Raw genomic sequence first — 57,671 nt, forward strand, 5'->3', positions numbered from 1 at the left:
GGCATACTTACCTTCACTACTATAAACTCTTATTTTAAACCGTTTGGACCATTATGAAAAGAGCTATAATACTGCTGCTCTTGATGATTTGAATACAGAAATTTCTGAAGATTGTAGAATCATGGTTTTTCAAATAAAATATCTAAATAATATTGTCGAACAAGATCATAGATTTATCAAAAAACGAATAAAGCCAATGCTTGGTTTTAAGAGCTTCCACTCCGAAAAGATTACCATTACCGGCATAGAAAATATTCGTATGATTCAAAAAAGACAAATTATCGGGGCTAATGATAATGTTTCTACTTTTGAGAATTTTGCTATGCTAATTGCTCTATAACTCCCATAATCACAGTTTAACGATCTTCTTGTACCACAATTTATAGATGCGACAGAACCAATGGAGCCCTTTCCCTTAATTGTTTTAGGAAATCCAGAGTATTTTTTGAAGTACGCCTTGAGTATAATGCGATAACTTTATAACGCGTACAATCATCTATAGCAGTATATTGATAAAGCCCCGAAGATATTTTGCAAACATCCATTTGTACACGCTCTCCTGGCACTTTGCAGTTATAACGCTTAATCTGCTTGCGATAGTGGCGCTTAATACGTAAAAGACTTACATCGTGTTTCTTCAAAACTTTGTGTATAGTAGCCAATGCAAAAGAGATATCATGTAAACGCTTTAATTCAGCTTGAATACGTCTTGCTCCTAATTTTCTAGCTTTTCTCAGATGAAGAATGAGCTGTTCATTTGACTTGTTGATTTTTTGTAAGGGTAAAGTTTTAGTCCTGCTACTAAGGTTTGACAATCCCTGTTCACCTAGCTTTTCATAACGTTTGTACCATTTTCGTAAGGTAAAGCGTAAAATGTTATAGTGTTGACATACTTTGCCTGCATGACCTAATTTTTGTATAATTCTATCCAATTCAGACGCAACTTAACTTTGGTATCCATTTACTGATTGCCTCTTGTTGATGAATTTATTCATATTATTTTAATAAGGTATTTAAACTATCACAAGTCAAAGTTTTTATTTTATCTTACATTTTTGCTGTAATAACCTCTATGAATCACACATATAAAGAGCTATTGAGCATAGAAAAGATCGCTATAGTCATGCGTTGTAGTACTATCTAAGGTGTCATAGTTGCTGTCAGATAGGTAGGGATTAACAAATTCTTCATCAACCAAGAGCTGGTCTTTGCTTACTGTCAGCTCTAGGTAATTATTGCTGCTATCTAATTCTGTCAGCAAATGATTCAGAGGTAATTGTGTATCACAGACCTTCAGGATGATTTCTCCCTGCACGGCCTGATCAATATTAGATATTAATATATCAGTATTGAATGAGTCACAATGTAGGATAATATCTTTATCACTACGCTGTAACGAAAAAGTAGATTCACTTTCAAGATCAAGATCAATAGTACCTTGATCATTTATCACTATTTGTTGGTAATGTTTCAGCAGTGAGCTGTTAAGCAGATAATGATGTTGCCCCGATAACTTATTGGATATTATAAGGTTACTTGCTTCTTGTAATTGTGGTAAGCTAAGCGGAGTAATTTCACTTACTTCCAGTATTAGATGATCTTGCTCTAGGTGTACAAAACTGTAGTTTCCAACAACAACTGATTGATCACTATTTACCGACCAGAGTTTTCCGGTATTTTTATCATGAATGTACCAACTTTCTAGTCCAACAACTTTACCTAGGTAGTGCAGAAAATGCTCAGCTTCAAGGCCATTTGCGCAGATAATCTTTTTTTCTTCTGTTATATACCAAGAGGCAGGCTCTTGATTTGATTTAGCAAGCAACCTAACTGATGGCGGTAACTCATAATCATCAGTTAATGTTTGAAGCTCTGAAAGAATTTGTGTTGGCTCATGCTCTTTGACATGAAAAGCAATTAGTGTTGGTTTGTCAGTAAGATCAGAATTCATTGGCAGTTGTAATATTGCTCCACTCAAGGTTTCTATGCGCAGGTTAGTACCATCACGTACAACATTTGCATACTTTTGCTCTGGATGAAACAGTTCAGCAGAGTCTCCTAGTACTGTAAGCATTAGTTTTTCATCGAATACAAGATTTTTGTTATTTGCAAGAGGTTGAAGGTATACCCTTTGATCGTTATCATCAAAAATCCACGCTTGTTTCTCATCATTGTCTAGTCCAAGATAGACTAGGTTATGTTCTGCATTGAGATTAGATCCGCCTTGTATAACCAGATCAGCAACACTGTCATACCATGCGTTAACCGGATTTCCATCACTGTCTTGCATTCCAAGTAGCAGTAGGTTGTTAAATTTACTTGTGGTATCATGGGCTAATTGGCCAAGATCTTTGATTAAATTTTGTCTATGATAACTGAGCCAATCTGCATTAACGCTAGCTAGCTTTGCAGTTCCTTGATCATCTAGCGACCACAGAGCACCTTCATATGTCAATGCAAAGTGACTTTGATTATGAGAAAAGATAGACTTAACATTATTAACATCTACTTTTGTTGCCTGTGTACCTGATAGGCCGTTGTCCTTCTGAAAATAAATACTATGTTCTTTGTTGCTGTAAAAAAATAGCCTTCATGCTCACTGACAAAAACCAGTGCTAAATCTTTTGGTTCTGCATTAGCCTTAACAAAATCCTTTATGCCATATTCATCAAAAAATAACCACTTATTATCAGAGATTTTGACCACATCTTCAGGAGTAGCTTTAACCTGATGATCAGAAGAAATAAGATTTTTTTCTGTAAGCCACTGATCGTAATCAGAGGTAGGCATGATAAATATGCTAGATAGCTCTTCTTCGTTGCTATTTTCTAATCTAGCAATCAAAGCAGTATCACCATCAATAGCAACAAGTTTGAACGCTTCATCCTCAATATGATAAGTGTATTTAAAATTGTTATCATCCAATTTATGCTTAATAACCATATAGAGCTGATTGTCGTGCTGCAAGACACTACTGCTGATAAACTCCATATCAACATTATTAAGTGGCAAGTACTGCTTTAGTACTTTTCCTGTTGCTATTTCTACTTGCCAAAGTTCAGTGTTACGATAAAACCAGGCTTTATTCCCTTCAACTTTTGCTAACACTACCGAGCTCAAAAATTCACTTTCCTCAGGCTTATTGGTATAAATAAAACGATCTGCACTTACCTCATAGAAAGCACGTCCTACATTAACACCTTCAACAGATTGATAATTGTCTACTGCTACAAATGAATTGTGATTGTCTGAATGCGAGTATAACTTAAGATGCTCATGTAACGCTTTCCAGTCAGTAAATTTTTTGTCATCAACTTCCAGTAGTATTTTTTCCTTATTCTCTCTGTCGATAGCAAACATATCATTATTGCTATCTACTATAGAAATATTACCACAGGATTAATCAGGTAGTATTATTCGTATATCACCAATTTTCAACAGATTTTTGTCGATACCAATTTCAGTAGAAGCAAGCTGCCGCGCATCCAATATCCAATTGGTATTTGAGTTATTCGACTGTAAAGATAAGGATACTCCATCCTGCAAACTTACTCTGTACTCACCTCCATTTCCACACAACTGATAAGAAAGTTTTCCCTTAATGTGCTGAGGGAGCTGAGGAATTAAAATCTCTCGATTCTGCTCATCTAAAATGACCTTAATAGACGTTTCCATGTACTCTGGTCTAAGTTTACAAATAACGCGTTCACTAGGGAAAGTATAAAAATCAAAATCAAACCTTCCATCTTCTTCCAAGCGCCTAATTACATCAAACCCTCTGTCATGGCGTTCAAGGACAAAAGGCAATATATTATACTCATAATTGAAATAAGACTTAGGTGTTGTTGGTAATATCAGTGTTGTGTTATCATAATTAAAGCTGGCCTTTGTAGCAGGGTAACCAATGCCTTCTCTAATATTAATTGCTTGAGCCTTATCACGTATAATATCTGGCATACCCCAGCGAAAATTATTGCCTGAACCCTCAAAATTATGATGTGTACGATAAATATACTGACTATCAAAAGACAGCTGTTTATTTGGCAAGTCTAGTATTGTGATCACTGCGCCAGGTATCGGCTCTATAACATCATATGTAGTACTATCTTTCATTGTTTTTGTTGTGTGCCTGTATCCACTTTGAGAATATGCAGCATCAAGATCTGCAAAATGGTTGCCTACTGCTTGAGCACTCATTGCTACTTCACTAAATGCTTCTGCCAGTGATGTTATCCCTATTCCAAGGCCTCCAAGTATAATTCCTCCAGCACCTGCAAAAGCTCCTATTGTAGCAGACTCTGCAACTGAGGCACCAATGCCAACGATACTTGTTACCAAACTATAGTATTTCCCAAAGCAAATGATAAAGGTATAACAAAGTATTTGAGTTATAATGGCATATAGTGTGGATTTAAGGGAAAAGGCAGTATTGATGATAGAAAAAGGGAAGACAAAGGTTGAGATAGCAGAGCTCATGGAGATAGGAATAGCAACTCTGTACCGCTGGTTAAAAAAGAAAGCTGCTGGTGAAAGCTTAAAGCCATCTAAAAACGGTAGCTTTATTCGAAAAATAGACCCAAAAATACTCGAAGAATATGTTACAAAGAATCCAGATCATACTCTGGCAGAGATGAAACAAAATCTTGGATTTGGAATAAATTCAATTTGGTATAGACTAAAACAGCTAAAAATTACTTTAAAAAAAAGTCACACTATATCAAGAGCGCAATCAAGAAGATAGGCAGCAATTTATTGATAAAATCTCAAAAATAGAACATTCCAGCATCTTATATATAGATGAAGCAGGAGTTGATAATAAGTTATACCGAGAATATGGACGTGCTCCAAGAGGAAAGAAAATTTATGCAGATATTCCAGGGAGAACTCGAGAGAGAATCAGTATAGTAGCCGGGTGGATTGGAATGAGATTTATTGCACCAATGACTTTCAAAGGTGGGTGTGAAAAAGAGGTATTCAATATATTGTTGGAGAAGATGTTATTACCTAAATTGCCACTTGGCACAACCATAGTTATGGATAATGCTACATTTCATAAGACCACTAAAACAAAATCATTAATAGAGTCTTTTGGCTTTCATGTGCTGTATCTTCCAACATATTCACCAGATTTGAATCCCATAGAACACTGTTGGCATACCATCAAAAGCCGCCTCAGACCTCTAATGTATAAATGTACAGACTTACAACTTTTGGTTGGTAATACCATAATGGAAATTTATCCATTCATTTTAGAAAATACTATATATATAAGATGCTGGAATGTTCTATTTTTGAGATTTTATCAATAAATTGCTGCCTATCTTCTTGATTGCGCTCTTGATATAGTGTGACTTTTTTTTTAAAGTAATTTTTAGCTGTTTTAGTCTATACCAAATTGAATTTATTCCAAATCCAAGATTTTGTTTCATCTCTGCCAGAGTATGATCTGGATTCTTTGTAACATATTCTTCGAGTATTTTTGGGTCTATTTTTCGAATAAAGCTACCGTTTTTAGATGGCTTTAAGCTTTCACCAGCAGCTTTCTTTTTTAACCAGCGGTACAGAGTTGCTATTCCTATCTCCATGAGCTCTGCTATCTCAACCTTTGTCTTCCCTTTTTCTATCATCAATACTGCCTTTTCCCTTAAATCCACACTATATGCCATTATAACTCAAATACTTTGTTATACCTTTATCATTTGCTTTGGGAAATACTATATATGCCATTATAACTCAAATACTTTATTATACCTTTATCATTTACTTTAGGAAATACTATAGCAAACTCACTGCCATTAAGTTAAGGGAAAGTGATGGACTGTATTGTAAAATCAGGTAAGATCCACAAATTAAAAGAAGTAATGACATGAGTAAAAAAAAGAATAATCATGTTTATAAAAAATAAATTGATGAGTTTAAACTTTATAAACGCACACAGAGCATCCTCAAAAGACTTCTCACGAAAAAGAAATCTGCCCTTCATTAGTGTATTTCTCCTGATTTTTAGAAAGAGTGTAAAGTCATTACAAGTAATGCTTAATGAGTTTGTTCTGCATACAAGAAAAGATTACACAATTACGGCAAGTGCATTTACTCAAGCAAGAAAGAAGCTAAAGCATACTGCGTTTTCAGAGTTAAATGATGATATAGTTTCCCTATACTAACAAGATCAGGAATTTAAAACCCACCATGGCTTCAGAGTACTTGCATTTGATGCTTCAATACTGATTCTGCCAAAGAGCGACAAAATAATAGGCGAGTTTGGCTCAAGAGCAGTATGAAATCGAATCCAGAGATTTGAAGACTATACAAGTGCAACCTTTGAAGTTTGCTACGATGTGCCAAATAATATTGCAATAAAATCTGTGCTAAGTAGAGGTGACAGCTATGAGGTTGATTTAGCGATCGGTATGCTTGAATCCATAAAATCAGACGATTTGTTAATCTGTGATAGAGGATACGTATCTTATCGATTTCTTGCTGAGCTTACAGGAAGGAAAATCAATTATATAATTCGCTGTTCAAGTTCGTCTTTCAATGAAATAAACGCTATGTTTAAGCCGGAAAGCCCATCTAGTACGGTGGTAGTGTCTACCGCACCTATTAAAGTAGCAAGACAGCTACGAAAGCTAGGATTACCTGATGAGATGAAATTCAGGTTAGTCAAAATAATACTTTCTTCTGGAGAAGTTGAAGTATTAGTAACATCTCTGTTAGATGAGAAACGTTTTACAGTTGAAGAGTTTGAGAGATTATATTACTTGCGCTGGGGAGTAGAAACATTTTTTTCTAGGCTGAAGGGAAGATTAAATTTAGAGAATTTCACAGGAAAAAGTATTGAAACTATCAAGCAGGATTTTTGGTCAACTATCTTCATCAGTAATCTAGAAAGTATCATGATAGAAGATGATGAAGAGACATTGAGCTCACAGAATAGTAAACTAAAAAAAAAAGCATCAATAAATCTGTCTCATTTAATGCGATTAAAAACTTATCCTTTGATATTTTTTCTACAGAGTCAGACATAGACTGCATTATGTATCGACTATCACAGTTATTTTTGATGAACACTTTAGTGGTAAGAAAAGGGAGAAGAGTTGATCGTCATAAGATATCTGATATTCGTTCACTCAACTACCAGAAAAGAGCTAGAAAACATGTGTTTTAAATTCAAGATATCTTTTCAGTATCATTGTATTAGTACATTCTTTGCAAAATAACCTGCAATTATTACTTTTTTAAATAACTTGCACTTTTCAGACTCCCTTTTCTTAAAAATTCACCCTAGTATTTACCATAATTATCAATCACTTCAAATTTTTTGTCCAATCTTAACTTCTCTTTCCCTTAACTTAATGGCAGTGGTAGCAAACTGAGTCAACCATCAACTACTGAATACTTCCGACCAGTACAGACGCCAGCTTAATGTTTTCAGCAAAAAGGAAGATAAGTAATTGCTCTTGTAATACTTAAAATGTAAAATAGATCTACTTAAATAAGTAGATCTATGAACAATATAAGAAATTTTGCAATAATAGCACATATAGATCATGGGAAGTCAACTCTTGCTGATCGTTTGATAGAAGAATGTAACGGTCTTGAGACAAGGGAAATGACCAATCAGGTACTTGACTCAATGGATATAGAGCGTGAACGCGGAATCACAATCAAAGCACAAACGGTAAGACTCAATTACACTGCAAATAATGGTAATAAATATTGCCTCAACCTCATGGACACACCAGGTCATGTTGACTTTTCATATGAAGTCAGCCGAAGCTTAGCTGCATGTGAAGGCTCACTTTTGGTGGTGGACAGCAGCCAAGGAGTTGAAGCTCAGACTCTGGCAAATGTGTACAAGGCAATTGACAATAATCATGAGATAATAGTTGTGCTCAATAAAGTTGACCTTCCTGCTGCAGATCCAGAAAAGGTAAAGCTTCAGATTGAAGAAGTAATTGGTATTGATGCAAGTGAGTCAATTTTGATATCGGCAAAAACTGGTCTTGGGATAAAGGATGTACTTGAAGCTATAGTGACAAAACTTCCCGCTCCTCAAGGTGATACAAATGCTCCACTGCAAGCAATTTTAGTTGATAGTTGGTATGATCCTTACCTAGGAGTAGTAATTTTAGTGCGAGTTAAAAATGGAGTACTAAAAAAAGGCATGAGAATCGTTATGATGTCTAATAATGCTACATATCAGGTCGATAATATCGGTATTTTCACTCCTAAAAAAGTTATGACTGGTGAACTTTCAGAAGGTGAAGTTGGTTTTATAACTTCTTCAATGAAAGAAGTAGCAGACTGCAAAGTAGGAGACACTATTACTGAAGAGAAAAGGCCGTGCAGCAAGGCATTACCTGGCTTTAAAGAAGTACATCCTGTAGTATTTTGCAGTATTTTTCCCAATAACACAGATGATTTTAAATATTTAAGGGAAGCACTAGAAAAATTACATTTAAATGATGCTAGTTTTACATTTGATGCTGAAACGTCAAATGCCCTAGGTTATGGATTTCGTTTCGGTTTCTTAGGAATGCTACATCTTGAAGTCATTCAAGAAAGACTCGAAAGAGAATTTGATTTAGATCTAACAGCAACTGCACCGAGTGTTATATATAAAGTTGCAACACAAAATGGTAAAGTTTTAAATATCCATAACCCAAGCGATATGCCAGACCCTACAAAAATTGAAATAGTGGAAGAACCGTGGATCACTGCAACTATAATGGTACCTGATCAATATTTAGGAGAGATTCTATCTCTGTGTGAAGAGAGGAGAGGAGAACAGCAGGATTTATCTTATGTTGGTAATACGACAACAGCACTACTGAAGTATAAATTACCGCTGTCTGAGGTTGTTTTTGATTTTTACGATAGACTAAAATCAATTTCCAAGGGATATGCAAGTTTAGATTGGGAAATATCAGATTATCAGGAAAGTCAGATAGATAAATTAAGTTTTTTAGTTAATGGAGAACCTGTGGATGCGTTAGCCTGCATTGTTCATAAAAGCAGGGCAGAAAAAAGAGGCCGTGAAATATGTGCACGTTTGAAAGACTTGATACCACGCCAGCAATATAAAATCGCGATTCAAGCGGCAGTAGGCGGAAAAATTATTGCTAGAGAAACGATTAACCCGTATAGAAAAGATGTAACAGCCAAGCTCTATGGTGGAGACGTCACACGAAGGATGAAGCTGCTTGAAAAGCAGAAGAAAGGTAAGAAAAGATTGCATTCTGTAGGAAACATAAACATCCCACAAAATGCTTTTATTGAGGCTTTGAAAATAAATGATTAATATATATCCAAAAACATAAATTTAAAGAACTAAGTGATATTTTCTCAATAAATTTACTGACATTGATATGGGTAAATTTGAAATAGCTATGTGAATTTGTAAAACACTATATAAGATACCATACAACGAAATCATCCCAGTGTTAAACGCTGGGATGACAGAGAGCAGCTCAATTGCTCCACTCAATCAGTAAAAATCAGATATATGTAGACATTGGCTAAAACCATTCAAACAACATTTTAGTGAAACTTAACAAGCTTATCTATAGTTTTAGTGATGATTCTTGGAGTATTTGGAGAGACTTCTGAGCCCAGTCTATTTAACCGCCCTATAGCAAACCCGCTGTTCTCATTTATTATGAAATCACATAAAATATTTTCTATATCTTTAATAACACTTTCATGCTTTCTCAGAGGATGGTTATTCGGATATCTATGAATGGTTTTGATGCTAGAATACTCAACGAAAGCTTGATCTTTAAAAGCAAGTTGTCTCAATTTCTCTTTTAATTTTTCTTCTTCATCTCTTGCTAAAAGGCAAGACTTTATCAGTGATTTTATAATCGAGTTTATAGCCTGATGTATTTCAGAATGCACTATAACTTTGATGATATTTTCTTCCACTATGCAATCATAAGTGCTTTTTTCGCTCTTTAATGACTCTATAAGCATTTTGCTATTTTGCGAATTCAATTCCAGATTCTCTTCACTTATAGGAGTCATTATAAAGGTATTCTTATTTACCCTGATGTAAAATTGTGGCAACCATTTAGAACAGGCAAATGCTACATCCTTAGACTCAAGTGCGTGATTGTATGAAGAAGAAAGGGTGCTTGCTATAACCCTACTTGGTACTTTCATTCCATGATTACTTAGGTGATTTAACACATTCTCAACATCATGATATGTAAAACCTGTATATTTTATCAATTCAACAACTTCTATGCAATTGTGTTGTTTATACTCTATTGTCACTTCTTCTGTAAAAAGAGTTTTAGCTGCTATATGCTTATCAAGCACTGTGAAAATCTTGATGAAACTCTCTAAATCTTGTTTGTTAATTAATTCAATACTAATTAAGTTTTTGCTAACAATTATAATATTTTTTATCATTTTTCCCACTAAAAAAACTCACTAGATGAATTGTATTTTTAATTCATTAAAAATTGTTTAAAGTGGGTATGCCAGCAACAGTAAGACAAAAAAATCACATAAAATCTTCATTATGTATTATATTACATCCCTCGTGTTCATCACTGCCGCTTGTGTAAGCTGTTGCATCAATGCTATCTTCATTGTTATTTAACATATTATCCAACTTTCCTTCTTTTTCAAGATCCATCAATTTGTCACATCCAGCAATATGATGTACACAATCACCATTTTCATCAGTAATAAAAATTTGTGGAACTGTCCTGACGTTATATTTTGATTTTATACCGTCAAACAAATCCGAGTTTCTAAGTACATCAATTTCTTCGTATTTCACACCTTTTTCATCCAATAACTCTTTTGCTTTCTTGCAGAATGGGCAGTACTTCTTCACATATATTACAACTTTTCCTTTAGTGTTTTTCACGATTTATCTCCATAGTCTATAAAATACAACTATTATATATAAAAAATATATATAAAATATCAAATTGTATGAAAATTATTTACAACTGTGAGCAAGGGATAAAAGATAATGTGGCACTAACTTTCGGAAATTTCGATGGCGTTCATTTAGGACATAAGTTTGCAATTTCCAATCTAAAGAATGTAGCACAAGAAAGAGGATTACCCTCTGCAGTTTTAACTTTTGAGCCTCACCCATCAACTGTTTTATTTAGTAGGAACAATTTTAGGTTAATAGATCAAGAACAAAAAAAGGAACTAATCAGCAGCTATGGTATAGATTACTTGTATATTATTAATTTTAGTAGAGGTTTTTCTGAGGTTAGCTGCGATGACTTTATTGGTAAGATTTTGGTAAAGAAGTATGGTGCTAAACATATAACTGTTGGAGAAAGTTGTACTTTTGGTCACAAACGATTGGGTAACATATTAACTCTAGAAAAATATTCTCAGATGTATGAATATTCTTTAACTAAATTAGAGCCATTGATAATCGATAGAAAAATTTGCTCTTCTTCCTCAATCAGGGAGTGTTTACAAAAAGGAGAAATAGAAATTGCTAATAAATTGCTTGGTAGGTCTTATCAAGTTTCTGGTATTGTAACAAAAGGTGCATGTAGAGGTAGAGAAATAGGGTTTCCAACCATAAACATTCCGATAGAAGATTACATGATAAAACCTAAGTTTGGTACATATTACGCCAAAGTTGCATTTTCTGAAAATAGTTCAAGTTGGCTATATGGAGTAGTCAACATTGGTATGAGACCTACATTTAAGGACTTAAAAAAACCTATAGTAGAAATGCATATATTTGACTTCAACGAAAATGTATACAATTTTAAGGTTGATATACAACTTTTAAAATTTATTAGGGCAGAAAAAAAATTCCATAGTATTAAAGAGTTAACAAAACAGATAGATCGTGATATAATGAATGCTTACCGGTTAAAGATAAATTTATGAAAATGATATGTTTAGTTATTATATTGATTATAGTATCATTCGATCAAACAAGTAAATTGTATATAAACTCTTTGATTGATGAGGGGGAGTCAATCGAGATTACTAGTTTTATGAAATTAGTTGAAGTTTGGAATTCAGGAATTAGCTTTGGAATTTGTAGTACTCTGCCGCATGGCAGCTTCTTTTTTTCAGCATGTTCAATATTAATAATTGGTATACTTGCATACTTGATATATAAATCTAATGATAAGTCAATTTACCTTAGTTTTTCTCTGATGATTGGTGGAGCGATCGGAAATGTAATTGATAGAATCTATTGGGGAGCTGTATATGACTTCATATATTTTCATATCAATGATTGGTATTGGCCAGCCTTTAATTTAGCAGATCTATCTATAGTTTGTGGAATGTGTACATTGTTATATAAGTGGTATATATATGATAGGTCTATCTCTAAGCAAAATGAGGAATGAAATAATGCTTCGCAAATTCTTTAGTTTTTTTATACTATCTGTGTTTTTTTTCATTTGTCCGATTTCTTTGGAAGCTGAAATCATAAAGCATGCTAAGCTCAGTAACGGATTGGATGTTTATGTAGTACCTAATCACCGAATTCCAGCTGTTTTTCATGCAATAATATATAAAGTTGGGGGAATGGATGACCCAATTGGCAAAGCAGGCTTGGCTCACTACTTTGAACACTTAATGTTTGAAACTACAGGAAAATTTAAAGACATAGAATCCACTTTTGGCAGCATTGGGGCCCAATTTAATGCTTTTACCACTAAAGAATACACCTGCTACTACTAATTAGTTCTCAAAAAAGATTTACCACTAGCAATGGAAATTGAAGCAGATAGAATGGGCAATTTTGATGTTACTCAAGACAAAATAGATAGAGAAAAAAATATCGTATTAGAAGAAAGAAAGATGAGATTTGATAATAATCCTGAAGCTTTACTATGGGAGGAAATGAACAGTGCATTTTATCGTAATGGCTATGGTAGGTCTGTTATTGGTTGGCAGAGCGATATTAAAACTTACAATCAAGATGACATAACAAGGTTTCATGATAACTATTATCATCCAGGTAATGCTATACTGCTCGTTGTTGGTGATGTAGAATTTGAAGAAGTAGCGGGATTAGCAAAGGAAAAATATGGTGCAATTAAAGCTGAGCCTGTAGTTAAGCATTATCCGAACCAAGATTCAATACATAATGCAGATATATCGGTAATTTTAGAAAGCACTGAAGTAAAAGAGCCAGTTTTATACTTTCGCTATAGTGTTCCTTTATTTGAGCAAATAAGTGAAACTTTTCCTGTTGATTTGGCAGTTGATGTTTTGGGGAATGGCAAGTCTAGTAAGCTATATAAAGATTTAGTTCTAGATAAGAATGTAGCAGTAGAAGTGTTTGCTTATTATAATAGCTTAGCTTTTAGTAATGGTTACATTGAGATTCGGGTAACTCCAAAAAGCGGGGTGAATTTGGATGCTGTTGCAAGAGAGTTAGAAAATTCTATTAATCACTTTAACTCTGAAGGAATAACAAGTGAAGAGTTGCAAAGTACAAAGTCTAAATACAAAGCAGCACAGCTTGATAATCTATCTGATTTAACTAATATAGCAATGTTTTATATACCACGTCTAGCACTAGGTATTCCACTTGATGAAATAGACATTTCATATAGCAAAATTAATGATGTCAATCTAGAGGATGTAAATAATAAAGTTCACGCTATCTTTTCTACTAATAAATTAGTTGGTCGTTTGCTACCAAAAGGAGGTAATAATGAAGATAAGTAAATATGTATTTCTATTTTTTTCTGTCTAGGCTTTAATTTGCAAGCAAGCAGTCACTTAAATATAGAGGAGGTTACTACTAATAAAGGATTTAAGTTTTTATTTGTTGAAAACCATGATCTACCAAAAGTTTCACTTAATATATCATTCAAAGATGCAGGTTGTGTGTATGAAAGTGCAGAAAAGCAGGGGCTTGCTTGTTTTACTTCTCTTGTAATTCAAGAAGGAGCAGGAAAAAATGATGCCAAAGATTTTGCGAAAAAGCTTGAGGATAAAGGAATTAGTTTAAATTTTACTGCTGGTTTAGAAGCATTTAGGGTTTCATTAAACACTTTATCTGAGAATCTAGAGGATGCAATTTCACTACTGAGTGATGCTATAATGCGCCCTAAAGTTGATCCTGAGGGGTTAAATAGAGTATTCGAAAAAGTCAAAGTAAACTTTAATAATTTTGAAAAAGACCCTTATTTTATTGATGCAAAAGAGTTAGATACATTGTTGTTCAAAAAACATCCTTACTCAAGAGATCCATATGGAACTCTAGACACTATAATGAACATTACTAGAGACGATGTTTTAACATACATAAAGCGTAGTTTTACTAAGGATAATATCGTTATTAGTATTGTTGGTTGTGCAACAAAAGAAGAAGTTAGTACTCTGCTCGATAAATATTTATCTAAGTTACCATCAAAAAGATCGAAAGTTAGGAAGGTATCTGTAAAAAATGAATTTGGGCCTGCAGAAAGTAAGAGCGTTTTTATGGATATACCACAGAGTGTAATATTTTTTGCTCAAAAAGGCATAGCATATGAAGACCCTAATTACTATAATGCTAGTGTTTTGATTAATGCGCTTGGTGGTATGAGTCTAAACTCAATACTGATGAAAGAGTTGAGACAAAATCTAGGTATTACTTATGGTATTAGTGCACGTAATGTTACCAATAAACATGGAAATGTTATATTTGGGTTTATGAGCACCGATAGCTCTACTGTTAGCAAATCTATATCAGCAGTAAAAGATACATTTAGCAGAATAAAAAAGGAAGGAATTGACGAACAATTATTCAAGGATGCAAAAACCAGTTTAGTAAATAACCTTATCTTCTCTTTTCTATCCAATAATGCGAATACAGCAACGTTGCTAGATAGTATGCAGATAGAGGATCGTGATGTTAACAGTATAAATAATTATAAGAATACCATTAATAATATTAAATTAGAGGAAGTAAACAAATTGGCACATTCTTTACTAAATCCTGAAAATTTATTCTTTGTTGAAGTTGGAAGAAACGCTCAAGGTCAATAATTAATACTTTCTGCTATTGATTTTACTGCTTCCACATAACACTTGTGCTCTTCAGCTAGAATGCGCTCTGAGAGACTGTGAACATCATCATTTGGTAATACTGGAACAGTAGCTTGAGCGATTATGGCTCCAGCATCAATTTCAGTAGTAACATAATGCACAGTACATCCTGTAATTTTTACACCCGCTTTCAGAGCTTGCTCCTGAGCATTTAGGCCCTTAAATGACGGAAGTAAAGAGGGATGAATATTTATAACTTTGTTATGCCATTTATTCAGGAAATTGGCCTTTATAATTCTCATAAACCCTGCAAGGCAAATTAAATCAACCTTATGTTGAACAAGTATTTCATGAATTTTATCAGTATCAAGTGGCTTATCTTCAACAACAAACGCTGAAACTCCTGCTTGCTTTGCTATTTTAAGGCCTCCAGCTTCACTATTATTTGTGATAACACACACAGTTTCAGCAGGGAAATTCTGATCTTGACATGCTTCTATTAAAGCCTGCATGTTTGATCCTCTACCTGAAATTATTATTCCGAGTTTTATCTTTTTCATTTTAGTGCAGCCGTAAGAATGGATATTAATAAAATAGCTCAAAAGGAAAGTTTATTTTAGAATAAATACTATTGTGTAGCAATATTTTACACTGCTGGATAATATGGAATTAAAGAAATCATTCAGTTTGAAGTAACTTTAACATTTAATTTTAGGAATATTATACAATTTATGGTAAATAAATGCATATTTTTATGGCTGCGTTATTATTTATTTAACAAAGTATTAGTATAATTTACTACACTGAATTAAATGGAGAAAATTCAATGAATAAATTACCAAGCAATGCAAAAACAAGCAAGTCTCAGGTTACTCAGTGGGAGCTAATAAAAAATTGTGAATATTCTGATAATTGTTTATCAAAAGTAGTAACTTTATACGTCATTAAAATGGCAGAATTATCAGATATTTATACGAGTAATGAACCTGAAATTAATACTATACTTACAAGAATAAGCATAACAAGTGAAAATGCATTTTTAAATAAGGTTGTTGATATTGAAATTATGGAGGGCATTTTTCCGTACAAATTCAACAGCAAGAAGAAAAATAACATATCAAGGCTAGAAGATTTGTACAATTATTTATGTTCTACTGTTATTGATAGCCTTCCAAAAGAAATGCTTGAAAGCCTAAGAAGAGAATACAGAGACGCTGTTAACTTATTTAAAGCAATTACTTAACTAGGTGTAGCATTTTTAAGACTTTACCTTCTATTTCAGAAATGCCACTTTCAAGATCTTTATCTATCAAGCATATGGTAGATAAATATGTTTTCTGCTTCTTTTCAACATTGATAGTTAAAGTTCCAGGAGTAATCGTAACCGAGTTAGCAAATAATGCAATGGTCTTATCATTATGTCCTGTGCATTCTCTTACAATAACAATTGGCTCAACTGTAGATTTGAATCGTAGCACCTTTTTTGTTACATAAATACTTGAAAAAATAATTTGGTAAATTAGCCAAGGTATATAACTTATAAGCTGATAAAGTGACAGCCTACCACTATCATTTAGAATTTGACTAAGGGCACTTTCAGCATCAATTAACCTTTTAAAGATAATCAATGTGAACACAGAAGAAAATACTCCACAGAGAATAAAAAAAGGCTCAAAATAACCAGACAATGTAATCCATAGAGAAGACAAAATCACAAATGATAGAGAAAAAAACTTAATATTTTGCCTGACTTTCATGATTTGGAGTATAACTTAAATGATTTTTTAGGAAAATAAAAAGTTCTTGATTTTTGTGTCAAAAAACATAATAACCAAGTTATTTTAATAAGTAGTGGAGATTATGACGCTTGATGATTTTCTAAAAATGCTTGAAGAAATAAATGATACTTCAGGTTTAAGCAAGAACAACATAGTTGAACGAATAAAAATGAAATTAGAAAGAATTGATTTACGGAGTTGGAAAGATAGTGGATTTAATATCAATCATATATTCACTACACATAGTGATCTAGATCCTGTAGAAACTACATTGTTGCATTTTGCTGCTAAGAGTGGCTATGAGAATGTAGTAAGAGCTCTAATTGCATGTGAAGCAGATGTTAACGCACGGGATTGGGATCGGTGCACTCCTTTACATTTTGCTGCTGAATGGAACCACAAAGGCATATTAGATATTTTAATTGAAAGTGAAGCAAATGTTAATGCGTGCGACAATGATGGATATACTCCCTTACACTTTGCTGCTGAAGGTGGCAATGAAAGTGCAGTAGGAGCTCTAATTGCATCTGAAGCAAATGTTAACGCGCAGAACAATGATGGACACACTCCTCTACATTTTGCTACTAAGAGTGGCTATGAGAACATAGTAATAGCTCTAATTGAACATGGAGCATGTGTTAATGTGTGGGATAGTTGTGGACGCACTCCTTTGCATTTTGCTAGCGATCATGAAAGTATAAGAGATATTTTAATTCAAAGTGTGGCATATGTTAGTAAACAGAACAATAATAGATATGCTCCTTTACACTTTGCTATTGAATGGGGCTGCAAAGATGTGATAAGTTCTTTGTCAGGTAATGCTAGTCCTAGGGCTGAAATGGCAGTAGGAAGAGTGGAACAAATTACAATTGCAGAAAGATTGAAGTTTTTTTAATCACACTTGTATTTACTGAGATAATTGTTTTGTTATGAATTAAACCAAAAGTTCTGTAATATATTGAAGCTTAAAGATATCTTTAGATATGGAAGTTATTGCAGAAAATAGAAAAGCAAGGTTTGAATACTTTATCTTAGAAGAATTTGAAGCAGGTATGATCCTCTTAAGTAGTGAAGTGAAATCACTAAGGGAGAGAAAAGCAAATATTTCTGATGCTTACGTTACTGAAAAAAAAGGTGAAATATGGCTAAACAATATGCATATTGCAGAGTATAAAGCTGCGAACCAAAAGAATCACAAGCCGAAAAGAGAACGTAAATTGCTTTTGCATAAAAAAGAGATAAATAAGCTGATTGGTCAAATCAAAACCTCTGGAATAACTGTTGTGCCACTTTCTATCTATTTTAATGATAAAGGGTTGGCAAAAACTAAAATTGCTATTGTTAAAGGAAAAAAACTCTACGATAAGAGAGCAACCATAAAGCAGAGAGAGTGGGACCGTGAGAAAAGTAGATTGTCTAAGAATAATTTGTAGTAAAATATGTCTTTAAGTCCAATTATTTTTAGCATCGGTCCTGTTTCTATATATTGGTATTCTTTAGCATATGTTTTTGGTATAGTTTTTGCATATTGGTATTTACATAAGCTAGACAATCAAAAAATATTTACTAAGAATTTTTACGATTCGTTATTAACAACTACTATTATAGGCGTTATTCTTGGGGGCAGGCTTGGCTACGTGTTGATATATGATCCAGTTTTTTATATAAGCAGCCCTATTGAGATATTAAAGACCTGGGAAGGAGGAATGTCATTTCATGGTGGTGCTATAGGAGTTTTGCTTGCAGTAATAATCTCCTGTAGAAGACATAACATTCCTATATTTTACACACTGGATCTAATTTCTTGTGGAGTTCCGATAGGTTTGTTCCTAGGTCGCATAGGTAATTTTATAAATGGAGAGTTATTTGGCAGAGTTACAACTATGCAATGGGGTATGGTATTTCCAGAAAGTGGTGATAATTTATTGCGCCATCCAAGCCAACTTTATGAGGCATTTTTTGAAGGAGCGCTACTTTTCGTAGTTGTAAATTCACTATTTTTCTTGAACAAAATGAGATTGTATTATGGTGCAACAACTGGAGTTGCAGTTATGTTGTATGGAGTAGCACGTTTTATGGTTGAATTTTTCCGCGAGCCAGACTATCAAATTGGCTATTTATGGTTCAATTTAACTATGGGACAATTTCTTTCTATACCTATGATTTTGCTGGGAATCCTTATATATTTAGGTGCGTTGAACTTAAGATTTAACACGAAATCTGTTCAATAGAGAAAAGGTAAATTTAATAGAAAAATATAGTGGAAGTTTATTTATTCCATACTATGTACAATTATGTGAATTTTTTGTCTTGCAGAGAATAAATGTAAGACCAGCAAACCTTCGTTGTATAGCTATAAGAAAAACTTAGTAGCTACTGACCAAATTCATTACTAAGTAGATATTCATTTTCCACCAGAATATTCCTGATTGAGAAGCTATAGTATTTTCTAAAATGAATGGATAAATTTCCATTATGGTATTACCAACCAAAAGTTGTAAGTCTGTACATTTATACATTAGAGGTCTGAGGCGGCTTTTGATGGTATGCCAACAGTGTTCTATGGGATTCAAATCTGGTGAATATGTTGGAAGATACAGCACATGAAAGCCAAAAGACTCTATTAATGATTTTGTTTTAGTGGTCTTATGAAATGTAGCATTATCCATAACTATGGTTGTGCCAAGTGGCAATTTAGGTAATAACATCTTCTCCAACAATATATTGAATACCTCTTTTTCACACCCACCTTTGAAAGTCATTGGTGCAATAAATCTCATTCCAATCCACCCGGCTACTATACTGATTCTCTCTCGAGTTCTCCCTGGAATATCTGCATAAATTTTCTTTCCTCTTGGAGCACGTCCATATTCTCGGTATAACTTATTATCAACTCCTGCTTCATCTATATATAAGATGCTGGAATGTTCTATTTTTGAGATTTTATCAATAAATTGCTGCCTATCTTCTTGATTGCGCTCTTGATATAGTGTGACTTTTTTAAAGTAATTTTTAGCTGTTTTAGTCTATACCAAATTGAATTTATTCCAAATCCAAGATTTTGTTTCATCTCTGCCAGAGTATGATCTGGATTCTTTGTAACATATTCTTCGAGTATTTTTGGGTCTATTTTTCGAATAAAGCTACCGTTTTTAGATGGCTTTAAGCTTTCACCATCAGCTTTCTTTTTTAACCAGCGGTACAGAGTTGCTATTCCTATCTCCATGAGCTCTGCTATCTCAACCTTTGTCTTCCCTTTTTCTATCATCAATACTGCCTTTTCCCTTAAATCCACACTATATGCCATTATAACTCAAATACTTTGTTATACCTTTATCATTTGCTTTGGGAAATACTATATATCACCTGATTCACCTTCTAGTTCTACAAATTTAGTTTTTTTCTGACATTCTTTTATTTTTATTAGATCCTCGTTTAGTGATATTGAAACCGGTAGTGTATTCCCAGCATACTCTTTAGCTAAAAGCTCACTTTGAGGATACATTTTTATTTCCCTTCCAAAATGTTAGTCTATAAAATTATTGCTCCAAAATTTGTCTCCAGAATGTACATATTCGTCAGTAGCATACGGTACACCACCATAATTGCATTGAACTTTGTAATCTCCAACACCATTATTTTGAAAAAAATCATGAATGGCAGCGTAACTATCAGCAGCATCATTTATGTAATCCATTACCTACCCCTTAAAACCTTTTAATTTATTATCTCACAAGAAATTACATCTATCAATAAAAAGACTTTTTTTGATATCAAGTATCTAGGGAGCATATTGATAGGATTGTGACATTCGTATTTCCCAGTTCTTCACATACTGCTGGACTAATTCAGGATAATTTTCAATAATTAATAAATTTTCAGCGTTTCCCTTTTCAGCTGTCTTACTGAGGTTAAACGATCCTGTGATGACTTTTTGATTATCAACAATTATTACCTTATTATGAGCAATTTTTGGCTTATTATCGATCCAAATCGGTATTCCATTTGAAAACAATTCGCTTATGACACTATATTTTGAATGGAGTTGTGATTTATCTAAAATGACTTTAACATCAACACCACGCTCTTTGGCGTTAATCAAAGATTTTGCAACTGTTCCAAGAGTAAATGTATATTCTTGAACTAAGATAGATTCTTTAGATTGGTCTATCTCGCTGATTATCGGTACAGCACAGTCTTGTTCAGGTGAGAAGCAAACTGTTGCTTTTGGGCAAGGCGAGAATGTAGGACCCACATAGTAATAAAGAGAAAAACATGCCGACAAAAATAAAAGATATAAAAGCCTCACAAACCACACCTAAATACACGGCGGTAGTCTACATCATAGTTTAATCATCTGTCAACCGATATTCCTTCCACTTCTCTGTAACTTTCTTTATTATTTCCTCGCTCATTTCAATTTTTCTTCCCCATTCTCGTTTGGTTTCAGGTGGAAGTTTGTTTGTTGCATCAAACCCTATTTTACCTCCGAGACCACTTTCAGGAGAAGCGAAGTCTAAATAATCAATTGGAGCATTCTCTATCATGATTGTATCACGTACAGGGTCCATTCTTGTTGAAACTGCCCACATTACTTCCTTCCAATCACGTATATTTATATCATAATCAACAACTATAATAAATTTCGTGTATAAGAACTGTTTGAGAAAAGATAGTGTGCCCATAACAATTCTTTTTGCATGCCCTGGATAAGCCTTTTTTATCGACACTACCGCTATTCTATATGAACAACCTTCTGGGGGCAGATAAAAATCTACTATTTCCGGAAACTGATTGATGATAATCGGCACAAAGATTTCGTTGAGTGCTTCACCAAGAATTGATGGTTCATCAGGTGGTTTGCCAGTAAAAGTGCTGAGATAAATTGGATCTTTGCGCATTGTAATTGCAGTGATGTTAAACTCAGGAAACTGTTCAACAGCATTATAGTAACCGGTATGGTCTCCATATGGACCTTCATCTTGGTAATTATCCAAACTTACATATCCTTCCAAAACAATTTCTGCATGAGCTGGAACCTGAAGAGGAATAGTTTTACAATTTACAAGCTCAAGTGTTTTTTTTCGCAGCAGCCCGGCAAATTGGTATTCTGATAAAGTCTCCGGCACCGGAGTTACCGCAGCAATAATCGTTGCAGGATCGCTACCAATCACAGCAGCCGCAGGAAACTTCATATTTTGCCCCCTCTCCTTCCACCGTTTATGGTGACCTGCACCACCACGATGTGCAAGCCAGCGCATGAGAGTCGTTTTTTTATTCACAACCTGCATACGATATATTCCAAGATTGAAATTATCTTGCTTGTCTGCTGTTGGTCCTTTTGTTACCACAAGTGGCCAAGTGATAAGCGGTGCAGGCTCGTTTGGCCAGCATGTCTGAATAGGTAGCAAACTAAGATCCACCTTATCCCCAGTTAGCACCAGCTCTTGACATGGGGCTTTGCTCACAACTTTGCTCCGCATCGACAATACAACTTTTAGTAGAGGAAACATTTTCACAGCATCTTTGAAGGTTTTTGGCGGCTCGGGTGATCGCAAAAATGCTAGAAGTTTACCCAGATCCCTTAATTCATCAGAATTTATACCAAGTCCGAATGCAATTCTCTCAATAGTACCAAATAAATTCACTAAAACGGGAATTGAATTTTTGCCATTTTCTGTGACAACATTTTCAAAGATGATAGCTGGTCCCTTGTTTGACAAAACCCTACGATGAATTTCTGTCATTTCAAGAATAGTTGAAACTTCTTTTTTAATTCTAATTAGATCTTTTTTTTCTTCTAATGCTCTGATGAAGTCGCGTAAGTTATTGTACATATTTTAAAAATTTTAAGCCTTTTAAGAAGTGCTTTTCCCAGCACAACTCATTCACTTATTATTATAGAGGCTCTAGAAAAATTATTCTCCAATTCGCTTTTTAAGTTTTTATATTCAGCAGTCTTTAATTCTTCATTGGTAATAAAGCTTTTCTTTATGGTTATTAAATTGCTAAATTCGGTTCCATCATTTTTATATTTACAGAACCTATTTACATATAACCAAGGAGAATCTATTTCAAAATTCAAATTTTCACAGTTTTTAATTTTGATATCTTTTATTATCATATGGCTTTCCTTAGTTTTAGGAACACCAATAAAAAGGTCTGACACTTGGTCAGAAGCTGTATTGACAACATCATTAAGCCAATTATCTCCTAAATTCAAAGCCGGCCCTAGATTTGTCTTGAAAATCTTATTTTTTTGCTGGAACTCATATTTTATTGTAAGATCCTCTACATTACGCAAGGTAAGGTCAGGCAATTCTAAGAACTTCTTTTCTTCTTCATCAAGATATACTCCACTAATCATACGAAAAACATAATCTCTTAATTGCTCATCTGAATAATATAATCCAACACCTGTTAAGCCCAAGGCTGCTTCCCCTTGCACGGTAAGCTGGCCATATTCATTTACAACGTTATCTTCTATAGTTAATTCACTATGGGATATCACTTTTGAATTTTCACCTTGTACAGCAGGAATCTTTATGTAATCTGCTTCCTCAGAATCCAGTACTAGAGCGTTCCTATCAGCAATGTCTGGAAAAACACCCTGTGCCATACTGACGGTATTAGTTGGATCGATGCAATATATCTTCCCACCTCTATTTGTTACTTTGAGCATCACATGATTAAAATTACCCATATTAGGTAATGCTTCAGGATTGGAAATACTAGTAGTTCCTCTCATAACTAAAATAGGTTGAACTTTATAACCAAGTTTTTGCAGAATAGCAGCCGTGCTAGCAGAAAAGTCTTTGCAATCCCCAACTTGAGAATCAGCAATTTTCTCCAAATCTCTCGGAAAAAATTTTCCTGACACTGTACGCCAGTCTCCCATGTACTGAACTTTTTCATTCAATAAAGAAGTAACTGCATTAATTTTCTCCTCATCGGTACTCTCATTGGCAGCAAATTCTGCTATAGCTTCAAAAGTTGCAGGAAGCGGCTGATTGATGACGCTATGATATCCAGGAGCTAATTTTTTAGCTAAATCCTCCCATTCAGATAAGCTTGAAAGTGATACCCAAGTGTTGTGTTTTATGTTCAATATTCCATTATGTGGTTCATTTGTTGTGTTTTCATAAACTGCTTTCTTTAAAGCAATGCTTATAGAGTGTATATCATCATTTTTTTCCTCAGCGATTTCTAATACTTCTCTTGGATCATTAACTTTAATCTCCAGGGGTAATTCAGAATTGATTTTAGTATTTTCTGCTTGTAAATAATCCCCATGATAAGAAAAGCTCAAGCCATAAAAATTATCAACAGGAACCTTTTTGTTAACTTGTTTATACCTTAAATATACTTCTGTACCAATTTCTATTTTAGGAAACGATATAGTTACTTGCCTTAACTGATCGAAGCCTTTACTAGGACTAGCTAGCGGTTTATCCTCTATCATGTCTTCAGTGACTATATATTCCTCTCCGTTATAAGCTGTTTTAGCCTCTAAAACAGTAAGATCTGCACTATCATCATTGTAAATAAGACTATATAGAGATAATCTATCACGTCCAGATTCTTTGAGTATTTTTGCTTGAAGTTCTACTTCCGTTTCGTAGGTACCATCTCTATTAACATTAATGTTAACATTAGAAAACTTAACCTCAACAGAAGCATCTTCGTACTTGCTCCACCTTGCTTCAGCTATAGTAGACATGAAAAATACTAGTAATGCTAAGTTAAAGAGAGTTTTTAAAAATTTCATTATGTACCTACACTTATTGAACCATTAAATCCATGGAATTTTGTTCACAGTGTAAACAGGAATAAACTCAGCAGATTGAGAAAGAAGCTTATTTTCTAGAATGGCTATTTCTTTCTCTCTACCAATTATCGGTTCGCTCATATAATTTACCGCCGTGTTTGTCAGCATTATATGCGGCGGTTATAAAATAATCAACTTTTTTACCGCCGCGGTTACAATTGTTATACGTGGCGGCAAGGATTGCTTAAATCTCAAATGCCTTATTATACACAAGTTTTCGTTACTTAATATCACCAGATTCTCTGATATAACATATATAAAGTTTGCATTTCTTGATAAAAATGTTTTAACATTGAGCATTTCTTTAATATTTGTATTCTTTAAGTAAGTGTATGTCTAAAATACCATTTTTATTGATTTTTATACTTGCAGTAGCAAGTTTACCAGTAATAAACAATTGGCTTTCACACCGCAGTCAGAACTTAAATGATGATTATATAGGTGAGAGATTGGATAATTACATCAGTAAAAATTTTGATAGAGTTCTAAAAGCTCTCCAGGAAGAGTCAGCTAAAAATAGTTATGCTAATGCAACCAAAAATAAAATTTCTCAGCATAAAAATGAAATATTCGACTCCACTTATCCTTACTCAGGAAATGAAAATAGCAATATCATAGCTGTAGGTTTTTTTGACTATTCTTGTGGATATTGCAAAGCTATAAAGAAAGATGCAAAACAATTGATCAATGATGGCAAAATTAAGTATATCTTTAGGGATGCTCCAATACTTGGTAACAATTCTTTAAAGGCAGCAAAAGGTGCTTTAGCAACTTATTTTATCGATAAAGAAAAGTACTTAGATTTTCACTATGCTGCACTAGATCACAGAGGAGAATTTTCAGACAAAACTATATTAGGTATAGTGAAAAATATAGGGGTTAACGAGAGCGATTTTAATAACTCTATGAAAAATAATGCAGACAAAATTGAGCAAATGATAAACAACAGCAAACTTTTAGTAAGGGATTTGGGAGTAGGAGGTACACCTTTTTTGATAATAGGAGATAGTCTTTTTGTAGGAAAAACTGATTTGAATATATTACGCAAAAAAGTGAATGAGTTAAAAGATTAATAAACTTCCTGCTTGACAGCATAAGAGAGTTTAAGTATAGTTAAGATATACTAAGTAACAATATGTATATGCTACATATTAGTTCAAGAAGAATAGGTGATGTTTGCTTACAACATAGCACGAACTTAAGTAATTAGCCTTCCTAGGCTGATTAATCTATTAAAATACAATCATTATTTTGGAGTTATAACATGAAAAATTTCAACAGAAAACCAATTGCTCTTTTTCGGCAAGCCGAAAAAAGCACAAATTTAAGTAAAATTTTATTTAAGAATCTAGACTCTTTTTATTATCAAAGGCTAGAAAAACTATTTAAAAAATTTAATGCACAAAAAACAAAAAAAAAAGTAATTCATTGACTGATCTAAAGAAAGCTTATCCTGAAAAGCTAAAAATAGGAGCTTCTATATCAGAAGGAGATTGCTTTTTTGACTCCTTGGCTCAAGGATTGAATGAGCTAAATATAAAACCTGTTCATCGTTTTACCGCAAAATCATTAAGAGAAGATTGTGAAAATTATGCTAGAGCAAATGCAAATTCGTGGGTTTATAAAAAAATAACAGGAGATGCTGAAGAAGGAGGATATTTTGTAGGTGAAGGAAATTTGGATAGCAAAGTAATATCGAAGATGAAAAAGGCATATCTGCACAAACAGACTGGTGTAAAGGTGAAGAAATAATAACCAAATATACAGAAGAGGAGTTTTTCAGCTGGTTACTAGAGGAATATCGTGAAGATAGAGAAGGGAAGATTTTAGAGATTTTGAAAAGTAGATATGGCACAGATAATGATTTGTTACTAGAAGACTATAACGAATATGAAACAAGTAAAGATAAAGAAGAAGAAATAAGCGAAGATGGAAAAGAAAAAGGAGAAAAAGTTACTATTAAGCCAGATAATTCCAAGTCTTTTTCTAAATATCTAAACAACATTAAAAATATGTCTACAGAAACTAATTCTCTAGCTATATGGGGTCGTCCAGAGATTGAAGGGAGAATGATATGCGACAAGTACAAAGTGGAACTTTATATTTATTCAATAGAGGAAGATAGTCAAAAAGTTACGGTAACTAAAATTACAGGACATGATGATGATCCAGAAGTTTTTATACAAGATATAAATCTCAATCAACTAGAGATAGATAGTAGCAAAAAAACTGTAGGAGTAGTGAATTACATGAGGCATTTTGTGCCACTTCTTAGCAAAATCCCTTCTGATATAACAGAAAATCAATCAGTTTCTAATGAAGAAATCTTTGGTGAGGTTACAGAAGCTTCTGCTTCTGAGCAACCAGTACGACAAAAAAGCAGCACTAGTGAGCCGATTTTTTCGAATAAAAGCACTCCTATTTCTAATCAATCAGAGCAGAAACCACTCAAAGAAAGAGCTGCTGATAGAAGTATTGATGAAACAAATTCACAAAATCATGAAGCAATGTTAGAAAAAACACACAATAAAATTTGTGAAAATACAGCAAAGATCTTGAGTGAAACTTCTAAGGATATGAAAAAAAATTCCAGTGAAGAAATTCTTGAAATAGGTAAAAGGGTTCCTTCCTCTAATCAATCAGAGCAAAAAGAACAATATAATATCAGAACTAGCAAAGCAGCAATTGCGCAAGATCATAAAGAACAAAAAACACAAAAAGAGAGAATTAATACCAGCGCTAGTGAGCCAATTCATACGGATACAGTAATTATAGCTCTTTTCATAATAGTCCGGAAAGTTCATAGAAAAGCAGAATCAACAGCATGACGAAAAGATGTGAATAGAGGGATGTTTTTCCTAGCTCTATTTTTTATAGCAAACCAATGATGCTCAATTTTATTGAAATCTGGGGAATACGTAGGAAGATACAAAATTTCAGCACCAACTTCTTTAGCAAGTTCAGTAATCTTATTAGACTTATGAAAAGTAGCATTATCAAGGATAACAGTTTGTCCAGGTTCCAAAATCGGTGTCAAAAACTGCTCAAACCATTTATTAAAGATATCCATATTACAATGGCCCTCAAATGTTAACGGAACAACTATTTTTCTACTATTTAGAGCTGCAATCATGCTAATTCGTTGAGTTTTCTTTCCAGATTTTAGGGCATAAAATCGCTGTCCTTTCTGAGAATATCCATAGGGATAGTCTTCGGTATTATCAATACCAGATTCATCTATATATACTAAGTTTTGAGGTTCTTTCGTTGCTATAATTTTCAAAAATTCAGCACGTTTTTCTTCATTCCTTTCTTTGTATCCATATGTCTTTTTTGCGTGTGAGTCCAATTTTTTTAAGAGCTAGATGAATCGTTGGGATACTAACATTACTCCAAAGCTTAGCCATTTCCGATAGAGTTTTTCCACCATGTTTTTTGGCAAATTCAGTAAATTTATTCCAGTCGGTAATTTTATGATTATAACCTCCATTTCCAAGTTTTTTCGACTGAAAATCTCCTGTTTCTTTTTTTTCTTTGCTGCCACTCCCATAATGTAGTTCTTCCAATTTTAAATCTTGCTGCTACCGTTTCTCTGCTTTCCCCTTCGTCTAGTACCTCCATTGCTTTTTTTCTTAAATCATAACTATATGCTGCTGGCATACTTACCTTCACTACTATAAACTCTTATTTTAAACCGTTTGGACCATTATGAAAAGAGCTATACTATTTCTCATCCACACGAGCAAAAAACACAACAAGAGGAAATACAAAAGAAATTAATCAATAGTTACAGAAGAGAAGCTATTTATAGCATAGCTGCTGTAATAACAGCTATAGCATTCACAGCATCTGCTATAGCTACTGTTTTTACTCAACCAATTCCTTTAGCATGTCTTGCTGGAGTTGCTTTAGCCATTGCATGTGTTTGTGTATATCAGTTAATGCAAAGTCATAACGACATTCATGAACTCAAAAGTGAGCCAAAGGAAAATATTGCCCATGCTTTTCTAGAAGGAGTGGGACTAGAAATACACAGCCTTATTGATAAGGCAATCTCAAAAGTTTAAGATCTTTCCTACTTCATCTATATCAACTCAACTTTATTTTTACAGGAGGAAATATGTCATTCACAGAAATTAGATTTCCAGAAAATATATCTTATGGCTCTACTGGAGGACCGGAATTTTCGACTGACGTTGTAACAACTCATAATGGTTGTGAGCAGCGCAATATTAATTGTTCTCGTGCACGTGCCAGGTATAACATAGCTTATGGGGTTAGGTCAAACGAGCAGCTATAGTATTTCCCAAAGCAAATGATAAAGGTATAACAAAGTATTTGAGTTATAATGGCATATAGTGTGGATTTAAGGGAAAAGGCAGTATTGATGATAGAAAAAGGGAAGACAAAGGTTGAGATAGCAGAGCTCATGGAGATAGGAATAGCAACTCTGTACCGCTGGTTAAAAAAGAAAGCTGATGGTGAAAGCTTAAAGCCATCTAAAAACGGTAGCTTTATTCGAAAAATAGACCCAAAAATACTCGAAGAATATGTTACAAAGAATCCAGATCATACTCTGGCAGAGATGAAACAAAATCTTGGATTTGGAATAAATTCAATTTGGTATAGACTAAAACAGCTAAAAATTACTTTAAAAACGTCACACTATATCAAGAGCGCAATCAAGAAGATAGGCAGCAATTTATTGATAAAATCTCAAAAATAGAACATTCCAGCATCTTATATATAGATGAAGCAGGAGTTGATAATAAGTTATACCGAGAATATGGACGTGCTCCAAGAGGAAAGAAAATTTATGCAGATATTCCAGGGAGAACTCGAGAGAGAATCAGTATAGTAGCCGGGTGGATTGGAATGAGATTTATTGCACCAATGACTTTCAAAGGTGGGTGTGAAAAAGAGGTATTCAATATATTGTTGGAGAAGATGTTATTACCTAAATTGCCACTTGGCACAACCATAGTTATGGATAATGCTACATTTCATAAGACCACTAAAACAAAATCATTAATAGAGTCTTTTGGCTTTCATGTGCTGTATCTTCCAACATATTCACCAGATTTGAATCCCATAGAACACTGTTGGCATACCATCAAAAGCCGCCTCAGACCTCTAATGTATAAATGTACAGACTTACAACTTTTGGTTGGTAATAGCATAATGGAAATTTATCCATTCATTTTAGAAAATACTATAGTACCATACTTAATTAAAAAAGATAGTAGTCATAAAGCACAAACAATAGTCTCACATGTATCTGGTGAGAGTGGTAATACCAATTCCCGCTATAGAAAGAACAGATAGAGAATAATGGGGAAAAAGTCATACTAGAGTAAGTGAAATAGCGAGGTATAAATGGCATTAAGGTCAAAACTATTAGACGAAAGAGTTGTAAATTTAGCGAAAGAAATGTTAAAAAAGGTAAGAAATAACGCATATGTTTCAAAAAAGTTACAAGCGGTGATAGCAGGAAAAGAAAGTAGTATAAGCGCTGTGGCAAGAATATGTAAAATTTCAAGGACTGCTTTGACTGAATGGATAAAGCATCTAAAATTTGGTAGAGTAGAAAAATTATTTGCCCCGTTTCAGCGGAGAAGAAAAAGCAAATTAAACAAAAATCAACGTGAGCAAATTGAAATATGGGTAGAAAGAAATCCAAATATTACTATTAAGGAAGTACAAATAAAAATCTCAGAGGAATTTGCCCTAAACATCAGCAAATCAACAGTGCACCGTGAGATACAAAGGATGAAATTTTCTTACATAACACCGAGGCCAATGCACCATAAACAAGATAAAAACAAGCAAGAAGAGTTTAAAAGATACTTCAATAAAATAGTCAATTTCCACCCTAAAAGGGAGGTGTTCTTTTTGATGAACCACCAATTGAGACCCATTCTAAAATTGGACACGGATGGTTTAAAAAGGGTCAGAACGCAGGTTAAAATGAAAATTGGTAGACAAAATTTCTATATCTAAAGTGCGGTAAATCCAAGAAGTGGTAAGAAAATTAGCCTACTTGCTCCATATGTAAACACTGATTGTATGAATATATTTCTGGAGCAGATGTCGAAAGATTTAGGCACGAAAGAAGCCTTTCTTGTAATGGATTGTGCAAGTTGGCATAGATCAAAAAGTTTGAAAATTCAGGAAAACATTACCATCATATACTTGCCTCCTTATTCACCGGAACTGAATCCTGTTGAAAGGTTGTGGCAATATATCAAATACAATACTTTACGCAATAGTATCTACGATACCATAGGTTTACTTGAAGATGTTTTGTGTAATTTTATTGTCAATATTTCCAGTACTACTATTAAACGAGTTTGTAATGTTTCTTATTTGTTCCGTCAGTAATGGATTTTGGTATAAAGGTCAAGTATCTGGAATTCTGGACATAAAATCCTCCTGTATAAAAAGATTAGAAAAAAATGCAGCGCACATATGACAGAACGCTGAAAAAGATACGCTACGTTTTTTATTGAAAAGTTAACTGAAAGTCTGCAGACAAAGATAGATTTTGAGCTCTTAAAATATCTCTAATTGTCATTATAATCAGATTCAAAATATGCGGAAGTAATTTTTTTTGACAATAGATTTCTTGCATAACCAAGTGTCATTTCAGCTGGGATCCAACTAAGTTGGTAAACACTTTACAACGTTTTTTGCGCGAAAAGGCTGGATGCCAGTGTCAGCTACTTTCATGACACCTATTTGTTCCTATGATAGTCTTATCTGTCTATCTTATTTTGCTACTCTGCTGAACAGATACGTTTCTTGTACCTTTTTTATTCTGTAAATTTTTTAGTATTTGTATGTTTAACATAAGAACTACACAAGACTACAAATGGTGAATCAGCATTACCTTAAAGAGAGTACCCATATTTTCAGTTAACCTTAAAAATTCACTGAAGATCTTATTCTTCTGTTCATTACTTGCATTTTCCATTAAAGCTTGCGCTCTTTCCTTTATACCAAACAAATATAAAAATTCTCTTTGAGTTAAAATCTCACAATTTAAGTATTTTAATGAATCTTTTAACGCTTGAAAGTTTACAAGTGCAGTAATATCACTGTTACCAATATTTTCAAGAAAATTAGCATACTGATGCTGCCTTATCGATTGCAAAGTGCTCTTGTATGAAGGATATATATAGCCATAATCTATGATCAAAGCAGCTCCTCCATTATTGACTATCTTCTTCTCAAGTTTTCTTAATATTTCAATTCCAGTTAAGCATACTTCTACTACCGCACCATTAAAAAGTTTTCCATTTGTTATCTGAATAGATGATGCTGGAACACATGATCCTTTTCTTATGGATTTGAGTGTCAAACACTGACCGCCATCCTGTTTCATCACTCTATTTTCATACCACTGCCCATCACGATAAACAAACTGATCAATTGGAAGAGCATCAAAGAACTCATTTGCAAAAAAAATAGTTGGCTGATTTGGTAAGTTGTTGACATTTGTGTGCCAATTAATATCTAATCCCTTTAATTTCCCCTTTTGTATTTTCTGTAAAAGAGGACTTATTTCAACTAGGTGAATGTTCATTGAGCTAAAAAAACAGCTGTATTTTTTAGTAACTCTTATTATATCGTGAATGAGTGTTCCTTTACCTGGTCCAAGTTCAACTAGAGAAAATTTTGATGGCTTTCCTAATTTTTCCCATGTATTCATTATCCACACTGCAATTGTTTCACCAAATAGCTGACTAATTTCAGGTGCAGTAATGAAGTCACCATCTTTGCCAAGTGGTAATTTATTCATGTAATAACCGTACTCTTTATGATATAGAGCAGCACTTATGAAATCGCTGATAGATATTGATCCTTGGCTTTTATCAATTAATTCGTGTATATAAGTGAGCATATTATTAATAAACATTTAACTATAGCGTGCCATACTATAAAATAGTGGAGTATTTATATATATAATATAAGTTTAAAAACATATGAGTAGTATTGCTTTGGTTATGGACAATCAAGATACGGATTATCTTACCCTTATACCTCAAGATGATGGTATTGAATATAAATTTAAAGAAGCTATCAATTTTGTAGAAAATAAGGTTGTAAGTGCTGATGGATTAACTTTAGCGGAGGTATTTCAAGCATTGGTTCAAATGTTGAATGGTGATCTAGAGTTAGTAAAAAAAGTGTTAGCATATACTAATATTATGGTAAAGCATGGAATGAGGGTAGCAAAAGAGTCACAGCTAAGCAGAGCCGATGTTCGTCGAGCTTTAGAAGGCAAAGAAAGTGTGTTTAATAGGCAAGATTTTATCAAAAAACCACCTCTTGTATCTTCTATAAAATCGGTTAAAAAGAAAAGTAGAAGTCTTTAAATGGCTGAGTCTATAAAAAAATTTACTGTACAGTGTGATTTCAAAGGACAGAATGCACCTTTTGCAGTATATATAGGAAATCCAAAGGGTGATACTCATCCAATTCACCATCAAGGTTCATGGCTTGCAAAGGAGCGTGGAGGAAACATTCCTAATAAAGTTAAAGAAAGTTTGCAAAAATTATACAAGCTGTCTCAAGAAAACGGGATCTCTTTTCCAGAATTATGCGCATATGCCATTACTATAGTTAGTAATAATGATAAAAAAAGTGACGGTAAGTAGTTAGATTCTCAATATTTCATTTATAGAAGTTTTTGATCTCGTCTTCTCGTCCACTTTTTTTACTATAACTGCGCAATAGGTTGAAATGTTGTTTTTAGGTGGAGTAGATCCTGATACAACTACAGAGTAAGGTGGTACTTCACCATAAAATATCTTGCTTGTTTCTCTGTCAATAATTTTTGTTGATGCTCCAATAAACACCCCCATACTAAGGACTGATCCTTCTCTTATTATGACACCTTCGGCTACCTCACTGCGCGCTCCAATAAAGCAATTATCCTCTATAATGACTGGAGAAGCTTGAATAGGCTCAAGAACTCCTCCTATTCCCACTCCACCGGAAATATGACAGTTTTTTCCTATTTGTGCACAACTACCAACTGTTGACCAAGTGTCTATCATTGTGCCAGAATCAATGTATGCACCAACGTTGATAAAGCTTGGCATTAGAACAACATTTTTACCTATGTAAGCAGATTGGCGGACAAAACATCCAGGGACTGCTCTAATTTTTGACTGGTAAAATTTTTCCTCATTCCATTCACTAAACTTGCTACCAATTTTGTCAAACCAGCAATTGGTATTGTCTATTATTTTGCTTTCCTCAGTGAGAAAATGTAATAATATTGACTGCTTTATCCACTTATGTACTATCCATTCTCCACTTGATAGCTTTTCTGCTACTCTAATTTTACCACTGTCAAGTAACTCAATTACCTCTTTGATTATTAATCTTGCTTCGTGTTTTAGATTATAGTCGTTAAGTTTTTCTTTATCTTTCCAAATATTTTCTATCTCATCTTGTAATTTTTTAGTTGCAAATTTTTCATTTATTATATACATATTGATATCAAATTTATATTATTTTATACGTAACACTATGAAAATACAATGTAATAATTGTACTAAAACTTACTTAGTGTCTCGTGGGCAAATAGGTGAATCTGGAAGAAAAGTGAAATGTACAAACTGCAATCACATGTGGCATGAGTATCTAAAAGAAATGTCAAGTGAATTGTGCCCTGATGGTATACAAGAAAAAAAAGCTAGCTGGAGGCAAAGTTTAACTCTAGCTTTTGCAACAGTTGCAGGGTTATGCGTTATAATTGTTGGTGGTATCTTTCCAGGAGAGGTAAGTAAGATATATAAAGCAGTTAGTTCATATAAAGATTCAATAAGCCATAAATTAGGATACAAAAAAGTGCAAACGGAAAATTCAAGTGCGAGAGAACTTGTTGTAAATGAGTTTTATCAAGATTACCTTTTTCTATCTAATTTTAGATCTAATTAAATAGGCATAAGTCATCAATGTTATGCAAGTAACTACACTTATTCCTTTATGTTAGTGTCATTCCAATGTCAGCTACTTTCATAACACCCTATGGTTGTTATTACATCGTTTACTATAGATTTGTTTCAGAACCTTACATCCAGAAAACTTGTATAGATTTTTTCTACTTCTGTGATATTATAAGCATGTGATGATAAAATAAGTGGATATGGATAAGTCAGCGTATCAAATCATAGAGCATGAGTATGATGTGGTGATAGTGGGTGCAGGTGGAGCAGGGCTTAGAGCAACACTTGGAATGGCTGCAACTAATTTTTCAGTTGCTTGCATTTCTAAAATTTTCCCTACACGAAGTCATACAGTTGCAGCACAAGGCGGAATTAGTGCAGCCTTGAGCAACATTGCTGAAGATGATTGGCGCTGGCATGCGTATGACACAATAAAAGGTTCAGACTGGCTTGGCGATCAAGATGCAATAGAGTATATGTGTAAAAATGCTGCAAAAGCTGTGATTGAACTTGAAAATTTTGGTGTACCCTTTTCTCGTACGGAAGATGGAAAAATATATCAGCGTGCCTTTGGTGGAATGACAACTCACTTTGGTAAAGGAAAATCGGCTCAGCGTACTTGTGCAGCAGCAGATAAAACTGGGCATGCAATTCTTCATACTCTATATCAGCAATGTCTTAAATTTAACGCTGAATTTTTTGTCGAATATTTTGTAATCGATTTGATTATGGACAAAGGGACATGCTGTGGGGTGATAGCTTGGTCGCTGTGTGATGGTACGTTGCATAGATTTCGTGCACATTCTGTGGTAATAGCAACAGGTGGTTATGGACGTATTTATTTCTCTGCAACAAGTGCACACACCTGCACAGGTGATGGTAATGGCATGGTGGTGAGAGCTGGGTTGCCACTTGAAGATATGGAATTTGTGCAATTTCATCCAACAGGAATATATGGCTCAGGGTGCTTGATGACGGAAGGATGCCGCGGTGAAGGTGGGTACCTCGTTAATTCTCAGGGTGAGAAGTTTATGGAACGTTATGCGCCAAAGGCAAAAGATTTGGCTTCTCGTGATGTAGTAAGTCGAGCAATGACAATTGAAATTAGAGAGGGAAGGGGAGTTGGGCCAAAGAAAGATCACATGTACTTGAATATATCGCATCTTGATCCGGAAGTGATCAAACTCAGATTGCCAGGTATTAGTGAAACAGCAAAAACCTTTGCAGGAGTTGATGTTACTAAAGATCCGATACCTGTTATTCCAACTGTTCACTACAACATGGGCGGTATTCCAACCAACTATCATGGAGAAGTGATAACACTGAAGGAAGGTAAGGAAGAAGTAGTGGATGGATTGTTTGCAATTGGAGAAGCGGCATGTGTTTCTGTACATGGTGCAAATCGACTTGGCTCTAACTCGCTTCTTGATCTTGTGGTTTTTGGTAGAGCTGCAGCGCTCAGAGCAAAAGAAAAATTGAAACCTGATACACCACATAAAAAATTGCATTCAGACTGCACAGACTTGATAGTAGATAGATTTAATAAAATGCGATTTGCTTCTGGAGAGTTCAAAGTAGCAAAAATACGAAGTGAAATGCAGCACACTATGCAGAAATATGCATCGGTATTCCGTGTTGCTGAAGTTTTAGAGGAAGGTAAAAAAGCTATAAAAGAAGTAGCAAAAATGATGCCTAACATTGCAGTTGAAGATCGCAGTATGATATGGAATAGTGATTTGGTTGAAGCGCTGGAGCTTGCCAATATGATTCCACAAGCAGTTATTACCATGGAATGCGCAGCTAATCGTAAGGAAAGCAGAGGTGCCCATGCTCGTGAAGATTTTCCCGAGCGTGATGATAAAAATTGGATGAAACATACTATGGCATGGCTTAAAGAAGAGAAAAGCCAAGTCAGTGTAGAAATTGACTATAAAAAAGTTGCTAAAAAAACTCTGAGCGATGAGATTGATTTCATCGCCCCGGAAAAGAGAATTTATTAGTTAACCCATCTGGTTTATTTATAAATTGACGTAGTATTGATACATAGCTCATTTTAGTAGCTGGACTTTCTGTATGCTCTGATTGATCTGACGATCTTTGTACTTCTTGCTCTGCTGAGTTGTTAGCTAAATTTTGTTGTTCAGTAATATTTTCAGGTTGTTTTGCAGCTAGGTGATCATCTTTACGGCTTTGCTTATCGTTGGTTAATTCCTTAACAGACTTCCTAATGTCGCTAAGTCCCAAAGTGAATATCAGACACACCACTCCTGTTATAGCTATGATGAGTAACGCTGCTCCAATTGCAATTTGTCCTTGGAAGCAAGAAAGTGTTACCATTGTAATAATAGTAGTTGCTACTGTGATTGCTAACAATACACTAGCTCTCCTGCCCGGATCAATGCATTTCCATACAGCAGATGCTCCTTTTTTTACACCAGAACCTAGCTTTTTAATGCCTGATTGACATTTTTTCGAAGCAGTTCCACAGTGGTATTTTTCCTCAAGCTTCTCTTTTAGTTCTTTAGCTTTCTCCTGTGCTTTCTGTGGAGTGCTTGAACAATCTTTTAGATCTCGTAAAGTTAAATAGTACTTTTTAGTATGGAGTTCTGGATCTTCTAACCATAAAGAATCAGGGTTAGCACCGTTTTGTAATAATGCTGCACAAAACTTTGTTGTATTATCATAATTAGTTGCTAAATCAAAAATTGTTTCTTGCGATAGGTATTCGATACTTTTTTTTTCTGCTTTTTTCTTTAGTGCTAATTCTAGAGGTGTATTGCCTTGCCTGTTAGTTGCTTTAATAGCTTCATCTAATTTATCTTCAGATATTTTTCTTTCTTTTACTAAGGCTGATATTAATTTCAAGCATGTAACTTTTTGCTTCCCTCTCAGCAAGGCAATATGGTGTAAAGCATTATTGCCATTTGCATCTTTAAGGTTGATATCTGCTCCTTTTTTCAATAATTCCTTAAAAGATTTTTCATCTTTATCTTTAATTGCTAAATGTAGTTGATAATTATCATTACTATCTGGAGTATTTATGGTATGTGGTATAATTTCTTTAATTTTTGTTCTTATTTCTGATTTTAACTCGGGTTTCTTTACTGACTTTGCTAATTTTTCTAAGAAATCACAATAGTATGTCTTTTGCTCTTCTTTTAAGTATTGTAATTCTTTTGTAGATAATCCTAAATTGTCAGAGCTGGCTCCATACTCTAGCAATTTTGTAAGAAACTTAAGTGTATTATCGCTACTTCTAACTGTATTAGACTCATGTTTCTCTTTTGTCATCTTGTCAATTAGTGCTACCTGAAAAGGAGTTTTTCCTTCTTGATTTTCACTATCAACAAGTTGTACTAAATTTTTCTCGTTAGCTATTTTTATCAAGGTATCTAGAAACTTAAGCTTTTGTTTCTTTTTGAGCGATGCAATAAGGTGTAAAATATTATTCCCTTTTTCATCTGTTATGCCACTGACATTTGTGCAATCTTTTAGGTATTTTCTAAATTTCCTGTTGTTTCCATTTTGGATTGCATTTAGTAATTGAACGTCATTATCAGAATCCGATATTCCGTTTATTCCATCTTCAAAATCGCTATCAGAATCTGATATTCCGTTTATTTCATCTTCAAAATCGCTACCGTAGCCACTGTCTTGTTCGCTGTGCCTACTAAAACAACTTTTAGTGACTTCAAAAATTACTTGTTTTTTTGTTTCATTTGATATTCTTTTCGATCGTTCTATTACTTCACCTAGCACTGGAAGGAAACATTGGACATAATATCTGTGATATTTTTCCTGTTCTCTAAGAGATTCTTCTAATTTAGTTAATACTTCAGGACTAGCGCCTTCCTTAAATAACCTTTTACATTCCTTGAGTGTTCCATCTCGACTTCTTGGTTTTTCATGCTGATGTTTTTCTTTTTTTACCTTTCTCTCTATAATATTATACAATTGCTTGTCTTTTTTATCTTGTTTTTCGTTTTTGTTTATATATTTATCTAGTTTGTTTGCATTAGTAACTGATACACTTAGATCTATACTCATATTAAAACCTCAATATTAAAAGCTATTTGGCGTTAACGAATTGTATTAAACTTTTAAATTGAGCTAGATGTTATCGAAATATAGGTGAAAAGGCAGAAAACTAGTTTCTATTAGAAAATCTATTGTCATAGTCAAATCCCCACTTTAGCACTTGTCTACTATTTTAACTATTTTATCTTAAAAAATAATAAATGTGGCTAAACTGTGAAGCATGAGTGCTCTGAAAGAGACAAATCAATGTTTTTATAGATCTTTCAAACTTGATTTTTCTTCTAATTTTTTAAGCATTCCTTTACTTAGTATTGATTTTATCTCTTCTACGCTTTTATCAAGATCATCATTAATTATTACGTAATCATATTTATTACTTTTACTTATCTCTTTTTGCGCTTCGGCTAATCTACGCTCTATTTCAATTTCATCATCACTATTACGCCTTTGTAGACGCAGTCTAAGCTCTTCCATTGAGGGAGGTAGTATAAAAACACTTACAACTTTTTCTCTTAAGATTTCAAACAAATGAAATGCTCCTTGCCAATCTATATTCAGTAAAACACTTATTCCACTACTCAGGTTTTGTTCTATAAAATCTTTTGGTATACCGTAAAAATTCTCAAAAACTTTGGCATATTCAAGCATTTGACCAGCCTTACATAGTTCGTGAAACTTTTCTTCAGTAACGAAAAAATAGTCTTTTCCGTTTACTTCACCGGGACGAGGTTTGCGTGTAGTCATAGAAACAGACATAACCAAATCAGTTGATTGCTCAAGTAATTTTTCTGATATAGTAGTTTTTCCAGCTCCAGAAGGAGAGGATAGAATCAGTAGTATGCCCTCATTTTTTACGGTCATTTTTCTTTATTTAACAAGTACATTATAGAGCTTTTTTAAGACTTTGTATTTTTTGAATCAAAGTTTAAAAGACTAGAGCCCTCTAAATTAGAATTTGATAAATTGGCATCAATAAGAGAGGAATTATCAAAGACAGTATAACGTAAATCGGCTTTTTCAAGATTTGCCTTATTCAAATTAACGTTTACAAACTTTGCTCTACTTAATATTGAATTAGAAAAATTAGCATTTTCTAAATTCATATCCTTAAACTCAAAGTAAGAATAATTTACATCAAATTTTTTGCCCTGCGATATTTTCTCTTGCAGATCTTTAATTGAAGTTATGGCATTCTCTAGATTTGTAATTTTTGTCTGTCCTTGATTGTCAATCAAAATTGAATTATCAAATTTGCAATCTGTTAAATGAATATCAGCAATTGAACTTTTATATATGCTTGAAGAGAGGAAAGAGACATCACTAACTGTTGAATTACTCAAATTGCTAAGAAAAAAACTAGTCTTTCTAAAGGCATTATCATAAAACACGGAGGATTTGAAATCACTTTCAATAAAGTTTGAATTAGTGACTTTTGACTTAGACCAGCTCGAATTATCAGCTAATAATTTGAAGAATATTGAATTTTCTATCTCACTCGAATCCATATTATGGTGGGAAAGAGTACTATTATAAATTTGAGAGTCTTTAATTTTTGTCTTATACATTGAAGTTGTGGAAAGATCTGAATCTTCTATTTTTGCAGAGGTAAACAATGAATGGTCAAAGAACGAACCATTCATGTCAGAATTCACAACTTTAGTATTATGAAACTTTCCGTGACAAATGTTAGCATCATAGGCGTTAACTTTATACAATTCACTAAAACTAAAATCAATATTAGATAAGTCAGCATCCTGAAGGTCTGCTTCGAAAACATATGCATGTTTTATCTTGGAACCATTTAGTATAGATTTAATGAAGTTTGAATTATCCCCTTTCACATAGGAAATTTGTGAATTGCTTAAATTGGCTTTTTCGAAATTACTGTTGACTATAATGGAAGAATTAAAATAGGAGTTTGAAAGATTGCTACCTGTAAAATCCGATTTTTTTATTTCTGCACCATATATGTTAGCATTTTTTAATGAAGAAAATTGTACCTTGAGCTTATGTGCATCCACTCCAAAGAAACTTGCGTTGTCGAAATTATTTTTCTGCATAACAGTGTCATTTATTTCACTATCACTAAAATTGATGTAGCTGGCACTTGAGTTTGATAAATTGGAGAAATTCATTTTTACATTCAAAAACTTGGTATGCAAACCAATTATATTACGCATACTTACTTTGTTGAGATTAGAATTGATAAAATCAGCATAACTGATATTAGACTGATCAAATATGATATCTGTTAAATTTGTAGAAGCAAATTTTGAAAAACTTAAATTTGTGCCTTTTATTTTAACGCCATGTAAATTAGAATTGGAAAAATTGGCACCACGTAAATCAACATCGATAAAAGACACATCTGATAAATCGGTGTTAGAAAAATCGGCACCAATTAAACTTACTCCATCAAAAATAGATTTTCTTAAATACAATTGACTAAAATTAGCACCATTTAAATTAGGACCAAAACCTTTCTTAAAATCTTGTGGTATGCTGGCTTTATTACACTGTACTAAAAATTTAGCAAAATCTTTTGTATTGTAAGATACGTATTTTACGTCATGCAGAGCGCTTAAAAAATCATTGATTGCATCATCTCCATAGCATAAATGACCAACTAAAATTAATATCAAAAGTCTAATTATCTTTTGCATCACACGTGTTTTCTTTTATTTTTATAGCAAAGTTATACATCTCTGAGTTTTCTTGATTGTTTATTTCTTTATCCTCTAAAAGGTATGGCATCATTTCGGCAATTGCGTTTATTATGTTGATCTGATTCCTTTCGATTGCTATTTCAATAGGGGACTTAAAATTATTATCAACTACTCTAGGATCAGCACCTTGTAATAAGAGAAAGCGAACTGTGTCTATTTCACCTTGTTTCACTGCATAAACTAGAGGAGTATCACCCAATTTATTTCTAAATCTTAGTATTTCTTGAATTGTTAATCCAATTTTTTCTAGCTTATTTATTACTCCTCTTAGACAAATTAAGTTGCCCTTCTTGATGCAGTAAAAAAATTGCTTACTGTAATCATCAGTAAATATAGTTTTAGGAAGGTGCTCATTTAGGCTATCATATTGTCTTTTATATATAGACTTGCTTTTATGTTTTTTTATTTCTTTGTTTAGCTTTGTCCATTTTTCGCTTTCTTCATTTTCTTTGTTCACAGGTGTTATATTGTCAGGCTGTTCTTCTTTCTTTTTCTCTGTTAATTGGCTTGTTGAAAGTTCGGTGTCTTTTTTGCTAATCTCCTCTTCAGGATGTAGGTTTGTTTGATTATTGTGACTGATTTTCTTCTCTTCAGGTTCTTCTTTTTTTTCTTCTGATAAAGGACTTGTTAGAGCTTTGGTATCTTTTATATTAGTCTCCTCTTCAGACTGTAGGTTTGTTTGATTACTTGAAGGTACTTCTTCATTGATTACATTTGTTGGGTCTGTGATTTCTTTGAGTTCGCTCAGAAGCGGAGAAGTTTTTTCAGCATCAGTGTTGCTTTTCGATACGTCTTCTTGATTTATACTGCTTTCATTTTTATTTTTTTCAGGCTGTTCTGCAGCAATCAGGTTAGATATAACAATTAATAGTATGAAGAATGCTTTATATTTCATAAACATTGCAAATATAGGCTTAATTAAAATCATACTATAATCAAATGATTAATCTACAGTAAAAAGTGCTTTAGTTATTGTACAAGTATGATTATGTAAAAATTTATTTTTCTCTTTTATCTAGGTTTTATCTGAAATTGTCATTCGAGTATCTGACATACAACTGTACGGACATTAAAGAAATCAGTATACAGCTGTATGAACATTGTGGTAATTTGCGTACTAAACAATGTCATCCCAGTGCTCCGACACTGGGATCCATTTTCCATCATCATTAGAAACGTTATATTTTAGCATAACTTTTAACTCACAAATTTAACTGGATGCCAGTGCTGGCTACTTTTATGACATCTATCATTTTATGTTTATAGTATTTTTTGCAAATAAACGTTCGTAGTTGTAAATTAAATGCAAAAAAATACTTGACACATTTGGTAAGTTGATTACTATCAGTAAAAACGAGGGTATTTTACAGCTCGAAATCCACCTTATTCAAGTCTGCAGACTTTTCAATTAATTTTTCAATAAAAAATATAGCGCAGTCTACCTCAGTGCGTACTTAATTTCTGTCATAAGGTGTGTTATATTTTTCTAAATCTTTTCTTTATAGGAGGGTCATTATGTCTAAAATTCCTTAAACATTAATTTTTAACTTAAACATTTATTAAATAGTGCAGTACTGCCTTACGCGTTGCTAATCCAAACTTTACTTGCTGTAAAATAACACAATCTGCTATATCATTGCTAATTTCGATACCTCTGTTTATTGGTCCTGGGTGCATAACAATTGCATCTGGTTTTGCGTGCGATAGTTTTTGTGAATCAAGTCCATACAAATGAAAATATTCTTTTTCTGAAGAATTATTATTCATGCGCTCTTTCTGCAATCTTAAAAGCATAATGACGTCAGCATCCTCTATACCTTCAGTTAATGAATAATGAATTGAATCTACTTCAGGAAAATGCTTACAAATCAGAGATGGTGGTGCAACCAAGCTTATTTTTGCTCCAAACATTTTTAGCAATCTTATATTTGATCTTGCAACTCTACTGTGCAAAATATCTCCACATATCACAATTTTGAGGTTTTTTATTTGCTTTTTATGACTGAGAATTACGAGATAATCTGCAAGAGCTTGAGTTGGGTGTTCACTGCTTCCATCGCCTGCGTTGATTAGCGAGCAATTGACATGCTTTGCCAATGTATTAATAATACCACTACTTTTATGCCTGATTATCATATAGTCAGTATTCATTGCATTTAGTGTTTTTATCATATCTTTTAGATCTTCCCCTTTGTTAATAGAAGAAGATTTTATTGGTAAAGTTATAACATTTGCTCCAAGGCTCTTTGCTGCTATTTCAAAAGATGCGAGCGTACGTGTTGAATCTTCAAAGAATAGGTTTATGACTATTTTATTTTTCAGAACATGACTATTTTCAACTTTTTCTTCAAGGTATTGGTTGGCTAATTTAGTTATATTTTCTACATCACCGATTGTGAGGTCTGAGATATTTAATAAATTCCTTCTCTTGTCCATAGCTCCTTTTTTGAGCTTATTCTACTTTCTTAATTTCAATTACACAACTGTAAAGTAAAGTAGAAGGAAGCTATAAAATTTTATTTCCACTTACATTCATCTGCTATCATAACAGCCTCAAAGAGATGCTTCTCAAGCTCACTTATAGGCAGAGTACTTTGTAGGTAATTTCCCCAAGATTTTAACACATCAGAAGTTTCAATACCTTCAACAATAGGATATTCTTGATTTTTTTTAGCATATAGCTCTTGAGCCTGTTTGCTTACAAAAAACTCCAATAAAGCTATGGCATTTTCTCTGTGTTTTGCGTTTTTTGTTACTGCTGCACCACTAATATTCACCATTACACCATCACTCGGAAAGAAAGCTCCTAACTTTTCTGTGATATTCTTTTTATTTTCTGATGAAAGGATTCTTGCAAAGTAGTAGCTATTTACTATTGCAACATTGCCTTCACCAGCGGCTACAGCATAAATTTGATCTGTGTCACCACCGCTTGGTTTTCTTGGCATGTTGCTTACAATTCCACTCACCCATTCTTTTGTTTTTTCAAAACCATTTTTTGCAATCATAAAAGCGATCAATGATCGGTTATATGGACTTGTGGAAGAGCGTACTAATATTTTCCCTTTCCATTTTTCATTCGCTAAATCTTCATAGGTACTTAATTCCTTAGGATCTACTGATTCTTTATTGTAAACCAATATTCTAGCTCTTTTTGTGAGACCAAACCAATAATCTTCATTATCTCTAAATTTTGCAGGTATGGCATTTTTTAGAGTCTCTGAATCCACTTGAGATAAGAGCCCTCTTTTTTTGGCTAAAATCAAATTCACTGCATCTGCAGTTAAAAACAAATCAGCTTCACCACCATTTTCCATGCGTGAAAGCAATTGGGAATAATCGTCAATGATATAACGTACCTTGATGCCAGTGGTTTTTGTAAAATCATCAAACAAACTATGTACTAATTCTTCTTTACGTGATGAATAAACGTTTACTACTTGTGAATCATCAATTCCGCTATTTTTATATAAAAAATTAACGACTATCAATAAAGCCGCTACTAAAGATATAAATATTAAACCTTTTTTCATAAACAAACCCCTTCATTGTCATCATCTCAAGCTATCAAAATAGCAAGGTCTTAGCAAGTGTAAATCTTCAAAACGTTGCATTTACAGTACTGGAATAGCGATAAAAAGAAGTACGAGCCATATTTAATTAATAATATAAGTAATATCTGGATGGACACATCGTTCAGCAACTACTTGTAACAATTTTGAACTAATCTTTTCTTGACTGCTTTTTACAGTTTTAATAGCTGTTTCATTAGGATTTTCACTATTAGCATCTTTTGTATCTAATAACAAGTAATCTTTAAAATCATTTTTGCTCCAATGATGAATTGTGCAAGCTAAAGTGAAAAGCAGTAGAGTGCCTGAAATTGCAACGATTGGCCAGTAAATAGTAGGATTTGTGTATGAACTTACTATGTTGCTCAAACCACCTGTTGAATAAAGTGCTAAAGGGAAGGTTATGTTTCCAGTAATAAGAACTGTTCCTAAGATGGGAAGACATATTCTATCATTGATTAATGAATTTACTTTACTCTTGTAATAGATTGGCTGGCCTGTAAGTTCTACGATGTTCGGATTACTTTTTGCTTTTTCTGGAAGAGAGTGAAACGTAAAGTAAACACGATTACCGTTGCTATATTTTAATACCAAAGATTTGATGCATTCCTCGTCTTTTGAAAGTGTATTTGATATCTCATCTAAAACTTCTTGAGTATCTCTTTTTGTGATCTTGTGCTCCTTAGTACGTACTGCTTGCATAAATTCCCACATAATTCCCAAGGCTAAACAAGACGCTAATACTCCGACAAATATAGTAACAGGATTTATGCTGCCGATGAATCCAATGAATTCTCTTTCCTTCACAGCTAAAACGATTGCTGTAATACAACACGCCGTAACAAGGCCTACAAAAGGCATTGTAACTTTCTTCTTTTGCATCGTATATTTTACTTTCTGTAAAAATCTGTTTGTCTTTTTATTATCTCCAAGGAAAGATTCTTCAGAGCCATTTGTGTGATATGATGGTGGAGGAGAAGGTGATCTGCTAACTGATACACTATCTGAACTCTTTTTTGGAGATTCTGTATTTTGCTCTATGGATGCATAAATAGTTTCTGAACTGTTCACATTCGATTCTTTTTGCCTTGCTTCATCAGAACTTGATTCGCTAGCCGAACTTGTAGATTGTAAAATTTCATTTTCATCGGTTGTTTGTTTCCCTATTTTTCGAGGTTTTGGTTGTGGTGGAGTTGTTTGTTTTATCACACCGTTTTCATTTATTCCGACGTTCTCTCCATTTCCTGATTCAGGCATATTCGCTCCAAAATTAATTACTATATTGTGTTGATTACGTTATAATTATTAAGATATGGTAAATACTAATTTAAAGATAAATATGAAGAATTTAGTATAAAAATTGCTTATCAAAAATCCTCTCGTCTAATGAGCAATCTTTATCAAAAAGCAGAGTGACTGTGTTTTCGTGATCTTTCTGCATTTTTATCTGCGATATATCAGGAAATTCCTTGTAATCTGATACTACAAGTGCTGGACGATTTTCCACGTCGTTGATATCAATTTGCACTATTGTATCATTTGAGATTAACGCTCCATTCCAACGCCTTGGGTAGTAGCTATTGATGGAAGTCAGTGCAAGTAAATTTGAATTAAGTGGTAAGATTGGCCCACCGGCAGAGAAGTTATATGCAGTGCTACCTGTTGGGGTAGACAATATAATTCCATCTCCTCTGAATTTTTCTACTTTTAGCTTATCATTAATGGTAATATCCATCTCCACTATTTGATTTGCATTTCTAAAGACATACACTTCATTTACTGCGATGTAATGGTGTTTTTTGCCACTTATGTCTGTGGCTTCCATTTTTAGTAAAGTTAGCTGAGTAGGAATTGCATGTTCTATATGATCAATTAGATCTTTAAAGCATTTATTCATCAAAAATCCGACGTTACCGGTATTTATTCCATACACATGTATATCTTTATTTCCTATGACGTAGTTGTGTAGGGTGCGTAGCATAAAACCATCGCCACCAACAACTATCAGCAGATCAACTTCATGCTTACCTGCTTCTGCTATATTGATAAAATTGAGTTTCTGTAGTAGTTTAGATACTTCCTGAGACTTGGGTAGCGAAGAAGCAATATAGCCTACATTTTTATATTTATACATGTTAAATAAAGAGGGGAGGAACTAAAAAAGACTCCCGTATTTATCATTAAACTTAGCTATTTTACTATCCTTCTCCCCTGAACCGCTTGTCAAACTTCCAGTCCATGCAGGATGAGTAAGAGGATCTCTATCAAGCTTTATTCTTTGACCTTCTTTTCCATAAGTGGAATAAGTTTCAAACTCTTGACCATCTGTCATAACTATAGTAACTTTGTGATAATCGATTTCTGCCATTGTTCTTACAAATTCCTTACCAGCTAAGATTTTAGTGAATCTGGTTCATTTGGTCAATCATTATTGTGAAATATTGACAAAAAATAAATAAAGTAGCATTCTCAATGAAGAATGAAAAATTTTTATGATTTTTGCTTTTCCTGGTCAGGGCTCCCAATTTATAGGAATGGGAAAGAGTTTATATGATGAATTTTCAGTTGCAAGGAACGTATTTGATGAAGTAGATGACATATTGGGTAGAAAGCTGTCTCATTTGATTTTCAATGGCCCTATTGAGAAGTTAACCATCACGGAAAATGCTCAGCCATCTATAATGGCGGTGTCAATTGCAACGCTACGTGTTATGAAGCACGTATTTGGTGAATCTCTTTACAGCGTTCAGCATGTTTGTGGGCATTCAGTTGGCGAGTATACAGCGCTGTGTGCTGCAGGGGCATTGACGCTTGAGTCTGCAGTCAAATTGCTAAAAGTTCGTAGCGAAGCAATGCATGAAGCTTCACTAAAATGCAAAGGTGGAATGTTTGCTCTACTTGGAGCAGAAATAAGTGAAGTAGAAGGTATATTAAAATCAGCTCAAATTGATTGTGAAATTGCAAACGATAATGGTGGTGGGCAGGTAGTGGTGAGTGGTACTGCAGAGGCTCTTGAGGTCTTACCTGATTTATTCAAAAACTCAAGTGTCAAGAAAATGATAAAATTACAAGTTAGTGGGCCTTTTCACTCATCTTTTATGAAACCTGCTGATGAAAAACTTCTGGAATTTTTAAAAAGCATCAACATAACTCGCCCTTCGATTCCTTTTGTATCAAACGTTACAGCTAAGGAAGAAAGTGATCCAGAGATCATAAGAGCTTTGCTCGCTAAGCAAGTTGTAAGTAGAGTAAGATGGAGAGAGATGGTTTTATATATGATAAGCCATGGCACTAATAAGTTTGTTGAAGTTGGCCCTAACAAAGTTTTATCTAATCTAGTTAAAAGAATTGACCAATCTATCAATACAAAAAGCATAGGTAGCATTAGTGATGCTGATAACTTCTTTAATGAATCATTAATGTTGACAGCAAAAAATTTAAAAATAGAAGCTTATAACTAACATAAAGTAAAATTTGTACTATTTTTTGCTTTGATTATTGATAGCAGCGGAATGTCAAACATCGACACTAAAGAATATGATCTAGCGTTGGGTGATACCACGGTTAAGCTTTTTATTAAAAGTAGCGATACAAGTGGGATCAATTTTATTAATGTGCATCAAAATGAAGTAACTTCAAAAGGGGCTGGTGAGCATATACTCCAGCAGTTTGGTGGAAGAATGCTATACATTACTCATGGTGATGGTACTCCGCGTAATGTAGAATTTTACTTAAATGGTGAGCGGTATGAATTCGATCCCAATCGCATGTTTGATGATGTAGGTGCAGAAGCTAGCTTAAGAGAGTTTGGCAGTGTTTCAGAAGATGCTTTGAGAGCTGTTAGAAACTTTGCACAAAGAATTTTAGATTTTTTACTTCCTGGTCAAGATAACGTTATCGCTCTGCACAATAACTACAATTCTCCCAGCTACTCATTCAAGAGCTATTTTTCTCCACCACTTTCTCATGATGTGCTAAAGATTTCTCCAGAAGTGTGTCCGGAAAGTGGAACGGGTGAGTTTTTCTATACGACAGTTGAAGATTGGTTCGATGCTTTAAAACAGAAAGAAATTTTTAATATAGTATTGCAAAATAACAAAGCAGTTGAAGATGATGGTTCTTTATCTGTATATGTAGGGAAGAATAATATTCGGTACTCTAATGTGGAAGCTGAGCATGATCATTTAGAGCAGCAAATAGATATGCTATCTTCTATACACAGTGTTTTATTTCCTCAACCCTTAACAATAGAGTTATAGCAACATGGAACGCACTAACGAACTACCTGTCATCTCGTTTGGATTTTTGAGTCCAAGTAGCTGTAAAATAGTAGGAGAAATATCAGATAATTTTCCATCTCTCAGTTTTAAATTTTCACAAGATATAATAAATGGAACTTTATTTAGAGTGTGCGCTGTGTGAGGTGTGTTATTTTCTTCATCGAACATACATTCCACATTACCATGGTCTGCTGTAACAATGAGTGCAGTATTACCCACTTCTTTGACAACGCTGAGTACTTTTGCAAGGCAATCATCTACAGCGAGCACAGCTTGCTCGGCCGCTTTTATATTACCTGTGTGTCCCACCATATCAGGGTTAGCGTAGTTTACAACTATCAGCTCAAATTCTTGAGAATAAATTTTTTTTACAAGCTCTTCTGTGAGCTCAAAGGCTGACATTTCAGGCTGCAGGTCATAAGTTTTAACTTTTGGTGAAGGAATGAGTATTCTTTCTTCACCAGAAAAAGGTTCTTCTCTTCCACAATTAAAAAAGAAAGTCACATGCGCATATTTCTCAGTTTCAGCAATGCGCAGTTGCCGTAGTTTATTGTCTTCTATTATCTGTCCCAAAGTGTTGGCAAAAGATTCAGGAGGAAAGAGATAAGGGATTTTTAAGTCCGCTTTATATTGCATCATACTTAAAATTGAAGAGAATTTTGCCACTTCAGTATAGCCTGCTTTACCAAGACAAATACTTGCCAATTGTATCATTCGATCAGCACGAAAGTTAGCCAATAGCAATCCATCTTCTGGTTTTATACCTTGATAATCGCCTATTATTGCGGGCCTGATAAATTCATCGGTTATATTATTTTGATAATTTTCATCAATAAGCGATACTGCATCATCATAACGAGGCGCCTTTGCAAATGCGATGGCTTCATAAGCTTCAATTGTTCTTTCCCACCTATTATCACGGTCCATAGCATAATAACGCCCAGAGACAGTGGCGATTCTTATATCATTTTCCTTTATGCTTTCTGTAAATTCTTGAATGCATCCTTTCCCTGAATTTAGCAGTGTGTCTCTGCCATCTAAAAATGCGTGTATTACAACTTTAATTCCGCGCTGTGATATCTTGTTTGCTAAAGCTGAAATGTGCTTTTGATGCGAATGAACACCGCCATCTGATATCAATCCCATTATATGGCATATGCCATTCTTACTTTTTAGATCATTAATAAAATTCTGTAGATTTGCATTATTTTCTATCGTTTCGATTGCTTGATTAATACGCTGAAGGCTTTGCATTACCACTCTACCGCTACCAATATTCATGTGACCAACTTCTGAATTGCCTATTTGGCCTTCTGGTAATCCAACATCAGTTCCACAGGCAGATAAACTGCACTTTGGATAATTAGAGCTAATATGTTGCCAACAAGGTGGATTTGAATTGCTAATAGCGTTGTATTTACTATTTTCTATTCCATTACCCCAGCCATCTAATATACATAAAACGACTGATTTAAAGTTCATATGAAAGTTATCATCGAGAACCTCTGATTATACCAAAAACAAACTCTTCTCACAACTTTTGTGTTAAAATAAGAGATATAAAAAGCTGCTTGGAGGCAATGGTATATGAAGTTTTTCATAAAATATTTATTAAAGTGATTCACAGTTGCTGAAGTGTTTACTAAAACACTTGCATAGCTTTAATAGTGAGGTCAAATGAGTTATAGTCAATATGTAAAGGGTAATACTTTAGCAACATCAGCTGCTATAATTAATGTTGATAGATTAGTAAACTTTTTAAAAAGCAATACAAACATTACAAGACTTATTTTACGATGTTCAAAAATTAATTATGAGGTTATAAAAGAATTAGCTCAGCTTTCTCATCTTACTTCACTTGATCTAAGTTGCAGTTATGTTGTTACAGAATATGTAAAGATTTTAGCAAGCGGGAATCTTATAAATCTTACTTCGCTTGATTTAGGAGGAAACGGAATTGGTGATGAAGATGTAGAGGCTTTAACCAGTGGAAATCTTACAAGTCTTACTGAGCTTAAATTATATGATAATAAAATTGGCGATAGGGGGCAAAAGCTTTAGCAAGTGGAAACCTTCAAAAGCTTACTTTACTGAGTTTAGGATGGAATGAAATCAGTAATGAAGGTGCAGAGGCTTTAGCAGCAAGTGAAAACCTTAAAAATCTTATTACACTTAAAGTATATGATAACAGCATTAATTACAGAGATGTACAGACTTTGGCGAGTGGAAATTTGGTGCGTCTTACTTCGCTCATTTACAATTATTGCAGTATTGATGAAACATTGCCAAAAAATGTCCTTCCTCAATTAAAAAGGAAATGTAATAAAAGAAAAATAGGAGAGGAGCCAGATAGCAAGCTAAGTGAAGCGCAGACATCTTTGCATTTTGACAGTAAAGGCTTTAAACCTATATAACTTCACACGTTTTGTCTGTTTAATAGACAAAAAAAGTAGTGAATTTTGCGCTAAAAGTGAAATGTACAGATTGTATAAAATAGTGCTCCCCGGGCCGGATTCGAACCAGCGACCAATTGGTTAACAGCCAACTGCTCTACCACTGAGCTACCGAGGAATAAACTGCTTTCAACTTATCACATTGAACGCCGATTGTAAACGATTTTTATGTAGACTTTAGACCTAGATATCATTCCAGTGCATGGAGCTGTAATCCAGTTTTTCTTACCAACAAAAACTTAGAATAACTTTTGTTCTTAAAAAATTTCTAGATTTCAGACTCATGTTTCAATGTTAAACAAGGTACAATAGAATTGAGTAGGGTAATTTCTAGGGAATTATTATATTCTAGAAAAAGTAAAATGTCATCCAGATAGACTAATGTACAAGGTAATACCAATTCCCGCTATAGAAAGAACAGATAGAGAATAATGGGGAAAAAGTCATACTAGAGTAAGTGAAATAGCGAGGTATAAATGGCATTAAGGTCAAAACTATTAGACGAAAGAGTTGTAAATTTAGCGAAAGAAATGTTAAAAAAGGTAAGAAATAACGCATATGTTTCAAAAAAGTTACAAGCGGTGATAGCAGGAAAAGAAAGTAGTATAAGCGCTGTGGCAAGAATATGTAAAATTTCAAGGACTGCTTTGACTGAATGGATAAAGCATCTAAAATTTGGTAGAGTAGAAAAATTATTTGCCCCGTTTCAGCGGAGAAGAAAAAGCAAATTAAACAAAAATCAACGTGAGCAAATTGAAATATGGGTAGAAAGAAATCCAAATATTACTATTAAGGAAGTACAAATAAAAATCTCAGAGGAATTTGCCCTAAACATCAGCAAATCAACAGTGCACCGTGAGATACAAAGGATGAAATTTTCTTACATAACACCGAGGCCAATGCACCATAAACAAGATAAAAACAAGCAAGAAGAGTTTAAAAGATACTTCAATAAAATAGTCAATTTCCACCCTAAAAGGGAGGTGTTTTTTTTGATGAATCACGATTTGGGACTCATTCAAAAATCGGACACGGATGGTTTAAAAGGGGTCAGAACGCAGGTTAAAATGAAAATTGGTAGACAAAATTTCTATATCTAAAGTGCGGTAAATCCAAGAAGTGGTAAGAAAATTAGCCTACTTGCTCCATATGTAAACACTGATTGTATGAATATATTTCTGGAGCAGATGTCGAAAGATTTAGGCACGAAAGAAGCCTTTCTTGTAATGGATTGTGCAAGTTGGCATAGATCAAAAAGTTTGAAAATTCAGGAAAACATTACCATCATATACTTGCCTCCTTATTCACCGGAACTGAATCCTGTTGAAAGGTTGTGGCAATATATCAAATACAATACTTTACGCAATAGTATCTACGATACCATAGGTTTACTTGAAGATGTTTTGTGTAATTTTATTGTCAATATTTCCAGTACTACTATTAAACGAGTTTGTAATGTTTCTTATTTGTTCCGTCAGTAATGGATTTTGGTATCAGCTGAATGTCTATAAGGAAAAACAGCAAGGCATTTTAGGATTTGCTATAAATCGCATCAGGAGCTCAAGAGTACAGCTTACAATTACAGATAGGTATAGTTGAGTTTAAAGTAACTACATAAATTTACTACAATTTTCATACCTATAAGCTGCTATGCAACAAAGCCCTGTGTGGGTATAATTTTGACAGGATACAAAGGTTAATGGAGAAAGTTACGAACATCAGTGAAAAACATGGCAATTTTATTCTCATTTGCAGCTGCTATCACGTTTTGATCTTTCAATGAGCCACCTGGCTGAATTATAGCTGTAATTCCATGCTTTGCACTTTCTACTATACTATCTGGAAATGGAAAAAATGCATCTGAAGCAAGCGCTGCGCCTTTACATTTTTCACCTGCTTTTTTTACTGCAATATTCACACTATCTATTCTGCTTGTTTGTCCTGCACCGATGCCAATAGCACAACCGTCTTTTGCTATCACTATTGCATTGGATTTTACATGTTTACATATTTTCCAAGCAAAAATAAGATCCTCCTTCTCTTTTTTTGTTGTAGTGCATTCTGTCACTCGGTTTATTTCTTCTACTTTTACTGTATGGTTATTATTTTCTTGCACTAAGAACCCGCCAACAACATTTTTGATTTGATATTTTGCATTTTGCTGAAGAGATTGATGAATAATCACTCTTAAATTTTTCTTTTTTTGTAAAATTTTTAGTGCCTCTTTGTTTACCGATGGTGCTATCACCACTTCGAAAAATATCTCGTTTAATTTCTCTGCTAGCTTGAAATCTATCTCCCGATTGAAAGCAACTATTCCACCAAAACTGCTTATTTCATCACATGATAGAGCTTTTTCATATGCTTTTAAAGCACTGTCACTAACAGCAGCGCCACATGGATTATTGTGCTTTATTATCACTGCTGCAGGTTCTTGAAACTCAGAAATTATGTTAAGTGCAGACTCTATGTCGACTATATTATTATAGCTCAACTCTTTTCCATGTATTTTCTCCAGTGGATATTTGCTAAATTGATTGCTATAAAATGCAGCTTTTTGATGAGGATTTTCACCATATCTTAGTCCTTGTGCTTTACATCCATATAAAGTAAAAAACTCTGGTAACTCATTGCTTTTACCCTGTGATAAAAACCAATTGTAAATATTAGAATCATACTGTGCAGTCAGAGCAAATGCTTTAGTTGCTAGATGTTTTCTATATTCTAATGTTGTCTGATTGTTATTTTTGATCATCTCAGCTTTCAGTGTTTCGTAATCTTGAATGCTAGAAATCACTGAAGTGAAATGAAAGTTTTTTGCTGTAGCTCTAATTAATGCTACTCCACCTATATCTATTTGTTCTATGATTTGCTTCTCACCTGAGTTGCTATTAACCGTTTTCCAAAATGGATATAAGTTAGTTATAAGCAGATCTATCGGCTTAATTTCTAGATTCTGCATTTCCTTTTCGTGCCTTTTTCGATCACAGAGTATTCCTCCATGAATTTTAGGATGTAAAGTTTTCACTCTGCCATCTAGTATTTCTGGAAATTGTGTGTAATCTGAAACTTCTTGCGTTTTTATTCCCGCACCTGATAGCACTTTATAAGTATTCCCTGTTGAGAGAATTTCTATTTGTTGCTGCATCAAAAACGATGCAAGTTCAATTATATTTGTCTTATCGTATACTGATATTAAAGCTCTTTTAATTTTCATATGGAAGGTTTCTTAAGATTATATCTAAGAAAAGAAAATTTGTCTATATATATCTACTACGTCATACCACTGCGGTATCTCGTTGTAGATTCCGCTAACAAGCACATAGCTGTACGAACATTGTGATACAAGAGACCAAGAAAGATGTCATCCCAGCACCCAGACACTGGGATCCAGAAAACTTCACTTTAAATGAGCACACCAGGTGGCTGTACAATAGAAACTGGATTCCAGTGTCAAGAACTGGAATGACACCATCTACTACTCAAATTACCTGCAAATTGCAATGTTCGTACACCAAAACGCGTTATCTTGTTGTAGATTCCGCTAACAAGCAGAGGAATACCAAATTGTAGAAGTTGCTTTAGCTCTCCTCACCCTCCTTTCAAAGTAGTCTATTCTATAAATTTTTTTGTTAAACTTGATTTTAAGCCACGAACAAAATCTTTAATATCGCAAGGATTTCTTCCTTCCATTTGTACAACTTTAGGAATTAAAGTACCACCTTTTAAACTTATATGCATATTATCATTAATGATCTCACCTTGTCCTGAAGTGAAAGCTTCAAATTCAGCATCAAGTATCTTGATACGTTTGTTCTCTACCTTAATGAATGCTTTTGGATAAAATGCTTTAACCTTTCTATAAGCAATTTCACAGGCGTCACTTGCGTAAATTTTATAGTCTTTTACTTTGTCAGCATAACACGCATCGTTATCGCTCTGTTTTAAGGGAACTTGCTTTTCAATTTCGTTTAGTACTTTCAGCAGTAAATCACTACCTAATTCAGACAATTTATCATACAACGTCTTATAATTATCGCTTTTTTCAATAAGAAATTTTTTCTGTTTTAAAATAGGGCCAGAATCTAATCCTTCATCTAGCTGCATAATGCTAACTCCGGTTTCTTGATCTCCGGCTAAAATTGTGTGCTGTATCGGAGCTGCACCGCGCCACCTAGGAAGTAATGATGGATGAATATTAATACAACCATATTTGGGAATATTTAAAATTTCTTTTGGAAGTATCAATCCATACGCAGCAACAACTGCAACGTCTGGCTTAAAATTTCCAAACTTTTCTTGCTCTATCGAAGATTTTAAAGAGGCAGGAGTACATACCTCTATGTCACTTTTTTCAGCAACGATGTGTACTGGCGATTTTGTTAACCTCTGCCCACGTCCAGAAGGTTTTGGAGCTTTGGTATATACTGCTACTATTTCACTCTGTAATTTTAATAGTAAGTTTAACGCACCAACAGCAAACTCCGTTGACCCCATGAAAATAATTCTCATGGTGTTTTTGCTTTAAGCTAACTTACTATTTACAATTTCTATTAATTTAGCAAAATCATCCTTATGATTAACAGCCATCTCAGCAAGAATTTTCCTATTTAAATCAATTTCAGCAAGTTTAAGACCATGCATAAATCTACCGTAAGTAAGTCCATGTTCTCTTACTGCTGCATTAATACGTATTATCCACAAACCACGAAAATAACGTTTACAGGTTCTTCTGTCTCTGTAAGCATATTGGAGTGCTTTTTCAACTCTTTGTAATGCAATTCTATAACAATTTTTTGCCCGTCCTCTATAACCCTTTGCTAGTTTCAATATTTTTTTATGACGAGCATGAGTAGTGACTCCACGTTTTACTCGAGCCATTTTTATTTTACCTCCATTTTGTTAAATACCATAAGGCATATAAAGCTTAACTATACGCGAGTCAGATTTACTAAGAATCGTCGTACCACGCTGATTACGAATATTAGATTTACTTCTCTTTACCATACCATGTCTTTTACCTGATTGAGTAGAGATGACTTTACCCTTAGCTGTAAGGTGAAAGCGCTTTTTGACAGAAGATTTGGTTTTTAGTTTTATTTTCGTCATATTCTAAACAAATTTACAAACACCACTATTTAGTTCTTTATTAGTAATTAAGTATGAGTATAGATAATTTTATTAAAGAATCAAATTAAAATTGTATTTTAAAGCAGCTTGAATGTAATCACACCCAGTATATGTGTTATACCTTCTTTATCTCCAATTGGCAACAATACTTGCCTTATTTTAACACTTTCACTTTCTTCCTCTTCTTTAATTGAGCATTTACTCTCTATTACAGTCTCAAGTTTATCAATAACTGCATCTATTTTATATAGCCGCAAAAATGGTGCATCAATTGCATACTTATCATCGATGTACATCTTTTTTTCAAAACCATAGAATTCAATAGCTTTTTCTCCTGCATTTTCACAAATATAACCTCGATCTTTAACTTCAATGATAAAACAATGCTGCCATGACTCCATGATTTCTGCAGTGTCTATTTCATGTCTTTCTGGCCATTCTCTCTCTGATCCTTTTATATCACTCCAATGTTGAGTAACTATATTCACTATTCTTCTTTCTTTGCCTGCATAATTTTCCATTCGAAATTCCACATATAAAACACAGATATGAGGTAAATTTATCGTGAATGTATTGATTTTTTCTTACTAAAGGATGTAGATTATTGAAGATTCTCATCCTGTTTACACAACAGGTAATGATAAATTAAGTATAATAATTAGAGCATAAAAATTATTAAATGATGAAACTGTGAAATAAAAAAAATTCTATTTTTGCAATATTTTGGCTAACTAATAGAATTAGTTCCACTTTCTAAAGTTATTGAACTTAATAAATAACTAGATGGAGTTTCTTCCTTAGAACTACTATGGCCTTTACTCTTTCTATTACAAGACCAACATTTAAATTTTACAGCTGCTGCGATAGCTGCTACCAAAGCTACTGCTATAGTATTTCCCAAAGCAAATGA

56 protein-coding genes, 1 tRNA gene and 12 pseudogenes (1 of these 69 cut by a window edge) are annotated in these 57,671 nt (G+C 33.7%); 33 read left to right on the top strand and 36 right to left on the bottom strand.

The window, feature by feature from the left end; genetic code table 11:
- A pseudogene (locus M3L71_RS02575) lies at positions 1–5 on the bottom strand (IS630 family transposase); it reaches 852 nt to the left of the window's first position.
- Between the two features lie 62 nt (positions 6–67).
- On the opposite strand from M3L71_RS02575, the pseudogene M3L71_RS02580 reads away from it, so the two are divergent.
- Positions 68–340, top strand: a pseudogene (locus tag M3L71_RS02580) (DDE-type integrase/transposase/recombinase); the annotation flags it as partial.
- Between the two features lie 40 nt (positions 341–380).
- Here M3L71_RS02580 and M3L71_RS02585 read toward each other — a convergent pair.
- From M3L71_RS02585 to M3L71_RS02595, 3 genes and pseudogenes are all read right to left on the bottom strand, one after another.
- Positions 381–932 (bottom strand): helix-turn-helix domain-containing protein, encoded by a 552-nt coding sequence (locus tag M3L71_RS02585; protein WP_280143903.1) that lies wholly within the window; start codon positions 930–932, stop codon positions 381–383.
- 161 nt (positions 933–1,093) lie between these two features.
- Positions 1,094–2,455, bottom strand: coding sequence for a hypothetical protein (locus M3L71_RS02590; protein WP_280143904.1), 1,362 nt, complete (start codon positions 2,453–2,455; stop codon positions 1,094–1,096).
- A 50-nt stretch (positions 2,456–2,505) separates the two neighbouring features.
- Positions 2,506–4,476 (bottom strand): annotated as a pseudogene (locus tag M3L71_RS02595) (TcdA/TcdB pore-forming domain-containing protein).
- Between M3L71_RS02595 and M3L71_RS02600 the strand changes: the two are divergent.
- Together M3L71_RS02600 and M3L71_RS02605 are read left to right on the top strand one after the other, a co-directional pair.
- Positions 4,394–4,741 (top strand): transposase, encoded by a 348-nt coding sequence (locus M3L71_RS02600; protein WP_264336399.1) that lies wholly within the window; start codon positions 4,394–4,396, stop codon positions 4,739–4,741. The pseudogene M3L71_RS02595 and the gene M3L71_RS02600 overlap by 83 nt on opposite strands.
- A 28-nt stretch (positions 4,742–4,769) precedes the next feature.
- Positions 4,770–5,309: an IS630 family transposase gene (locus M3L71_RS02605; protein WP_280144105.1), complete on the top strand. Its 540-nt coding sequence runs from the start codon at positions 4,770–4,772 to the stop codon at positions 5,307–5,309.
- Here the strand turns inward: M3L71_RS02605 and M3L71_RS02610 are convergent.
- Positions 5,286–5,666, bottom strand: a complete 381-nt coding sequence (locus M3L71_RS02610) for an IS630 transposase-related protein (RefSeq protein ID WP_280143614.1) — start codon at positions 5,664–5,666, stop codon at positions 5,286–5,288. The genes M3L71_RS02605 and M3L71_RS02610 overlap by 24 nt on opposite strands.
- A 222-nt stretch (positions 5,667–5,888) precedes the next feature.
- Here M3L71_RS02610 and M3L71_RS02615 point away from each other — a divergent pair.
- Both M3L71_RS02615 and lepA read left to right on the top strand, forming a co-directional pair.
- Positions 5,889–7,168, top strand: a pseudogene (locus tag M3L71_RS02615) (IS4 family transposase).
- A gap of 339 nt (positions 7,169–7,507) precedes the next feature.
- Positions 7,508–9,304, top strand: a complete 1,797-nt coding sequence (gene lepA, locus M3L71_RS02620; RefSeq protein ID WP_280143905.1) for a translation elongation factor 4 — start codon at positions 7,508–7,510, stop codon at positions 9,302–9,304.
- Positions 9,305–9,543: 239 nt separating this feature from the next.
- On the opposite strand, the gene M3L71_RS02625 is transcribed toward lepA, so the two are convergent.
- Positions 9,544–10,416: a hypothetical protein gene (locus M3L71_RS02625; protein ID WP_280143906.1), complete on the bottom strand. Its 873-nt coding sequence runs from the start codon at positions 10,414–10,416 to the stop codon at positions 9,544–9,546.
- Between the two features lie 94 nt (positions 10,417–10,510).
- The gene (locus tag M3L71_RS02630) at positions 10,511–10,882 is read right to left on the bottom strand and encodes a glutaredoxin (protein ID WP_280143907.1); all 372 of its coding nucleotides are present in this window, start codon (positions 10,880–10,882) and stop codon (positions 10,511–10,513) included.
- A 68-nt stretch (positions 10,883–10,950) separates the two neighbouring features.
- Here M3L71_RS02630 and ribF point away from each other — a divergent pair, with 68 nt between their 5' ends.
- The 4 genes and pseudogenes from ribF (at position 10,951) to M3L71_RS02650 (ending at position 14,997) form a co-directional block, all read left to right on the top strand.
- Positions 10,951–11,883 (top strand): riboflavin biosynthesis protein RibF, encoded by a 933-nt coding sequence (gene ribF, locus M3L71_RS02635; protein WP_280143908.1) that lies wholly within the window; start codon positions 10,951–10,953, stop codon positions 11,881–11,883.
- The gene (gene lspA, locus M3L71_RS02640) at positions 11,880–12,356 is read left to right on the top strand and encodes a signal peptidase II (protein ID WP_349292706.1); all 477 of its coding nucleotides are present in this window, start codon (positions 11,880–11,882) and stop codon (positions 12,354–12,356) included. The genes ribF and lspA overlap by 4 nt, the downstream gene beginning before the upstream one ends.
- A gap of 4 nt (positions 12,357–12,360) precedes the next feature.
- Positions 12,361–13,689, top strand: a pseudogene (locus tag M3L71_RS02645) (M16 family metallopeptidase).
- Positions 13,676–14,997: pseudogene (locus M3L71_RS02650) on the top strand (M16 family metallopeptidase). The pseudogenes M3L71_RS02645 and M3L71_RS02650 overlap by 14 nt, the downstream one beginning before the upstream one ends.
- Here M3L71_RS02650 and purN read toward each other — a convergent pair.
- The gene (gene purN, locus M3L71_RS02655; protein ID WP_280143909.1) at positions 14,991–15,557 is read right to left on the bottom strand and encodes a phosphoribosylglycinamide formyltransferase; all 567 of its coding nucleotides are present in this window, start codon (positions 15,555–15,557) and stop codon (positions 14,991–14,993) included. The pseudogene M3L71_RS02650 and the gene purN overlap by 7 nt on opposite strands.
- A 266-nt stretch (positions 15,558–15,823) precedes the next feature.
- On the opposite strand from purN, the gene M3L71_RS02660 reads away from it, so the two are divergent.
- Positions 15,824–16,240, top strand: a complete 417-nt coding sequence (locus M3L71_RS02660; RefSeq protein ID WP_280143910.1) for a hypothetical protein — start codon at positions 15,824–15,826, stop codon at positions 16,238–16,240.
- Here M3L71_RS02660 and M3L71_RS02665 read toward each other — a convergent pair.
- Entirely contained in the window at positions 16,233–16,754 is a 522-nt protein-coding gene (locus M3L71_RS02665; protein ID WP_280143911.1) for a Na+/H+ antiporter subunit E, read from the bottom strand. The genes M3L71_RS02660 and M3L71_RS02665 overlap by 8 nt on opposite strands.
- Positions 16,755–16,857: 103 nt before the next feature.
- On the opposite strand from M3L71_RS02665, the gene M3L71_RS02670 reads away from it, so the two are divergent.
- The 3 genes from M3L71_RS02670 (at position 16,858) to lgt (ending at position 19,006) form a co-directional block, all read left to right on the top strand.
- Entirely contained in the window at positions 16,858–17,670 is an 813-nt protein-coding gene (locus tag M3L71_RS02670) for an ankyrin repeat domain-containing protein (RefSeq protein ID WP_280144107.1), read from the top strand.
- Between the two features lie 88 nt (positions 17,671–17,758).
- Positions 17,759–18,208, top strand: a complete 450-nt coding sequence (gene smpB, locus M3L71_RS02675; RefSeq protein WP_015587785.1) for an SsrA-binding protein SmpB — start codon at positions 17,759–17,761, stop codon at positions 18,206–18,208.
- A gap of 6 nt (positions 18,209–18,214) precedes the next feature.
- On the top strand, positions 18,215–19,006 hold the full coding sequence (gene lgt / locus M3L71_RS02680) for a prolipoprotein diacylglyceryl transferase (RefSeq protein WP_280143912.1): 792 nt from the start codon (positions 18,215–18,217) through the stop codon (positions 19,004–19,006).
- 135 nt (positions 19,007–19,141) lie between these two features.
- Here the strand turns inward: lgt and M3L71_RS02685 are convergent, their stop codons facing one another.
- The 7 genes from M3L71_RS02685 to M3L71_RS02715 all read right to left on the bottom strand — a co-directional run bounded on the left by M3L71_RS02685 (position 19,142) and on the right by M3L71_RS02715 (position 24,543).
- Positions 19,142–19,726: an IS630 family transposase gene (locus M3L71_RS02685; protein WP_349292728.1), complete on the bottom strand. Its 585-nt coding sequence runs from the start codon at positions 19,724–19,726 to the stop codon at positions 19,142–19,144.
- The gene (locus M3L71_RS02690; protein ID WP_280143223.1) at positions 19,705–20,082 is read right to left on the bottom strand and encodes an IS630 transposase-related protein; all 378 of its coding nucleotides are present in this window, start codon (positions 20,080–20,082) and stop codon (positions 19,705–19,707) included. Before M3L71_RS02690 ends, M3L71_RS02685 begins: the two co-directional genes overlap by 22 nt.
- A 48-nt stretch (positions 20,083–20,130) precedes the next feature.
- A complete protein-coding gene (locus M3L71_RS02695; RefSeq protein WP_280143913.1) occupies positions 20,131–20,280 on the bottom strand; it encodes a hypothetical protein in 150 nt (49 codons plus the stop codon).
- 21 nt (positions 20,281–20,301) lie between these two features.
- A complete protein-coding gene (locus M3L71_RS02700) occupies positions 20,302–20,472 on the bottom strand; it encodes a hypothetical protein (protein WP_280143914.1) in 171 nt (56 codons plus the stop codon).
- A gap of 84 nt (positions 20,473–20,556) precedes the next feature.
- Complete coding sequence (locus tag M3L71_RS02705) at positions 20,557–21,084, bottom strand: phospholipase D family nuclease (protein WP_264374948.1); 528 nt, start codon at positions 21,082–21,084, stop codon at positions 20,557–20,559.
- Positions 21,085–21,124: 40 nt separating this feature from the next.
- Positions 21,125–22,612, bottom strand: a complete 1,488-nt coding sequence (locus M3L71_RS02710; RefSeq protein ID WP_280143915.1) for a UbiD family decarboxylase — start codon at positions 22,610–22,612, stop codon at positions 21,125–21,127.
- Positions 22,613–22,659: 47 nt separating this feature from the next.
- On the bottom strand, positions 22,660–24,543 hold the full coding sequence (locus M3L71_RS02715) for a DUF3857 domain-containing protein (protein ID WP_280143916.1): 1,884 nt from the start codon (positions 24,541–24,543) through the stop codon (positions 22,660–22,662).
- Positions 24,544–24,935: 392 nt separating this feature from the next.
- Between M3L71_RS02715 and M3L71_RS02720 the strand changes: the two genes are divergently transcribed.
- The 3 genes from M3L71_RS02720 (at position 24,936) to M3L71_RS02730 (ending at position 27,431) form a co-directional block, all read left to right on the top strand.
- A complete protein-coding gene (locus M3L71_RS02720) occupies positions 24,936–25,676 on the top strand; it encodes a DsbA family protein (RefSeq protein ID WP_280143917.1) in 741 nt (246 codons plus the stop codon).
- 355 nt (positions 25,677–26,031) lie between these two features.
- Positions 26,032–26,355, top strand: coding sequence for an OTU domain-containing protein (locus tag M3L71_RS02725; RefSeq protein ID WP_280143918.1), 324 nt, complete (start codon positions 26,032–26,034; stop codon positions 26,353–26,355).
- 83 nt (positions 26,356–26,438) lie between these two features.
- Positions 26,439–27,431, top strand: coding sequence for an OTU domain-containing protein (locus tag M3L71_RS02730; protein WP_280143919.1), 993 nt, complete (start codon positions 26,439–26,441; stop codon positions 27,429–27,431).
- Here M3L71_RS02730 and M3L71_RS02735 read toward each other — a convergent pair.
- Positions 27,404–28,263 (bottom strand): annotated as a pseudogene (locus tag M3L71_RS02735) (IS630 family transposase). The gene M3L71_RS02730 and the pseudogene M3L71_RS02735 sit on opposite strands and share 28 nt — an antisense overlap.
- A 38-nt stretch (positions 28,264–28,301) precedes the next feature.
- Here M3L71_RS02735 and M3L71_RS02740 point away from each other — a divergent pair.
- The 5 genes and pseudogenes from M3L71_RS02740 (at position 28,302) to M3L71_RS02760 (ending at position 30,984) form a co-directional block, all read left to right on the top strand.
- Complete coding sequence (locus tag M3L71_RS02740; protein WP_280143920.1) at positions 28,302–28,670, top strand: hypothetical protein; 369 nt, start codon at positions 28,302–28,304, stop codon at positions 28,668–28,670.
- 53 nt (positions 28,671–28,723) lie between these two features.
- A pseudogene (locus M3L71_RS02745) lies at positions 28,724–28,900 on the top strand (DUF2460 domain-containing protein); the annotation flags it as partial.
- Positions 28,901–28,951: 51 nt separating this feature from the next.
- Complete coding sequence (locus tag M3L71_RS02750) at positions 28,952–29,329, top strand: IS630 transposase-related protein (protein WP_280143921.1); 378 nt, start codon at positions 28,952–28,954, stop codon at positions 29,327–29,329.
- Positions 29,326–29,928, top strand: a complete 603-nt coding sequence (locus M3L71_RS02755) for an IS630 family transposase (RefSeq protein ID WP_280144109.1) — start codon at positions 29,326–29,328, stop codon at positions 29,926–29,928. Before M3L71_RS02750 ends, M3L71_RS02755 begins: the two co-directional genes overlap by 4 nt.
- Before the next feature lie 51 nt (positions 29,929–29,979).
- Positions 29,980–30,984 (top strand): annotated as a pseudogene (locus tag M3L71_RS02760) (IS630 family transposase).
- Positions 30,985–31,468: 484 nt separating this feature from the next.
- Here the strand turns inward: M3L71_RS02760 and M3L71_RS02765 are convergent.
- Positions 31,469–32,506 (bottom strand): class I SAM-dependent methyltransferase, encoded by a 1,038-nt coding sequence (locus tag M3L71_RS02765; protein ID WP_280144110.1) that lies wholly within the window; start codon positions 32,504–32,506, stop codon positions 31,469–31,471.
- An 82-nt stretch (positions 32,507–32,588) separates the two neighbouring features.
- Between M3L71_RS02765 and M3L71_RS02770 the strand changes: the two genes are divergently transcribed.
- Together M3L71_RS02770 and M3L71_RS02775 are read left to right on the top strand one after the other, a co-directional pair.
- On the top strand, positions 32,589–32,981 hold the full coding sequence (locus M3L71_RS02770) for a hypothetical protein (protein ID WP_280143922.1): 393 nt from the start codon (positions 32,589–32,591) through the stop codon (positions 32,979–32,981).
- A complete protein-coding gene (locus M3L71_RS02775; protein WP_280143923.1) occupies positions 32,982–33,263 on the top strand; it encodes a DUF2610 domain-containing protein in 282 nt (93 codons plus the stop codon). It abuts the gene before it with no gap.
- Here M3L71_RS02775 and dapD read toward each other — a convergent pair whose 3' ends face one another.
- Complete coding sequence (dapD, locus tag M3L71_RS02780; RefSeq protein ID WP_264684957.1) at positions 33,264–34,106, bottom strand: 2,3,4,5-tetrahydropyridine-2,6-dicarboxylate N-succinyltransferase; 843 nt, start codon at positions 34,104–34,106, stop codon at positions 33,264–33,266. It abuts the gene before it with no gap.
- A 37-nt stretch (positions 34,107–34,143) separates the two neighbouring features.
- On the opposite strand from dapD, the pseudogene M3L71_RS02785 reads away from it, so the two are divergent.
- From M3L71_RS02785 to sdhA, 3 genes and pseudogenes are all read left to right on the top strand, one after another.
- Positions 34,144–34,200: pseudogene (locus tag M3L71_RS02785) on the top strand (zinc-ribbon domain-containing protein); the annotation flags it as partial.
- Positions 34,201–34,266: 66 nt separating this feature from the next.
- Positions 34,267–34,554: a hypothetical protein gene (locus M3L71_RS02790; protein WP_280144198.1), complete on the top strand. Its 288-nt coding sequence runs from the start codon at positions 34,267–34,269 to the stop codon at positions 34,552–34,554.
- Positions 34,555–34,762: 208 nt separating this feature from the next.
- On the top strand, positions 34,763–36,562 hold the full coding sequence (sdhA, locus tag M3L71_RS02795) for a succinate dehydrogenase flavoprotein subunit (protein WP_280144111.1): 1,800 nt from the start codon (positions 34,763–34,765) through the stop codon (positions 36,560–36,562).
- On the opposite strand, the gene M3L71_RS02800 is transcribed toward sdhA, so the two are convergent.
- The 9 genes from M3L71_RS02800 to rpmE form a co-directional block, all read right to left on the bottom strand.
- Positions 36,534–38,609 carry an ankyrin repeat domain-containing protein gene (locus M3L71_RS02800; protein WP_280143924.1) on the bottom strand — a complete coding sequence of 692 codons (2,076 nt, stop codon included), beginning with the start codon at positions 38,607–38,609 and terminating at the stop codon, positions 36,534–36,536. The genes sdhA and M3L71_RS02800 overlap by 29 nt on opposite strands.
- A 243-nt stretch (positions 38,610–38,852) precedes the next feature.
- On the bottom strand, positions 38,853–39,461 hold the full coding sequence (gmk, locus tag M3L71_RS02805) for a guanylate kinase (protein ID WP_010406904.1): 609 nt from the start codon (positions 39,459–39,461) through the stop codon (positions 38,853–38,855).
- Between the two features lie 35 nt (positions 39,462–39,496).
- Positions 39,497–41,263 (bottom strand): pentapeptide repeat-containing protein, encoded by a 1,767-nt coding sequence (locus M3L71_RS02810; protein WP_280144112.1) that lies wholly within the window; start codon positions 41,261–41,263, stop codon positions 39,497–39,499.
- On the bottom strand, positions 41,247–42,221 hold the full coding sequence (locus M3L71_RS02815; protein ID WP_280143925.1) for an ankyrin repeat domain-containing protein: 975 nt from the start codon (positions 42,219–42,221) through the stop codon (positions 41,247–41,249). Before M3L71_RS02815 ends, M3L71_RS02810 begins: the two co-directional genes overlap by 17 nt.
- A gap of 653 nt (positions 42,222–42,874) precedes the next feature.
- The gene (locus M3L71_RS02820; RefSeq protein ID WP_280143926.1) at positions 42,875–43,762 is read right to left on the bottom strand and encodes an aspartate carbamoyltransferase catalytic subunit; all 888 of its coding nucleotides are present in this window, start codon (positions 43,760–43,762) and stop codon (positions 42,875–42,877) included.
- A gap of 80 nt (positions 43,763–43,842) precedes the next feature.
- A complete protein-coding gene (locus M3L71_RS02825) occupies positions 43,843–44,859 on the bottom strand; it encodes an extracellular solute-binding protein (RefSeq protein WP_280143927.1) in 1,017 nt (338 codons plus the stop codon).
- Between the two features lie 123 nt (positions 44,860–44,982).
- Positions 44,983–46,155, bottom strand: coding sequence for a hypothetical protein (locus M3L71_RS02830; RefSeq protein ID WP_280143928.1), 1,173 nt, complete (start codon positions 46,153–46,155; stop codon positions 44,983–44,985).
- 91 nt (positions 46,156–46,246) lie between these two features.
- Positions 46,247–47,032: an NAD kinase gene (locus M3L71_RS02835; RefSeq protein ID WP_280143929.1), complete on the bottom strand. Its 786-nt coding sequence runs from the start codon at positions 47,030–47,032 to the stop codon at positions 46,247–46,249.
- 21 nt (positions 47,033–47,053) lie between these two features.
- Positions 47,054–47,266 (bottom strand): 50S ribosomal protein L31, encoded by a 213-nt coding sequence (gene rpmE / locus M3L71_RS02840; RefSeq protein ID WP_006013575.1) that lies wholly within the window; start codon positions 47,264–47,266, stop codon positions 47,054–47,056.
- Between the two features lie 124 nt (positions 47,267–47,390).
- Here rpmE and fabD point away from each other — a divergent pair, with 124 nt between their 5' ends.
- Positions 47,391–48,359 carry an ACP S-malonyltransferase gene (fabD, locus tag M3L71_RS02845; protein WP_280143930.1) on the top strand — a complete coding sequence of 323 codons (969 nt, stop codon included), beginning with the start codon at positions 47,391–47,393 and terminating at the stop codon, positions 48,357–48,359.
- Between the two features lie 51 nt (positions 48,360–48,410).
- Entirely contained in the window at positions 48,411–49,157 is a 747-nt protein-coding gene (locus M3L71_RS02850) for a hypothetical protein (protein ID WP_280143931.1), read from the top strand.
- On the opposite strand, the gene gpmI is transcribed toward M3L71_RS02850, so the two are convergent.
- Positions 49,152–50,660, bottom strand: coding sequence for a 2,3-bisphosphoglycerate-independent phosphoglycerate mutase (gene gpmI / locus M3L71_RS02855; RefSeq protein ID WP_280143932.1), 1,509 nt, complete (start codon positions 50,658–50,660; stop codon positions 49,152–49,154). The two genes, M3L71_RS02850 and gpmI, sit on opposite strands and share 6 nt — an antisense overlap.
- A gap of 195 nt (positions 50,661–50,855) precedes the next feature.
- On the opposite strand from gpmI, the gene M3L71_RS02860 reads away from it, so the two are divergent.
- Positions 50,856–51,239, top strand: a complete 384-nt coding sequence (locus tag M3L71_RS02860; RefSeq protein WP_265014670.1) for a leucine-rich repeat domain-containing protein — start codon at positions 50,856–50,858, stop codon at positions 51,237–51,239.
- A gap of 29 nt (positions 51,240–51,268) precedes the next feature.
- Entirely contained in the window at positions 51,269–51,592 is a 324-nt protein-coding gene (locus M3L71_RS02865) for a hypothetical protein (protein WP_280144113.1), read from the top strand.
- Between the two features lie 85 nt (positions 51,593–51,677).
- Here M3L71_RS02865 and M3L71_RS02870 read toward each other — a convergent pair.
- Positions 51,678–51,749: transfer RNA gene (locus M3L71_RS02870), tRNA-Asn, on the bottom strand.
- A gap of 358 nt (positions 51,750–52,107) precedes the next feature.
- On the opposite strand from M3L71_RS02870, the pseudogene M3L71_RS02875 reads away from it, so the two are divergent.
- Both M3L71_RS02875 and M3L71_RS02880 read left to right on the top strand, forming a co-directional pair.
- A pseudogene (locus tag M3L71_RS02875) lies at positions 52,108–53,112 on the top strand (IS630 family transposase).
- Positions 53,087–53,230: a hypothetical protein gene (locus tag M3L71_RS02880; RefSeq protein WP_280143933.1), complete on the top strand. Its 144-nt coding sequence runs from the start codon at positions 53,087–53,089 to the stop codon at positions 53,228–53,230. The pseudogene M3L71_RS02875 and the gene M3L71_RS02880 overlap by 26 nt, the downstream one beginning before the upstream one ends.
- Positions 53,231–53,327: 97 nt before the next feature.
- On the opposite strand, the gene purH is transcribed toward M3L71_RS02880, so the two are convergent.
- Positions 53,328–54,848 carry a bifunctional phosphoribosylaminoimidazolecarboxamide formyltransferase/IMP cyclohydrolase gene (purH, locus tag M3L71_RS02885; RefSeq protein ID WP_280143934.1) on the bottom strand — a complete coding sequence of 507 codons (1,521 nt, stop codon included), beginning with the start codon at positions 54,846–54,848 and terminating at the stop codon, positions 53,328–53,330.
- 152 nt (positions 54,849–55,000) lie between these two features.
- Between purH and M3L71_RS02890 the strand changes: the two are divergent.
- A pseudogene (locus M3L71_RS02890) lies at positions 55,001–55,156 on the top strand (WPE palindromic element domain-containing protein); the annotation flags it as partial.
- Positions 55,157–55,243: 87 nt separating this feature from the next.
- On the opposite strand, the gene fmt reads toward M3L71_RS02890, so the two are convergent.
- The 5 genes from fmt to M3L71_RS02915 form a co-directional block, all read right to left on the bottom strand.
- Positions 55,244–56,143, bottom strand: coding sequence for a methionyl-tRNA formyltransferase (gene fmt / locus M3L71_RS02895; protein ID WP_280143935.1), 900 nt, complete (start codon positions 56,141–56,143; stop codon positions 55,244–55,246).
- 12 nt (positions 56,144–56,155) lie between these two features.
- Complete coding sequence (gene rplT, locus M3L71_RS02900; RefSeq protein WP_280143936.1) at positions 56,156–56,512, bottom strand: 50S ribosomal protein L20; 357 nt, start codon at positions 56,510–56,512, stop codon at positions 56,156–56,158.
- A gap of 21 nt (positions 56,513–56,533) precedes the next feature.
- Positions 56,534–56,740: a 50S ribosomal protein L35 gene (gene rpmI / locus M3L71_RS02905; protein WP_010402777.1), complete on the bottom strand. Its 207-nt coding sequence runs from the start codon at positions 56,738–56,740 to the stop codon at positions 56,534–56,536.
- 98 nt (positions 56,741–56,838) lie between these two features.
- Entirely contained in the window at positions 56,839–57,282 is a 444-nt protein-coding gene (locus M3L71_RS02910; RefSeq protein ID WP_280143937.1) for a PAS domain-containing protein, read from the bottom strand.
- 206 nt (positions 57,283–57,488) lie between these two features.
- Positions 57,489–57,662: a hypothetical protein gene (locus M3L71_RS02915; protein ID WP_280143938.1), complete on the bottom strand. Its 174-nt coding sequence runs from the start codon at positions 57,660–57,662 to the stop codon at positions 57,489–57,491.
- Positions 57,663–57,671 lie beyond the last annotated feature (9 nt).

Origin of the sequence: Wolbachia endosymbiont of Frankliniella intonsa, from assembly GCF_029856955.1 — a bacterium.
GTDB lineage: Bacteria > Pseudomonadota > Alphaproteobacteria > Rickettsiales > Anaplasmataceae > Wolbachia.

Coding starts and splice junctions, on each gene's coding strand:
- M3L71_RS02600 (WP_264336399.1), top strand. CDS start 4,394: ATGGCATATAGTGTGGATTTAAGGGAAAAGGCAGTATTGATGATAGAA.
- M3L71_RS02610 (WP_280143614.1), bottom strand. CDS start 5,666: ATGGCATATAGTGTGGATTTAAGGGAAAAGGCAGTATTGATGATAGAA.
- lepA (WP_280143905.1), top strand. CDS start 7,508: ATGAACAATATAAGAAATTTTGCAATAATAGCACATATAGATCATGGG.
- M3L71_RS02625 (WP_280143906.1), bottom strand. CDS start 10,416: ATGATAAAAAATATTATAATTGTTAGCAAAAACTTAATTAGTATTGAA.
- ribF (WP_280143908.1), top strand. CDS start 10,951: ATGAAAATTATTTACAACTGTGAGCAAGGGATAAAAGATAATGTGGCA.
- lspA (WP_349292706.1), top strand. CDS start 11,880: ATGAAAATGATATGTTTAGTTATTATATTGATTATAGTATCATTCGAT.
- purN (WP_280143909.1), bottom strand. CDS start 15,557: ATGAAAAAGATAAAACTCGGAATAATAATTTCAGGTAGAGGATCAAAC.
- M3L71_RS02660 (WP_280143910.1), top strand. CDS start 15,824: ATGAATAAATTACCAAGCAATGCAAAAACAAGCAAGTCTCAGGTTACT.
- M3L71_RS02665 (WP_280143911.1), bottom strand. CDS start 16,754: ATGAAAGTCAGGCAAAATATTAAGTTTTTTTCTCTATCATTTGTGATT.
- M3L71_RS02670 (WP_280144107.1), top strand. CDS start 16,858: ATGACGCTTGATGATTTTCTAAAAATGCTTGAAGAAATAAATGATACT.
- smpB (WP_015587785.1), top strand. CDS start 17,759: ATGGAAGTTATTGCAGAAAATAGAAAAGCAAGGTTTGAATACTTTATC.
- lgt (WP_280143912.1), top strand. CDS start 18,215: ATGTCTTTAAGTCCAATTATTTTTAGCATCGGTCCTGTTTCTATATAT.
- M3L71_RS02690 (WP_280143223.1), bottom strand. CDS start 20,082: ATGGCATATAGTGTGGATTTAAGGGAAAAGGCAGTATTGATGATAGAA.
- M3L71_RS02695 (WP_280143913.1), bottom strand. CDS start 20,280: ATGTATCCTCAAAGTGAGCTTTTAGCTAAAGAGTATGCTGGGAATACA.
- M3L71_RS02700 (WP_280143914.1), bottom strand. CDS start 20,472: ATGGATTACATAAATGATGCTGCTGATAGTTACGCTGCCATTCATGAT.
- M3L71_RS02710 (WP_280143915.1), bottom strand. CDS start 22,612: ATGTACAATAACTTACGCGACTTCATCAGAGCATTAGAAGAAAAAAAA.
- M3L71_RS02715 (WP_280143916.1), bottom strand. CDS start 24,543: ATGAAATTTTTAAAAACTCTCTTTAACTTAGCATTACTAGTATTTTTC.
- M3L71_RS02720 (WP_280143917.1), top strand. CDS start 24,936: ATGTCTAAAATACCATTTTTATTGATTTTTATACTTGCAGTAGCAAGT.
- M3L71_RS02750 (WP_280143921.1), top strand. CDS start 28,952: ATGGCATATAGTGTGGATTTAAGGGAAAAGGCAGTATTGATGATAGAA.
- M3L71_RS02765 (WP_280144110.1), bottom strand. CDS start 32,506: ATGCTCACTTATATACACGAATTAATTGATAAAAGCCAAGGATCAATA.
- M3L71_RS02770 (WP_280143922.1), top strand. CDS start 32,589: ATGAGTAGTATTGCTTTGGTTATGGACAATCAAGATACGGATTATCTT.
- M3L71_RS02775 (WP_280143923.1), top strand. CDS start 32,982: ATGGCTGAGTCTATAAAAAAATTTACTGTACAGTGTGATTTCAAAGGA.
- dapD (WP_264684957.1), bottom strand. CDS start 34,106: ATGTATATAATAAATGAAAAATTTGCAACTAAAAAATTACAAGATGAG.
- M3L71_RS02790 (WP_280144198.1), top strand. CDS start 34,267: ATGTCAAGTGAATTGTGCCCTGATGGTATACAAGAAAAAAAAGCTAGC.
- sdhA (WP_280144111.1), top strand. CDS start 34,763: ATGGATAAGTCAGCGTATCAAATCATAGAGCATGAGTATGATGTGGTG.
- M3L71_RS02800 (WP_280143924.1), bottom strand. CDS start 38,609: ATGAGTATAGATCTAAGTGTATCAGTTACTAATGCAAACAAACTAGAT.
- gmk (WP_010406904.1), bottom strand. CDS start 39,461: ATGACCGTAAAAAATGAGGGCATACTACTGATTCTATCCTCTCCTTCT.
- M3L71_RS02810 (WP_280144112.1), bottom strand. CDS start 41,263: ATGCAAAAGATAATTAGACTTTTGATATTAATTTTAGTTGGTCATTTA.
- M3L71_RS02815 (WP_280143925.1), bottom strand. CDS start 42,221: ATGAAATATAAAGCATTCTTCATACTATTAATTGTTATATCTAACCTG.
- M3L71_RS02820 (WP_280143926.1), bottom strand. CDS start 43,762: ATGGACAAGAGAAGGAATTTATTAAATATCTCAGACCTCACAATCGGT.
- M3L71_RS02825 (WP_280143927.1), bottom strand. CDS start 44,859: ATGAAAAAAGGTTTAATATTTATATCTTTAGTAGCGGCTTTATTGATA.
- M3L71_RS02830 (WP_280143928.1), bottom strand. CDS start 46,155: ATGCCTGAATCAGGAAATGGAGAGAACGTCGGAATAAATGAAAACGGT.
- M3L71_RS02835 (WP_280143929.1), bottom strand. CDS start 47,032: ATGTATAAATATAAAAATGTAGGCTATATTGCTTCTTCGCTACCCAAG.
- rpmE (WP_006013575.1), bottom strand. CDS start 47,266: ATGGCAGAAATCGATTATCACAAAGTTACTATAGTTATGACAGATGGT.
- fabD (WP_280143930.1), top strand. CDS start 47,391: ATGATTTTTGCTTTTCCTGGTCAGGGCTCCCAATTTATAGGAATGGGA.
- M3L71_RS02850 (WP_280143931.1), top strand. CDS start 48,411: ATGTCAAACATCGACACTAAAGAATATGATCTAGCGTTGGGTGATACC.
- gpmI (WP_280143932.1), bottom strand. CDS start 50,660: ATGAACTTTAAATCAGTCGTTTTATGTATATTAGATGGCTGGGGTAAT.
- M3L71_RS02860 (WP_265014670.1), top strand. CDS start 50,856: ATGAGTTATAGTCAATATGTAAAGGGTAATACTTTAGCAACATCAGCT.
- M3L71_RS02880 (WP_280143933.1), top strand. CDS start 53,087: ATGTTTCTTATTTGTTCCGTCAGTAATGGATTTTGGTATCAGCTGAAT.
- purH (WP_280143934.1), bottom strand. CDS start 54,848: ATGAAAATTAAAAGAGCTTTAATATCAGTATACGATAAGACAAATATA.
- fmt (WP_280143935.1), bottom strand. CDS start 56,143: ATGAGAATTATTTTCATGGGGTCAACGGAGTTTGCTGTTGGTGCGTTA.
- rplT (WP_280143936.1), bottom strand. CDS start 56,512: ATGGCTCGAGTAAAACGTGGAGTCACTACTCATGCTCGTCATAAAAAA.
- rpmI (WP_010402777.1), bottom strand. CDS start 56,740: ATGACGAAAATAAAACTAAAAACCAAATCTTCTGTCAAAAAGCGCTTT.
- M3L71_RS02910 (WP_280143937.1), bottom strand. CDS start 57,282: ATGGAAAATTATGCAGGCAAAGAAAGAAGAATAGTGAATATAGTTACT.